At 56.3% G+C, this 50,441-nt stretch carries 45 protein-coding genes, 1 tRNA gene and 9 pseudogenes; 16 read left to right on the top strand and 39 right to left on the bottom strand.

Features of this window, described 5'->3' with window-relative positions; translation table 11 throughout:
- Window positions 1-136: 136 nt before the first annotated feature.
- From DA792_RS20995 to DA792_RS21010, 4 genes and pseudogenes are all read right to left on the bottom strand, one after another.
- Window positions 137-1,186 carry a hypothetical protein gene (locus DA792_RS20995; protein ID WP_107722506.1) on the bottom strand — a complete coding sequence of 350 codons (1,050 nt, stop codon included), beginning with the start codon at window positions 1,184-1,186 and terminating at the stop codon, window positions 137-139.
- Window positions 1,183-2,837 (bottom strand): annotated as a pseudogene (gene ettA / locus DA792_RS21000) (energy-dependent translational throttle protein EttA). Before ettA ends, DA792_RS20995 begins: the two are co-directional and overlap by 4 nt.
- Before the next feature lie 70 nt (window positions 2,838-2,907).
- On the bottom strand, window positions 2,908-4,212 hold the full coding sequence (locus DA792_RS21005) for an SIR2 family NAD-dependent protein deacylase (protein WP_107722507.1): 1,305 nt from the start codon (window positions 4,210-4,212) through the stop codon (window positions 2,908-2,910).
- Between the two features lie 67 nt (window positions 4,213-4,279).
- Window positions 4,280-5,155, bottom strand: coding sequence for a helix-turn-helix domain-containing GNAT family N-acetyltransferase (locus DA792_RS21010; RefSeq protein WP_107722508.1), 876 nt, complete (start codon window positions 5,153-5,155; stop codon window positions 4,280-4,282).
- A gap of 108 nt (window positions 5,156-5,263) precedes the next feature.
- Between DA792_RS21010 and DA792_RS21015 the strand changes: the two genes are divergently transcribed.
- The 3 genes from DA792_RS21015 to DA792_RS22940 all read left to right on the top strand — a co-directional run bounded on the left by DA792_RS21015 (window position 5,264) and on the right by DA792_RS22940 (window position 7,470).
- Window positions 5,264-5,869 (top strand): nicotinate-nucleotide adenylyltransferase, encoded by a 606-nt coding sequence (locus DA792_RS21015; protein ID WP_107722509.1) that lies wholly within the window; start codon window positions 5,264-5,266, stop codon window positions 5,867-5,869.
- A gap of 117 nt (window positions 5,870-5,986) precedes the next feature.
- Entirely contained in the window at window positions 5,987-6,913 is a 927-nt protein-coding gene (locus DA792_RS22935; RefSeq protein WP_254679338.1) for a D-alanyl-D-alanine carboxypeptidase, read from the top strand.
- Window positions 6,805-7,470, top strand: a complete 666-nt coding sequence (locus DA792_RS22940; RefSeq protein ID WP_254679339.1) for a D-alanyl-D-alanine carboxypeptidase — start codon at window positions 6,805-6,807, stop codon at window positions 7,468-7,470. Before DA792_RS22935 ends, DA792_RS22940 begins: the two co-directional genes overlap by 109 nt.
- A gap of 26 nt (window positions 7,471-7,496) precedes the next feature.
- Here DA792_RS22940 and DA792_RS21025 read toward each other — a convergent pair whose 3' ends face one another.
- Window positions 7,497-7,937 (bottom strand): tellurite resistance TerB family protein, encoded by a 441-nt coding sequence (locus DA792_RS21025; protein ID WP_107722510.1) that lies wholly within the window; start codon window positions 7,935-7,937, stop codon window positions 7,497-7,499.
- A gap of 232 nt (window positions 7,938-8,169) precedes the next feature.
- On the opposite strand from DA792_RS21025, the gene DA792_RS21030 reads away from it, so the two are divergent.
- The 3 genes from DA792_RS21030 (at window position 8,170) to DA792_RS21040 (ending at window position 12,780) form a co-directional block, all read left to right on the top strand.
- Window positions 8,170-9,813, top strand: coding sequence for a lysine--tRNA ligase (locus DA792_RS21030; protein WP_107722511.1), 1,644 nt, complete (start codon window positions 8,170-8,172; stop codon window positions 9,811-9,813).
- An 81-nt stretch (window positions 9,814-9,894) separates the two neighbouring features.
- A complete protein-coding gene (locus DA792_RS21035; RefSeq protein ID WP_107722512.1) occupies window positions 9,895-10,290 on the top strand; it encodes a DUF4864 domain-containing protein in 396 nt (131 codons plus the stop codon).
- Window positions 10,291-10,491: 201 nt separating this feature from the next.
- Window positions 10,492-12,780 carry a glycosyl hydrolase family 28-related protein gene (locus DA792_RS21040; protein WP_107722513.1) on the top strand — a complete coding sequence of 763 codons (2,289 nt, stop codon included), beginning with the start codon at window positions 10,492-10,494 and terminating at the stop codon, window positions 12,778-12,780.
- Between the two features lie 50 nt (window positions 12,781-12,830).
- Here DA792_RS21040 and DA792_RS21045 read toward each other — a convergent pair whose 3' ends face one another.
- Both DA792_RS21045 and DA792_RS21050 read right to left on the bottom strand, forming a co-directional pair.
- Window positions 12,831-13,334 (bottom strand): pyridoxamine 5'-phosphate oxidase family protein, encoded by a 504-nt coding sequence (locus tag DA792_RS21045; protein WP_107722514.1) that lies wholly within the window; start codon window positions 13,332-13,334, stop codon window positions 12,831-12,833.
- A 66-nt stretch (window positions 13,335-13,400) separates the two neighbouring features.
- Window positions 13,401-14,093 carry a response regulator transcription factor gene (locus tag DA792_RS21050; RefSeq protein WP_107722515.1) on the bottom strand — a complete coding sequence of 231 codons (693 nt, stop codon included), beginning with the start codon at window positions 14,091-14,093 and terminating at the stop codon, window positions 13,401-13,403.
- A 154-nt stretch (window positions 14,094-14,247) separates the two neighbouring features.
- Here DA792_RS21050 and DA792_RS21055 point away from each other — a divergent pair, with 154 nt between their 5' ends.
- Genes DA792_RS21055 through DA792_RS21065 form a run of 3 tightly spaced genes read left to right on the top strand, consistent with a single transcriptional unit; the run spans window position 14,248 to window position 15,402 of the window.
- Entirely contained in the window at window positions 14,248-14,454 is a 207-nt protein-coding gene (locus tag DA792_RS21055; protein WP_107722516.1) for a hypothetical protein, read from the top strand.
- A gap of 52 nt (window positions 14,455-14,506) precedes the next feature.
- Window positions 14,507-14,824, top strand: a complete 318-nt coding sequence (locus tag DA792_RS21060; RefSeq protein WP_107722517.1) for an antibiotic biosynthesis monooxygenase family protein — start codon at window positions 14,507-14,509, stop codon at window positions 14,822-14,824.
- Complete coding sequence (locus DA792_RS21065) at window positions 14,824-15,402, top strand: rhodanese-like domain-containing protein (RefSeq protein ID WP_107722518.1); 579 nt, start codon at window positions 14,824-14,826, stop codon at window positions 15,400-15,402. The genes DA792_RS21060 and DA792_RS21065 overlap by 1 nt, the downstream gene beginning before the upstream one ends.
- A gap of 128 nt (window positions 15,403-15,530) precedes the next feature.
- Here DA792_RS21065 and DA792_RS21070 read toward each other — a convergent pair whose 3' ends face one another.
- Both DA792_RS21070 and uvrB read right to left on the bottom strand, forming a co-directional pair.
- Window positions 15,531-16,142, bottom strand: a complete 612-nt coding sequence (locus DA792_RS21070; RefSeq protein ID WP_107722519.1) for a hypothetical protein — start codon at window positions 16,140-16,142, stop codon at window positions 15,531-15,533.
- The gene (gene uvrB, locus DA792_RS21075; protein ID WP_107722814.1) at window positions 16,139-18,325 is read right to left on the bottom strand and encodes an excinuclease ABC subunit UvrB; all 2,187 of its coding nucleotides are present in this window, start codon (window positions 18,323-18,325) and stop codon (window positions 16,139-16,141) included. Before uvrB ends, DA792_RS21070 begins: the two co-directional genes overlap by 4 nt.
- Before the next feature lie 492 nt (window positions 18,326-18,817).
- Here uvrB and DA792_RS21080 point away from each other — a divergent pair, with 492 nt between their 5' ends.
- A complete protein-coding gene (locus DA792_RS21080) occupies window positions 18,818-19,129 on the top strand; it encodes an ETC complex I subunit (RefSeq protein ID WP_107722520.1) in 312 nt (103 codons plus the stop codon).
- A gap of 84 nt (window positions 19,130-19,213) precedes the next feature.
- Window positions 19,214-19,290, top strand: a tRNA-Arg gene (locus DA792_RS21085).
- A 428-nt stretch (window positions 19,291-19,718) separates the two neighbouring features.
- Here the strand turns inward: DA792_RS21085 and DA792_RS21090 are convergent.
- The 9 genes from DA792_RS21090 to DA792_RS21130 form a co-directional block, all read right to left on the bottom strand.
- Entirely contained in the window at window positions 19,719-22,535 is a 2,817-nt protein-coding gene (locus tag DA792_RS21090; protein ID WP_107722521.1) for an Ig-like domain-containing protein, read from the bottom strand.
- A 494-nt stretch (window positions 22,536-23,029) separates the two neighbouring features.
- The gene (locus tag DA792_RS21095) at window positions 23,030-23,605 is read right to left on the bottom strand and encodes a hypothetical protein (RefSeq protein WP_107722522.1); all 576 of its coding nucleotides are present in this window, start codon (window positions 23,603-23,605) and stop codon (window positions 23,030-23,032) included.
- Window positions 23,606-23,612: 7 nt separating this feature from the next.
- Entirely contained in the window at window positions 23,613-24,092 is a 480-nt protein-coding gene (locus tag DA792_RS21100; RefSeq protein ID WP_107722523.1) for a hypothetical protein, read from the bottom strand.
- A gap of 185 nt (window positions 24,093-24,277) precedes the next feature.
- On the bottom strand, window positions 24,278-24,499 hold the full coding sequence (locus DA792_RS21105; protein WP_107718053.1) for a hypothetical protein: 222 nt from the start codon (window positions 24,497-24,499) through the stop codon (window positions 24,278-24,280).
- 111 nt (window positions 24,500-24,610) lie between these two features.
- A complete protein-coding gene (locus tag DA792_RS21110) occupies window positions 24,611-25,927 on the bottom strand; it encodes a TRAP transporter large permease (RefSeq protein WP_107722524.1) in 1,317 nt (438 codons plus the stop codon).
- Window positions 25,928-26,014: 87 nt separating this feature from the next.
- On the bottom strand, window positions 26,015-26,542 hold the full coding sequence (locus DA792_RS21115) for a TRAP transporter small permease (protein WP_254679340.1): 528 nt from the start codon (window positions 26,540-26,542) through the stop codon (window positions 26,015-26,017).
- A gap of 3 nt (window positions 26,543-26,545) precedes the next feature.
- A complete protein-coding gene (dctP, locus tag DA792_RS21120) occupies window positions 26,546-27,631 on the bottom strand; it encodes a C4-dicarboxylate TRAP transporter substrate-binding protein (protein ID WP_107718055.1) in 1,086 nt (361 codons plus the stop codon).
- 58 nt (window positions 27,632-27,689) lie between these two features.
- On the bottom strand, window positions 27,690-29,201 hold the full coding sequence (locus DA792_RS21125; protein WP_107722525.1) for a class I adenylate-forming enzyme family protein: 1,512 nt from the start codon (window positions 29,199-29,201) through the stop codon (window positions 27,690-27,692).
- A gap of 44 nt (window positions 29,202-29,245) precedes the next feature.
- Entirely contained in the window at window positions 29,246-30,421 is a 1,176-nt protein-coding gene (locus tag DA792_RS21130) for a thiolase domain-containing protein (protein WP_107722526.1), read from the bottom strand.
- A 116-nt stretch (window positions 30,422-30,537) separates the two neighbouring features.
- On the opposite strand from DA792_RS21130, the gene DA792_RS21135 reads away from it, so the two are divergent.
- Together DA792_RS21135 and DA792_RS21145 are read left to right on the top strand one after the other, a co-directional pair.
- Entirely contained in the window at window positions 30,538-31,104 is a 567-nt protein-coding gene (locus DA792_RS21135; RefSeq protein WP_107718057.1) for a LuxR C-terminal-related transcriptional regulator, read from the top strand.
- Between the two features lie 289 nt (window positions 31,105-31,393).
- The gene (locus tag DA792_RS21145) at window positions 31,394-31,942 is read left to right on the top strand and encodes a YaeQ family protein (RefSeq protein WP_107722816.1); all 549 of its coding nucleotides are present in this window, start codon (window positions 31,394-31,396) and stop codon (window positions 31,940-31,942) included.
- A 157-nt stretch (window positions 31,943-32,099) separates the two neighbouring features.
- Here the strand turns inward: DA792_RS21145 and DA792_RS21150 are convergent, their stop codons facing one another.
- From DA792_RS21150 to DA792_RS21195, 10 genes and pseudogenes are all read right to left on the bottom strand, one after another.
- Window positions 32,100-33,086: a peptidoglycan DD-metalloendopeptidase family protein gene (locus tag DA792_RS21150; protein ID WP_107722528.1), complete on the bottom strand. Its 987-nt coding sequence runs from the start codon at window positions 33,084-33,086 to the stop codon at window positions 32,100-32,102.
- 42 nt (window positions 33,087-33,128) lie between these two features.
- Window positions 33,129-34,643: an acetyl-CoA hydrolase/transferase family protein gene (locus tag DA792_RS21155; protein WP_199908106.1), complete on the bottom strand. Its 1,515-nt coding sequence runs from the start codon at window positions 34,641-34,643 to the stop codon at window positions 33,129-33,131.
- A gap of 281 nt (window positions 34,644-34,924) precedes the next feature.
- Window positions 34,925-35,137, bottom strand: a complete 213-nt coding sequence (locus DA792_RS21160) for a hypothetical protein (protein WP_107718063.1) — start codon at window positions 35,135-35,137, stop codon at window positions 34,925-34,927.
- 92 nt (window positions 35,138-35,229) lie between these two features.
- Window positions 35,230-36,441 (bottom strand): TCR/Tet family MFS transporter, encoded by a 1,212-nt coding sequence (locus DA792_RS21165; protein WP_107718065.1) that lies wholly within the window; start codon window positions 36,439-36,441, stop codon window positions 35,230-35,232.
- 52 nt (window positions 36,442-36,493) lie between these two features.
- Complete coding sequence (locus DA792_RS21170; protein WP_107718067.1) at window positions 36,494-37,240, bottom strand: alpha/beta fold hydrolase; 747 nt, start codon at window positions 37,238-37,240, stop codon at window positions 36,494-36,496.
- Window positions 37,233-38,018, bottom strand: coding sequence for a 3-oxoadipate enol-lactonase (gene pcaD / locus DA792_RS21175; RefSeq protein ID WP_107718069.1), 786 nt, complete (start codon window positions 38,016-38,018; stop codon window positions 37,233-37,235). The genes DA792_RS21170 and pcaD overlap by 8 nt, the downstream gene beginning before the upstream one ends.
- A gap of 156 nt (window positions 38,019-38,174) precedes the next feature.
- Window positions 38,175-38,909, bottom strand: a pseudogene (locus tag DA792_RS21180) (alpha/beta fold hydrolase); the annotation flags it as partial.
- Window positions 38,902-39,590: pseudogene (locus DA792_RS21185) on the bottom strand (haloacid dehalogenase type II). The pseudogenes DA792_RS21180 and DA792_RS21185, both read right to left, overlap by 8 nt.
- Window positions 39,591-39,869: 279 nt before the next feature.
- Window positions 39,870-40,313, bottom strand: a complete 444-nt coding sequence (locus tag DA792_RS21190) for a hypothetical protein (RefSeq protein WP_107722529.1) — start codon at window positions 40,311-40,313, stop codon at window positions 39,870-39,872.
- On the bottom strand, window positions 40,314-40,697 hold the full coding sequence (locus DA792_RS21195; RefSeq protein WP_107722530.1) for a hypothetical protein: 384 nt from the start codon (window positions 40,695-40,697) through the stop codon (window positions 40,314-40,316).
- A gap of 229 nt (window positions 40,698-40,926) precedes the next feature.
- On the opposite strand from DA792_RS21195, the gene DA792_RS21200 reads away from it, so the two are divergent.
- Window positions 40,927-41,304, top strand: a complete 378-nt coding sequence (locus tag DA792_RS21200) for a hypothetical protein (protein WP_159075347.1) — start codon at window positions 40,927-40,929, stop codon at window positions 41,302-41,304.
- A gap of 4 nt (window positions 41,305-41,308) precedes the next feature.
- Here DA792_RS21200 and DA792_RS21205 read toward each other — a convergent pair whose 3' ends face one another.
- From DA792_RS21205 to fabA, 6 genes and pseudogenes are all read right to left on the bottom strand, one after another.
- Complete coding sequence (locus tag DA792_RS21205; protein WP_199908107.1) at window positions 41,309-42,115, bottom strand: GMC family oxidoreductase; 807 nt, start codon at window positions 42,113-42,115, stop codon at window positions 41,309-41,311.
- A gap of 620 nt (window positions 42,116-42,735) precedes the next feature.
- Window positions 42,736-43,501, bottom strand: a pseudogene (locus tag DA792_RS21215) (enoyl-ACP reductase FabI).
- 148 nt (window positions 43,502-43,649) lie between these two features.
- Window positions 43,650-44,363, bottom strand: a complete 714-nt coding sequence (locus DA792_RS22360; RefSeq protein ID WP_159075348.1) for a hypothetical protein — start codon at window positions 44,361-44,363, stop codon at window positions 43,650-43,652.
- A 150-nt stretch (window positions 44,364-44,513) separates the two neighbouring features.
- Window positions 44,514-44,951, bottom strand: a complete 438-nt coding sequence (locus DA792_RS23465; protein WP_439099373.1) for a hypothetical protein — start codon at window positions 44,949-44,951, stop codon at window positions 44,514-44,516.
- A pseudogene (locus tag DA792_RS21220) lies at window positions 44,932-45,741 on the bottom strand (beta-ketoacyl synthase N-terminal-like domain-containing protein). The gene DA792_RS23465 and the pseudogene DA792_RS21220 overlap by 20 nt, the downstream one beginning before the upstream one ends.
- 43 nt (window positions 45,742-45,784) lie before the next feature.
- A pseudogene (gene fabA / locus DA792_RS21225) lies at window positions 45,785-46,289 on the bottom strand (bifunctional 3-hydroxydecanoyl-ACP dehydratase/trans-2-decenoyl-ACP isomerase).
- A 292-nt stretch (window positions 46,290-46,581) separates the two neighbouring features.
- Between fabA and irrA the strand changes: the two are divergent.
- Both irrA and DA792_RS21235 read left to right on the top strand, forming a co-directional pair.
- Window positions 46,582-47,021, top strand: a pseudogene (gene irrA / locus DA792_RS21230) (iron response transcriptional regulator IrrA).
- A gap of 517 nt (window positions 47,022-47,538) precedes the next feature.
- A pseudogene (locus DA792_RS21235) lies at window positions 47,539-48,150 on the top strand (DNA-3-methyladenine glycosylase I).
- Here DA792_RS21235 and DA792_RS21240 read toward each other — a convergent pair.
- The 5 genes and pseudogenes from DA792_RS21240 to DA792_RS23475 form a co-directional block, all read right to left on the bottom strand.
- Entirely contained in the window at window positions 48,128-48,358 is a 231-nt protein-coding gene (locus tag DA792_RS21240; RefSeq protein ID WP_107722533.1) for a hypothetical protein, read from the bottom strand. The pseudogene DA792_RS21235 and the gene DA792_RS21240 sit on opposite strands and share 23 nt — an antisense overlap.
- Window positions 48,355-48,630 (bottom strand): hypothetical protein, encoded by a 276-nt coding sequence (locus tag DA792_RS21245; RefSeq protein ID WP_107722534.1) that lies wholly within the window; start codon window positions 48,628-48,630, stop codon window positions 48,355-48,357. Before DA792_RS21245 ends, DA792_RS21240 begins: the two co-directional genes overlap by 4 nt.
- 97 nt (window positions 48,631-48,727) lie before the next feature.
- Window positions 48,728-49,166, bottom strand: a pseudogene (locus DA792_RS21250) (FKBP-type peptidyl-prolyl cis-trans isomerase).
- Between the two features lie 143 nt (window positions 49,167-49,309).
- Window positions 49,310-49,753, bottom strand: coding sequence for a hypothetical protein (locus tag DA792_RS23470; RefSeq protein WP_439099374.1), 444 nt, complete (start codon window positions 49,751-49,753; stop codon window positions 49,310-49,312).
- A gap of 67 nt (window positions 49,754-49,820) precedes the next feature.
- On the bottom strand, window positions 49,821-50,174 hold the full coding sequence (locus DA792_RS23475) for a hypothetical protein (RefSeq protein ID WP_439099375.1): 354 nt from the start codon (window positions 50,172-50,174) through the stop codon (window positions 49,821-49,823).
- Between the last annotated feature and the right edge of the window lie 267 nt (window positions 50,175-50,441).

Raw genomic sequence — 50,441 nt, forward strand, 5'->3', positions numbered from 1 at the left:
TAGCGAGGTCCTTATGACAGGATTCTTGGCGCTTGGCTAGGGGAATGTTTGAGGGGGGTGGGGTTTGGTTTACAGGTGGTTCTTAGATAGGGACCATTCACAGATGCAAAGCATCTGTGACGCGCCTGACCCTCCTCTAGGGTGGGTCTGGCGCGGGGGAGAAGATCTTAACGTCATTTGCTGCGACGCGAACTATGTCATATTGATTTGAAATTCTGGCTTTGTTCTGGTTTGGCTCTCCGGGCGTCCCGAGCCTAAACCGCTCCAGCAAGTCTTGCCTTATTTCTGGTAGAATGTCATCGACCCAAGAGATTTTAAAAAATGAATTCTCGGAGTATTCAACTGCAAATTGGAGGAGTAGCCCGCCAATTTTTTCCAGTGGCAAGATTGCCTGGGAAGAAAAGAAGCTTGCAATGTTATGGTGTTCAACAATGTCCAAGCTTTGAAAGCTGGCGACTGGCTTGTTTTTGACGCGCCCGACATAAACAGTGGCTGACCCCCAAGCCATAGTTGGAGGAGGTAGAATCAAGCCGCCACTGAAATCAAATTCGGGAGCAAACGCACTTGCGAATGTGAAGGGGAGATCCTCTTTTAGCTGAAAGATTGACGCATAAAATGGAGCAGTGTTTTTCCCTGCCATCAATACTTCATAGGCTTCTTTTTGTCTCTTTAGGTCAATTACCGCAAGCCTCGTACCGTGCAGAAATGCCATGACGCTTTCGGCCAATCCAAGCTCAATGCCTAATTCTTTGACCCGTTGTATTTCATAAATTCGGATGATGCGCTCTTTTTTAAAGAGTTCCATGCAAATGATGCGATAGCCGAGAAGAATTAGATCATCTAATTCAATTTTACCGTCTTGTTGCTCCGCGCTTCTGAAAAGATAATTGTCATGTCTTGCGCAAAAGCCTGGAAACACGGATGCCTTCTTCAGGCCTGTTTTCGTGAACTGACATTTTCGAGTAGGTATGCCCTCTTGATTATTGGCATGTTGGATTTGGTAGACGTGCCCATTTTCCGCAATGGCTGCTAAACCACCACCTTTCTGAATGGTATGAGACGAAATAGCGCTTTCGGTGCATTGCGATCCATCTTTATTGGTAGCAACGCACCGATTAGCGCTCTTCTTGTAGATTGCAGTGCGGATAAGGCTTTGAAGTTCTGCCTGCTTTTTATTTTTGTTCAACGCGAGAACTTCTTATACTTCATCCGTTTAGGCTCAAGTGCTTCTGCGCCCAACCGCCGCTTCTTGTCTTCCTCATAGTCCTCGAAGTTGCCTTCGAACCATTCGACATGGGCATCGCCCTCAAACGCCAAGATATGGGTGCAAATGCGGTCGAGGAAGAAACGGTCGTGGGAAATGACCACGGCGCAGCCCGCGAAGTCGGTGAGGGCGTCCTCTAAGGCGCGAAGGGTTTCGACGTCCAAATCGTTGGTCGGCTCATCGAGCAGCAAGACGTTGCCACCGGATTTCAACAGGCGGGCGAGGTGGACGCGGTTGCGTTCGCCCCCGAGAGGATGCCGACTTTTTTCTGTTGGTCGCCGCCTTTGAAGTTGAAGGTCGAACAATAGGCGCGGCCGTTCACTTCGGCGTCGCCGAGTTTGATGATGTCTTGGCCGTCCGCGATGGCTTCAAACACGTTGGCATTGGGGTCCAAATCGTCGCGGTTTTGATCGACGTAGGACAGTTTGACCGTGTCGCCATATTCGACCGTCCCATCGTCCGGCTGTTCCTGGCCGGTGAGCATTTTGAACAGCGTGGTTTTACCCGCGCCGTTGGGGCCGATGACGCCAACAATGCCGCCGGGCGGCAGGGAGAAGGACAGGTCTTCGACGAGGAGCTTGTCACCCATGTGTTTTTTGAGGCCGTTGACCTCGATCACCTTGGAGCCAAGGCGCGGGCCGTTGGGGATGACGATCTGGGCGCGGCCAACTTTTTCGCGCTCGGATTGACCGGCGAGTTCGTTATAGGCGTTGATCCGGGCCTTTTGTTTGGCCTGACGGGCTTTGGCCCCTTGGCGAATCCATTCGAGTTCGCGCTCAAGCGTCTTTTGCTTGGATTTGTCCTCGCGGGCCTCTTGCGACAGGCGTTTGGCCTTTTGTTCAAGCCACGCAGAATAGTTGCCCTCGTAGGGGATGCCCGCGCCGCGGTCGAGTTCGAGAATCCAGCCGGTGATGTCGTCCAGGAAATAGCGATCGTGGGTGACGATCAGGATTGTGCCTTTGTAATCAATGAGGTGCTGTTGCAGCCAGGCGATGGTTTCGGCGTCCAAGTGGTTGGTCGGCTCATCGAGGAGCAACATGTCGGGCGCTTCAAGAAGCAATTTGCACAGCGCGACACGGCGTTTTTCACCGCCCGAAAGCGTGGTGACATCGGCGTCATCTGGCGGGCAGCGCAGGGCCTCAAGCGAGATGTCGATCTGACTGTCGAGGTCCCAAAGGTTCTGTGCGTCGATCTCGTCTTGCAGCGTGGCCATCTCGTCGGCGGTCTCGTCCGAATAGTTCATCGCCAATTCGTTGTAGCGGTCCAAAATGGCCTTTTTCTCCGCCACGCCCAGCATCACGTTGCCGCGCACGTCAAGCGTCGGGTCAAGTTCCGGCTCCTGCGGCAGATAGCCGACTTTCGCGCCCTCAGCGGCCCAGGCTTCGCCTTGGAAGTCTTTGTCCTGACCCGCCATGATGCGCATGAGGGTCGATTTACCGGTGCCGTTGACGCCGACCACACCGATTTTCACACCGGGGAGGAAGTTCAGGCGGATGTTTTCAAACACCTTCTTGCCGCCGGGATAGGTCTTGGACACGCCGTCCATGAAATAGACGTATTGATAGGCTGCCATGATACGGGCTCCTTTGGGAGGGAATAGGTTTGGGGTGGTTTAGCGTGGGAGAGGGGGGGATGGGAAGGGGTTAGCCTCTGTCAACTACCGCTTGTGCTTCTGGATGAATTCCTACTTTGTCTACGTGTGACTTTATTAGAGCTCGATTGTCTGCACTAATCTTGCTCCATCCAATCTTCCAGGATTCAGATGCTTCCCAAGAAATGCCATTCTTTTGCTTGTCTCGCACTTGCCCGATCGAGAACTCTACCGCCTCAAGAAAAGTTTTTTCAACTGATTTACAGCGAACATCTACCAAGCTGCCTAAATATATCAACCATCGAGCTAGGTGAGCATATTGATCCCAAGCATAAATCTTGCGTGTCAGTGCCCTCTTTTGTGTAATTATTTTATCAAAACCCTCGACGACCCATTCGTCATCAAGGCTAGCACCAGATGCGCCTAATGACGCGACTATCTCATAAAACGCCTCTTCTTTTTTTAGGCGTTCATCTTTGAAGCTGCGCTTTTCAAGGAAAACTTGTTCGTAGTTTCTCAGGGAGCGTTTGTACCTAGTTTTTGCCTCTGGGAGTTGGTCATTCAATTCTGCAAAGAAGCTTTCAACCTCAGTTTCTTCAATAACTCTGATGCCATAGCAACTATAGTAATAATCAATGATTTCTTGCGGAACTTTCTTTCTCGAGACAAAGAAAATGCTATTGCTTACTTTGTGGTCTCGAACAAAGCCGAGATAGTCGTTTAGTATTGCTTTAAGGTTCGTGTCGCCAAGTGAATACCCAATTATCACCACTGTATTTTCATGCAATAATGTACTTAGTTTACGGGAGTAGTATGTATCTTTTTCCATAAAGCGGAAATAGTCATTTGAAGTCAGCACCATTCTCTCAGCAACATCCACCGAGCCGTGGACATGTAAGACTTTTACCCGGCTATCAGAGCGAGGAATTGGTCTGCCAGGGCAGACACTCTTTACGTCTTCTCCGGCGAGCTCTTCTGCTAGCTTATCGTAATTTGTTGTTACAATGCGGAAATTTTCTTCACTAAAGAACTTGGTAACGTTCGGAAACTTTCTATCTAAGCTCAGCTTTTTGATCAGTATTGCAACGGATGTGTGCAAGGATTGCCTTGTTTTGGCGAGTTCCAGCTGAATGACTTGCGCAATCTCGTCGAGTTGTAGTGATGGTGCGCTTTTGTCATTTGGAAAAATGGATGTTTTAAAGTTTTCATCATGAATGAATTCGTCGCAGACTTGCTTGAGCAGCTCCTCCCACCCGGGAGCTGTGTTGTTCGACAAAGACTTTGAAAACCCAGTCCCAGTAAAGAAGCACAGGCGCTTGGCCGTCGCTGCATAGGCAATTTCAAAATACTCGCTCAATCAAATAACTCCCATAAAATCATAAATTTGATTATCACGCTGAGATTATCGTGATCAAGGTTTGTCATCACACCCGCTTCTCAAAGAACAAATCCGGGTAGGGATCGTCGTTGAACCGCTCAATTTCGGTCCAGCCGGTGCGGTGGTAGAGGCCCGTGGCTTCTGGCAGGGCGGAGTTGGTGTCGAGGCGCAGTGTGGTGATGCCCAAGGCGCGGGCGTGGGTGTCTGCCTCTGACATCAAGCGTTTGGCCAATCCAAGCCCGCGCGCGGAAGGGGCGACCCAGAGGCGTTTGATTTCGGCATAGCCTTTGTCGGTGCCTTTCAATCCGAGGCAGCCGGAGGGCAGTCGATCGGACATCGCGACCAAGAATGTGCCGCGTGGTGGGCGCATATCGGTGGCGTCTAAAGGCGCGGCTTCAGAGGGATCAAAGCCCATCGAAAAACGCACCGCCAGTTCGTTGTAATAAGAGTGCAGGCAGTGGAATGCGGTGGGGTGTTCCGGGTCAATTTCAACGATTTCGATCCGGTCTCGGCCCAAGGCGGAGGCGACCAAATCCATCGCGGCCAAAAGCGCTTCTGGATTGGGGTGGCGGTCGATGAGGGCTTGGGCGCGATCATTGGAAAGGGTTTCATAGGCCTCGTATTCGGCGTGGCCCTTTGGGGTGAAAGTAGCGAAACGACGACGTTTGTCGTGCCTGTCCTCTGAGACATGGATCAGGCCCTCGTCTTCAAGCCCACGCAAAAGGCGACTTAAAAGGCCGGTATCAAGGCCCAAAAAATCGCGAATGTCTGAGATGGATCGCCCTGTCGGTCCAATGGCATTGAGCACACGCGCAGCGCCAAGTGGGCGCCCGCGCCCCAGAAAGCTATGGTCCAGTGCACCGGTTTCTGTGGTGACGGCGCGGTTGAGGCGGCGGATACGGTCGACGGGGGTGAGGGGCATTTTAGAAGCTGACCTTGGTCTGATATTTTAACTGACTTTAGTCAGGTAATTGTGGCTGTCAAGTCAGACTGATTGACAGCCGCCTGCCTTCCCGCCATTCAGGATCTCATGCGGTATGACCTGCCATATGCTCGTCCGGGTCAAGTGATTGGCCTGCTCGGGGGATCGTTTGATCCCGCGCATGAAGGCCATGTGCATATCACCAAAATGGCGCTCAAACGGTTCAACTTGGATCGGGTGTGGTGGTTGGTCAGCCCCGGCAACCCTTTGAAACCAAAAGGCCCGGCGGCGATGGAAAAGCGGCTGTCCCATGCCCGCGCCGTGATGGATCACCCGCGTGTTGAGATCACCGCCCTCGAGACCCATACCAAAACACGCTATACTGCCGCCACGCTGGATGCGGTGAAGGCGCTCTATCCCGGAGTGAGTTTCGTCTGGCTGATGGGGGCGGATAATCTTGCCCAATTTCATCTTTGGCAGGATTGGCAAGGTATCATGGCGACAACGCCTGTGGGGGTGATCGCCCGGCCCGGCACGCGCGGCGCGGCGCGGAATTCGGTGGCCGCGCAAACCTTTGAATATGCAAAACTTCCGGCACGGGCGTCGCGGCTTTTGGGGCGGCGTGATGCGCCGTGTTGGTGTTTCATCAACGTACCGATGTCCGATACCTCCTCAAGCGAAATTCGCGCTAAAGGGGATTGGGGCGAGGTTTGAGGCGGCAGTAAGGGCCATAAATGGGCGATTTTGCAACGCCTGACCTTGGTCATGTTTTCCCGTCTTGCCCGGATCGCTACCACAAGGTTAACTCCAGCCTATTACGGGAGATTGGGTATGAGTGTGAACAGACGTGCGATACTTGGGCTGCTTTTGGGCGGTGTGGCCGGGGCGGCGTTTGGGCAAGAGACAATGGTTTCACCGATTCCGAAACCACGTCCGCGTGATCTTCATAAACAGGATCTTCCATCTGGTGATACGCTTGTTGATCGGGCGGGCCTGTCGGGGGAGGTTGCCTTTGCCGTGGCGCATGTGGCGCAGGGAGAGATGTTAGAGGTCCGTGGCCCGCTTTTGCGTTTACCTCCGGCCTCTGTGGCGAAAACGGTGACGAGCCTTTATGCGCTGGAACATCTGGGGCCGGATTTTCGGTTTGTCACACGGGTTTTGGCGACAGGTCCGATCAGCAATGGCGCGGTGCAGGGCGATCTTATTTTGATCGGCAGTGGCGATCCGACTTTGGACACCGATGCGCTGGCTCGGCTGGCGAGCCAGCTTCGTGATGCGGGGGTTTCGGGCGTGTCTGGGCGGTTTCTGGTCCATGACAGCGCCTTGCCTCGGATTGAACAGATCGACGGGGCGCAGACCGAATATGCGGGTTACAACCCGGCCATTACCGGGCTGAATTTGAATTACAATCGGGTGCATTTCGAGTGGCGACGTCAGGGCGAGGAGTACAGCCTGAAAATGGACGCGCGGGCCGAAAAATTTGCCCCGGACGTGCGCATTGCCCATATGCGGATCACGCAGCGCGACCGGCCGGTGTTTGATCACGAGCCGGGGCAGGGGCGGGACGAATGGACGGTGGCGCGCTCGGCACTTGGGGCGGGGGGGCGCGGTGGTTGCCGGTGCGTTTGCCGACGCTTTATGCGGGCGAAGTGTTTCAAACGGTTGCCGCGCAGCTTGGCCTGCGATTGCCACAGGCGCAGCTGGCAAATACTGTCCCCGAAGCGGCTGAGATTGCCCGCCTTGAGAGTGCGCCTATGAGTTTGATTGTAAAGGATATGTTGAAATATTCGACCAATTTGACAGCGGAGGTTTTGGGGCTTTTGACCACACAGGCACGCGGGGTGAACCCCGTGTCATTGCACGCCTCGGCGCAGGCGATGACCGACTGGGCACGGGAACGATTTGGCTTGCGGCATATGTCTTTTGTCGATCACTCTGGTCTTGGCGGAGCCTCAAAAATATCCGTGTCTGATATGGTGCATATGCTAACGACGCCGGGGGTTGAGGCAACGCTTGCACCACTTTTGAAGCCGATCCCGATGAAGGATGCAAAGGGCGAGGTGATCAAAAATGCGCCGGCATCGGTGGTGGCCAAAACCGGGACGCTGGATTTTGTGTCGACATTGGCCGGATATCTTGAGGCGCCGGGGGGCACACGGATGGCCTTTGCCATTTTTGCCGCAGACGTGCCAAAGCGTGAGGCGGCGAAACTGTCGGGTGAGGAAGTGCCTCAGGGGGCGAGGAGCTTCAATGCGGGGGCAAAGAAACTACAACAGTCGCTGATTGCACGCTGGGCAACCGCGTATCAGAGTTAAGCTGTCAGAAGCTCAGAAGAGACGGTTTAGGGGTTTTCCGCCTCATGCACGACAGCATAACGCGCCCGAGCACCACGTTCGATGGCGGCGGCATGCAGACGGTCGATGGTGAGTTCGTAGCGGATTTCTTCCAAAAGGCGCAACTCAGCCTCATAGGTGTGCCCGTCCGCAGCAGCCACATCACAGGCCAAAGCATAAGCGGTTTCAAACAGATAGCCCGGAAGATTGTCGCGGATCAGGCCGAAGAGCGCGTCAAGGCCGTCTTCTTCGGAGAAGAGATCAAAGACGGTCGAGGAGACCACTTTGATCCGGTCTGGATCATAATCGGCAAAGATCGGCAGGTGGTTGACGATGTTCTCGATCGTGACCAATTCCGCCGTGCGGATGTTTTCGTCAGACATGGATTGCGCAATCATGACAGCGACGAGGCAGTCTTGTGGCGTGAGGGAATGGGGCATATCGGTCATCGGATCGGTCTTTTCATAGGAGCCTAAAGGCAGTTGACCGAAGGATAGGCGGGGCGTTGGGTGGGGGCAAGTCTTGTTCTGACCGGGCAGGATGTGGTGAGCGAAAATCCAGAGGATGAGGCTGCAAGAGAGCCAGTAATTCTTGACCCTTGGCGTGACTGGCAATAGACGACGAGTTTGCGGGTGGCCTCTGCGCCAAAGCCCCAAGCCAAATGATATAAGGATTGTCCCCATGACTGACCTGCGTGACGCTGGTATGAGTTCGAAAGCCTGGCCCTTTGAAGAGGCGCGCAAGGTACTCAAGCGCTATGAGCAGTCCAAGGACAAGAAGGGCTTTGTGTTGTTTGAGACCGGCTACGGCCCGTCTGGCCTACCGCATATCGGTACTTTTGGTGAGGTCTTGCGCACCACGATGATCCGCCGCGCCTTTGAGGTGATTTCTGACGTTCCGACCCGGTTGATTTGTTTTTCGGACGATATGGACGGGATGCGCAAAGTGCCGGGCAATGTGCCAAACCAAGAGATGCTGAAAGAGAACGCGCAGCGGCCGTTGACCTCGGTGCCGGACCCGTTTGGCGAGTTTGAGAGCTTTGGCCACCACAACAACGCGATGTTGCGGCGGTTTCTGGACACGTTTGGCTTTGAGTATGAGTTTTATTCGGCCACGGAGTTCTATGCCTCCGGTCAATTTGACGAGGTGCTCAAGCGCGCTGTCGACAAATATGATGAGGTGATGGCGGTGATGTTGAAATCGCTGCGGGATGAGCGTGCGGCGAGCTATTCGATTTTCTTGCCCATCCACCCGGAGACCGGGCGGGTGCTTTATGTGCCGATGAAATCGGTCAACCGCGATGAGTACACCATCACCTTTGACGACGAAGAGGGGCGCGAGTGGACCTTGCCGGTCACGGGCGGCACCGTGAAATTACAGTGGAAACCGGACTTTGGTGCGCGCTGGGCAGCGCTCGGCGTGGACTTTGAAATGTATGGCAAAGATCACAGCACCAACACGCCGATTTATGACCGGATTTGTGAGATTTTGGGCGGCAAAAAGCCGGAGCACTTTACGTATGAATTGTTCTTGGACTCGAGCGGTCAGAAAATTTCGAAATCGTCGGGCAATGGTCTGACGATTGATGAATGGCTGAGCTATGCGTCGACCGAAAGCCTGTCCTATTTCATGTATCAAAAACCCAAAACCGCGAAACGGATGCATTTTGATGTGATCCCTCGGGCGATGGATGAGTATCACCAACAGCTCCGCGCCTATGCCAAACAGGACGTCACCCAACGCGCCAACAACCCGGTGTTTCACATCCATGGGGCGGATGTGCCGGCCTCCGATATGGTCGTGCCGTTTACCATGTTGCTCAACCTCGCTTCTGTGGCGGGGGCTGAGGACAAGGATCAGCTGTGGGGCTATATCAAACGCTATGCACCAGAGGCGACGGCTGAAACCCACCCGCAATTGGATGCGGCGGCGGGGTATGCGGTGCGCTACTACAATGACTTTGTGAAGCCCGAAAAGACCTTCCGTGCACCAACTGAGCAAGAGCGGGCGGCGATGACAGATTTGATGGCGGCCTTTGGTTCGGCCGAGGCGGCATTGGCCGAGATCGCCAAGAAAAACGCGGCGGATGGCGTGGAGGATGCTCTGCCTGTGGCGGATTTCACCGACGGGGATTTCTTGCAATCGGTGGTGTTTGCGGTCGGTAAGAACCACGAGTTTGACAACCTGCGCAATTGGTTCAAGGCGCTTTATGAGGTGCTTTTGGGTCAATCCGAAGGCCCGCGCTTTGGCTCTTTTGCGGCTCTTTACGGCGTCAATGAAACCATTGACCTGATCGCAAAAGGCTTGGCGGGCGAGCTGGCCTAAAGCGTCACGACAATTGACGTAAATGTGATCCAACCCTTCGTCTGGCTGCGTAAGATTGGCAGACAGACGGAGGGTTTTTACATGTTTAAAGCACTGATCACCGCAACAGTTCTGAGCCTTGCCCCGCTTGTGGCTGTGGCCGATGAGATGACGGATGTGATTTCTGATCAGCTACAGGCGTTTCAAAAGCGTGATGTAGGGACGGCGTGGGGCTACGCCAGTCCAATGATCCAAGGCCAGTTTTTTGACCCGCGCAGTTTTGCTCATATCGTTGAACAGGGGTATGGCCCGATTTGGAACAATGCCACCGCGAGGTTTGGCATGAGCATGGCGCAAGACGGGCGAGTGCTTCAGACGGTGATTGTCACCGATCAGGCGGGTCAAACGCAGGTCTATGAATACGACATGATTGAAACGGACGCCGGTTGGAAGGTCAACGGCGTGCGTCCGATTGAAATGCCGGATGTTGCCGTGTGACAGAGAGCGCGCGTTGCGCAGGGCCGCATTGAGCCGCGCGCAGGGTTAACAGCGGGGTTAACTTCGCTGCTGTAGAGCTTTCACATCTCGGGTCATGCGCCCGGATTTTCCATGACGAGAAACCATGAAAGAGCGTGCCGCACCGTGAGGGTTCGGCAGGCACCGGTCGCGCATGTATTGAAAGATGTGAAAGGGGTTCGGATGAACAAGGCCATTACTGACGGGCTGGCGCTGATGCCGCCAGCTTTTGCGAACGGTTTAAGCGTTTGGTCCAGCGAGAACGGCACGCCGGGCTCGGCGACCTATGATGGGGCCGCAAACGCGGCGCTGGTCGCAGCGGACGCGGATTTCGGCGGCTGTCTGGAAATCGTCAAAAACACCACGACAACGAAGTTGCGCTACATGGGCGAAACCCCGCTTTTGCCGGGGATGTATCTTCAGATCACCGCAAAAGTGAAAGCGATTTCTGGAAATTTACCCTCGGTGCGGATTGCGGGCTGGGCGGGGAACAGCAGCTTTGCCCATGTGGCAGGGGTGACGGAAATTGGCACCGAGGTGCCGCTGACCGCCTATGGCGAAGTGGTCGAAGTGACCGCGATTGTTGGTTCGGGCGCACGCGGTGGCGTGGACATGCCTTGGGGGCTTGATGCGGTTTACGGTCACTTTGGTTTGGATCTGACGGGCGCCAATGGCGGCACGGTTCGGATTGAGGACATCGTGATCGAGGATGTCACCTCCTATTTCCTCGGCGACAGCTCTGGGCGCATCGACATTCGTGATTTTGGTGCAGTGGGGGACGGTGTAACCGATTGCAAAGCTGCTTTTGATGCGGCGGATGTGGCGGCAGACGGACGTCAGATTCTTGTGCCGGAGGGAGTGTATTACATCTCCGATACGGTTTCGATGATCAATGAAGTTGTGTTTGATGGCACGGTCACGATGCCAGATGCGGCGCGTCTCACCCTGCGTCATGGGTTTCACCTCAACACCTATATTGATGCGTTTGGCGATGAGGTTTTGGGATTTAAAAAGGCGATTCAGGCGCTGTTTTACTATTCCGATCATGACAGTCTTGATATGTGTGGTCGCCGCGTTGAATTGGATCAACCCATTGACGTCGCATATGTTTCTGGCGCGACGAAGTTGGAAGTACGACGTGTGATCCGCAATGGCCAGATCAATGTCCAAGCCTCAAGCAATTGGGATGTGGAGGTGATGACATCCTCCGGCAGCTACAATGCGGCCTCTCCGCGGCAAATGACGAATGTGACCAATATCGCCAATGTTCAGGTCGGCAGCCTTGTGACGGGGACGGGTGTGGGGCGCGAGGTCTATGTTGAAGCGGTCAATGTTGGAGCGCAAACGTTGAGCCTGAGCCAGCCACTCTACGCGCCGAATGCCACCCAAACCTACACGTTCACGCGGTTTAAATATGTGTTGGATTTTTCGGGCCTGTCGAAACTGTCCCAGTTTCAGCTTTCCGATGTGGAATTTCTGTGCAACGGTCGTGCATCGGCGGTGATGCTTGCTCCTTCTGGCAGCAATTTCCAACTGCGTGATTGTCATATCAAATCGCCGTTGAACCGAGGCGTGACCTCCATTGGCGGCGGCTGTCAGGATCTTCACATTGACCGTTGTTCTTTCGTGTCCAACGAGCAAAGCGTTCGGGCAGAGGACCGTCAGTCGATTGCGTTTAACGTCAATGCCAATGACTCCAAAATTCGTGAAAACCGCTTTCAACGCTTTGGTCACACGGGCATCGTGTATGGCAACGGTCATATGTTTATTGGCAACCACTGGTTTCAAGGCGATGATGACACAGACAGTCCGCGCATGGCTGGATTGGTTTTTACCTATCCGAATGTGAAATCCATCATCACCGGGAATTACCTTGATAATTCGTTCATCGAAATGACGAATGAACATGATCCACGCCCGGAGTTTAATTCCGAGTTCTCCTTTGGCGGGTTAACGATCACGGGCAATATTTTCACCGTCAATGACAGTGCAAGTTGGTTCGCATGGATTGTGGTTAAGCCCTATGGTCCGGGCCATTTCATCCAAGGCCTATCGGTTCAGAACAACACCTTTAAGGCGATGAATGGCTACATTGATCGGGTCGATAAGGTCGATACGACCTTTGCTGATCTGGAATATAACTCGATGCGCAATATCACCTTTGAGGGCAATACGTTCAATGGGGTGAGCCAGAACACCATCAACCCTGCGTCGCTTGAATTCACCCAAGCCACGGCGGCGACCAACTGGGTGTTGGACCCGTCAGCCTATTTGCCATTCAATGGCTGGGCGCGGGTGGTTGAAAGTCTTGTGTTCCGCAATGCAGTGACCGATGCGTCGGGGACGACAGTGTTCCATACCCCCTATGCGACGGTCAACTACGGCTCTTCGTCCAATCAGATCCGTTTGACTTTTCCGGAGGCGACGAAGGGCACAGTGAACATGATCGTGCGCATGGATCGCCCAATTTAGGCGAAAAGATCTAAGGTGAAGAGGACCGGGCGGCTGAGGCTGCCCGGTTTTTATGACTGCGTCGGGATGAGATCGGCGGCGGTCAATTTATAGGCTTTGCCAAAGCCGCCATTCAGATCGGCAGTGAGCGGAGTGAAAGTGACAAAGGAAAAATCGGCAAAATCGACGTAGAGTGCTGATTTCGGGTGATGGCTCAACCATGCGGTGCGCAGAGCGCCGTGGCGGGGATCATCGCGGGTCACAAAATCTGTGTCCACACGGGCGGAGAGGCGCGGAAAGGCCAAAGGGTCACCTTTGCCCGGCGCTTCACCCAGCAAAAGCCCGGCACGGGTATCGGTCCTGAGCGCTTGGGTGTGGGCCGACAGATCCGAGATCAACGTCATCCAAGTGCCATCCTGCGCCAAGCCAAAGGCGATGCGTGTGACATGCGGTGCCCCGGTGGTTGGGTCAAGCACAGCCAGGGCAGCAAGCCGCGACGCGGTAATCACGTCCTGCGCCAAGGCGCGCGCTGTGTCATCGGTGTTCCGAATGGGTGAGGTGGTTTCTTGTGTCATACCCCTGTTTAGCCTCTAACGGCCCCGTCGCCAATCTTGAAGGGCGCAGAGGCGGAGATTTCGTGCCTAGGCCGCCTGTTGAGCGGCAGGTTCAGAAACGATCCGGTATCCCAGCCCCCAAACCGTCTGCACCATCTCCGGGTTGCCGCCGCTCAGCTCGATCTGGTGGCGGATACGGCTGAGATAGACGTTGATGATCCGGGCGTCGGGTTCATCATCCCACGCATAGAGGTGGTTCATAAACGCCTCGCGCGTCACCAACCGTTCGCGATGCAGGGACAGCATTTCAAGGATCTCATATTCTTTGCGCGTCAGATGCAACGCTCGACCATTCAGAGTTGCGATGCCGTGATGGCTGTCGAGGGTCAGAGGCCCAATGATCAGGTCTTTGCTGGCATAGCCAGCCGTCCGGCGCACGGCGGCTTTGATTTGTGCGGCAAGGGCTGCGGCATTTACCGGACCGTAAATCACATCATCCGCACCCATCGCGTAGGCCTTTTTGCGCATCTCCCAACTCTCGGTTTCGGTCAAAACATAGATCGGGATCAAAGGATTGCGCTGGCGCACATGCTCAATCAATTTACACCCGTCCATATCCGGCATGTCAAGATCGAGCACGATGGCGCTTTGTTCGCCAAATTCGGCAAAATCCATCATGTCGCGCCCGTCATTGACCCGCGTCACCAAAAGCCCCGCATCCGCGAGCCCCGCGGCGGCTGTCATGGAATTCCAGTTTGTTTCAGAGAGAAGCACACGCATAATCGACCCTTTTGTTATGCGCCGCCCTTTGGTTTTCGGGGGCGCAGTTGGGTCCGTTCTGGACGGCTGAGGCGGCCGTTTTGGCGCGCTGGTGTGAGGTTGATCTAATTTTAGCTAATTTGGATGGGGTCTTGGCAAGGATTTGTTATGGTTAATGCCTGAAAAGAAAAGAAAATCCGAAAAAATATCGCGCGCAGAAAAGAATGCGGCGCAGGTGAGGCAAGAGGATGAAAGCTGTGAGGAAAATGGTCCAAAAACTGTGGTTAATCGGGCCAAGCGGGCGTTGCAAAATGCGATGCCCACAGTTTCAGACTACCCCCTGTGCATCATGATTCTCCACAGCTCTGTTGCTAAAACCTGATACATTCGTGTTAGGCTATATCAGATCGCAGCGACAGATCAGGGAGGATCCAATGCCAACGATTTCCAAAGACAATGCCTGCCAGACCGTCTTGACCACATTTGAAACCACGCCCGGTTCGGCACAGGACCTGATGGAGGCGCTTCAGTCCGCCTATGCGGAGGTGATTTCCAAACAGCCGGGATTCATTTCGGCGGCGCTTCATATCAATGACGCCCAAACCCGGATCGCCAATTATTCGCAATGGACCAAGCGCGAGGATTATCAGGCAATGTTGCGCACCGACGAGATGCGCAAACGCAACCGGGTGATCAATGGCATGTGCAAGACATTTGAACCCGTCATGTATGAAGTAGAAGGAATTTATTAATGCGTTTGGCAATACTCATGACTTTGATGGCCGGAGCGGCGTTCGCGGACCCGGTCGGGATCACCCCAGATACGATGGCGGTCACGGTCGAGACCCCCACCGGCCCAATGGAGATTTCGCGCATTCAGGACAATGCCAATGAACTCTCCGGCACATGGGCGCAGACCTCGCGGCCTTGCCCGAATTTCTGCATCCAACCGATGGCCCCCGCACCGGGCGTGACCACCATCGGCGAATTGGAACTTATGGCAATGTTGCAGGACCCGAATGCCATGGTGCTCGACAGCCGGGTCAAACCGGATTTCGACGGCGGCGCCATCCCGGGTGCTGTGCATATGCCCTACACGGAGGCGGCGGATCGGCTGGGTGAGCTGGGCTGTGAGCCGGATTTCGAAGGCTTCATTTGCGACGGCGACCAAGTCAAAACCGTCGCGCTCTATTGCAACGGCCCATGGTGCGGCCAATCCCCCACGGCTGCGCGCCGCATGATCGAAGCAGGCTTTCCGGCGGAGAAAATTTTCTACTACCGCGGCGGCATGCAGGTCTGGCGGATGCTGGGGCTGACGGTGACGGAGTAGGGAGAGCACTCCCAAATGGAATGAACCGTCGCGCCTGACACTAGGGGTGGGGGCGTGAAACGCGCCCTCCCCTGGGGGAGGGGCAGGCGCGTGCCCAAATCAAAGATTTGGGCAATTACGTCTCTGTTTTAGAGGTTCTTCAACCAATCGTAGAAAACTGTACCATACGTACTTTGAAGAGAGCCCCAAAGCAGAAGAAAAACTTCAAGCCTCCAGATCAATTTCGTCCATGGTTGAAGAGTCTTCTGGGCATTTATGTACTGATTTTCGAATTCAGAAAGCTGACCTAGAAGTTCCTTTGAACGCTCCTCAACTGTCGAATTGTTTCTTCTACGTTCAATATCTCTGCAAAATTCTTCAATTAATGCATCGTCGTTTTCGATAAACGGGTTTTCTTGACCTAGGTGCTTATTTATTTGAGCTATTTGACTGGCATGCATATCAAAAGTCAGGTTTAGGCTTTCTCTCTGAAGATTATCCCATTGAAAAAATAGTTTGTGAAATTTTGCTGAGCGCGCATTTTCCCATTGGTCGCGCGAAGCAATATATTTTTCTCGACTTCGAGAAAGATTGTAGATCGCGTAGACCATTATTAGGCCGCCGATGCGTGCAAACCCTTCAGCGGTTTTTGAGTGAAAAGCGTTAACGGATAAAATTCCGAAAAAAATCATCGGCAAACTGGCGAACAAAATTTGGCGAAGATGCTTGTCCCATATTTTACGGACATCAGGCGACTTCACCGCCTCTTCCCCCGTCCAGCTTTACCACCCCGCATTCCCGGTCTCCCTGCCGTACTCCGACCACTCGCCGCCTTCGCGCTGACGACGGCCTCGTCCACCGCCGATTGCCGCGCCATCGGGTCGTCGTGCAGCACCAGATCGACGGTTTCCAGCCGCTTGATCTCGTCGCGCAGACGCGCCGCTTCTTCGAATTCCAAATTCTCCGCCGCCTTGCGCATGTCGGTTTTCAGCCCGTCCAACACCGCCTGCAAATTCTGTCCGGCCTGCGCTTTGTCCACCGTCGCGGTGACGCGGTTCATGTCCACATCGCCTTTGTACAGCCCGGCCAAAATATCCTCGACGTTCTTTTTGACCGTCGCGGGGGTGATGCCGTGGGCCTTGTTATAAGCGATCTGTTTGTCGCGCCGCCGTTCGGTTTCCCCCATGGCGCGTTCCATCGAGCCGGTGATTTTATCAGCGTAGAGGATCACCCGCCCCTCAACGTTGCGCGCGGCGCGGCCGATGGTTTGGATGAGGGAGGTTTCCGAGCGCAAAAAGCCCTCTTTGTCGGCGTCCAAAATGGCCACAAGCCCACATTCCGGGATGTCCAAGCCCTCGCGCAACAGGTTGATCCCGATCAGCACGTCAAATGCCCCAAGCCGCAGATCGCGCAGAATTTCGATCCGTTCAATCGTATCAATTTCCGAGTGCATATAGCGCACGCGAACGCCCTGGTCGTGCAGATACTCGGTCAGGTCCTCGGCCATGCGTTTGGTCAGCGTTGTGACCAAAACCCGGTTGCCCTTGGCCGCTTGGCGTTTGGCCTCATGCATCAAATCGTCGACCTGCGTGTCCACCGGACGGATCTCGATCACCGGGTCCAAAAGCCCGGTGGGGCGAATGATTTGTTCGACAAATACGCCGCCCGATTGCTCCAATTCCCAATCTTTCGGGGTCGCGGACACAAACACAGATTGCGGTCGCATCGCGTCCCATTCCTCGAATTTCAGCGGCCGGTTGTCCATACAGGACGGCAGGCGAAAGCCATGTTCGGCCAACGTCATTTTGCGCCGAAAGTCACCGCGATACATACCGCCGATTTGCGGCACGGAGACGTGGGACTCATCAGCAAACACGATGGCGTTGTCGGGGATAAATTCGAACAGGGTGGGGGGCGGCTCGCCCGGCGCGCGGCCCGTCAAATAGCGCGAATAGTTCTCGATCCCGTTGCAAAACCCCGAGGCTTCCAACATCTCAAGGTCGAAATTGGTGCGCTGCTCCAACCGCTGCGCCTCCAAGAGTTTGCCCTCATTGTTGAACTGGTCGAGCCGGACCCGCAGCTCTTTTTTGATGCCTTGGATCGCCTGTTTGATCGTCGGTTTCGGCGTCACATAATGCGAATTGGCGTAGACGCGGATCTGCTCAAAGCTATCGGTTTTCTTGCCAGTGAGCGGATCAAACTCGGTGATCGCCTCCAATTCTTCGCCAAAAAACGACAGTTTCCACGCCCGATCGTCCAAGTGGGCGGGCCAAATCTCAAGACTGTCACCGCGCACACGAAACGAGCCGCGCTCAAACGCCTGATCGTTGCGGCGGTATTGTTGTTCGACCAAATCGCCCATGATCTGACGCTGATCATATTCTTTGCCGACCTCCAAATCCATCGTCATTGCCATGTAAAGCTCTGGCGACCCGAGACCGTAAATGCAGGACACGGAGGCCACGATGATCACATCGTCGCGCTCCAAAAGCGCGCGCGTTGCGGCGTGGCGCATGCGGTCGATCTGTTCGTTGATCTGGCTTTCTTTCTCGATGAACGTGTCGGAGCGCGCGACATAGGCTTCGGGTTGGTAATAGTCGTAGTAGGAGACGAAATATTCGACGGCGTTTTCGGGGAAAAAGCCTTTGAATTCGCCGTAAAGCTGGGCGGCGAGGGTTTTATTTGGAGCCAAGATGATCGCCGGGCGTTGCGTCGCCTCGATCACTTTCGCCATGGTAAAGGTCTTGCCCGTGCCCGTCGCGCCCAAAAGCACCTGATCGCGGTCGCCCGCCTCCAGTCCGCTTGAGAGCTCTTTGATCGCTGTCGGTTGGTCCCCCGAGGGTTCGAACTCGCTGTGCAACACAAACCGTTTGCCGCCTTCCAATTTTGGGCGCAGTTTTAAGTCCGGGTGCGGGCTGTGCAGGATTGGCGTGTCCATCGGCATTGGGCAGAACTCCTTGGCGTCCATTCCGGTTTCGAGAGCGTTGCGAAGCGCTTTATGGGCATAGATGATCCCTTTTTGTTCACCTTTCAAGTCTCGCAGGGCAGAACGGTGGGTTTTGCCTGGCTCTATGGGAAGGTTAATAAAGGGTTACCACTTTAGCGCGATTTTTATGATTATAAAAACAACTTTAAGAATATTAATCCTTGCGCAGGGCCGGTGCGGATTCTAGTCTGATCTTGCAAGCAGCAGAACAGACTGTCCCGGCCTTGGGTGCACCACCCACCCCACCCCTCGCTCTCCACCCTTGGCCGGGCAGTCACCCCTCCAAGCCCGTCCTCTTTGTCTCTAAGTGGGCGGGTTTTGCTTGAACCCGGCACAACTTCTCCGGTTGGATGTTCCCGCATGCCGATCTCGGTGGTGACAAATGCGCGAAGGGCTTGAAACGGCGCACGGAAACGGGGATAAGGCATCAAGGCAAAAAGGAGTCTCTCGATGCGCGCTCGTATCTATCAGCCCGCCCGAAATGCGATGCAATCCGGGCAAGGTAAGACCAAACATTGGCTTCTCGATTACGCGCCCGCAGCCGCGCGCGACATCGACCCGTTGATGGGTTGGACCTCGTCAAGTGATACTCAGACCCAAGTGCGCATGAGCTTTGACAGCAAAGAGGCCGCCATCGCCTACGCAGATCAGCACGGTCTCGATTATGTCGTGCAAGAGCCCAAAACCCGCGCGCCTGTCGTGCGTCCCGGCGGTTACGGCGAAAACTTCGCAACCAACCGCCGCGAGCCTTGGTCGCACTGATCCGCGATATTGATGCGACTTTCAAAGCGCGGACACTCACGCCGCGCTTTTGTGACCTCATTTCTTTGGCCCATGGCCACATGCGGTCCCTTAGCTCAACTGGATAGAGCAGCTGACTTCTAATCAGCAGGTTTGGGGTTCGAGTCCTCAAGGGATCGCCAATTTTATTATTTTAAAACAATGGCATAGTGGATTTTTCGCAGTGTGAAGCTTGGGCGAAAATTTTACCGGAAGCAATCCGGAAGCACTGTACCAAAGAAAACTGTACCAAAGAAAATGGTGTGATTTCGGGTAACAGGTGAACGGGGTTATCGGCCCTTTGCCAAGATGGTCATTGCTGCGGCGTAGCTTTGCCAAAGCGGTATTTCGTCCCCCTGCGCAGCATCATCAAGCAGGCCAAACTCGGCTATGCGTATTCTCCGGGCTTCGCCGCGCCAAACAAACAGTGCTCATTTAACGGCAGAATATCCGGACATCATTGTTCGGCCCCTATAGGGCAGAAATCTTGGTTCAATGGCTGCGCTGCATTGACCGGAAAGTTGCTCGGATACACGGAACAACCTTCCACATATTTAAACATTGCAAGTAATCAGAACTGCATTTTGTAACCCAAGCTCACCCCGAAACTTTCAAATCCACCGGCACCGATGCCGTCGTAGAAGGTCGCGGCGTTGAACGTTCGGGTGGCGGACAACATGCGGTTCACCCCCAACTCGACCCGCATGCGACCGCCTTCGTAATCTGGCGAAACCGTGGAGGCAAATCCGCTGCCGCCGGTCTGCGACCAGATGCCAGACACCCCGCCCAACAGCGTAAGCTCACCCGAGATCACCGGAATGTCCCGTTTGAAATCCAGACCGATTTCGATCTGCCCAAGGTTGATGTCCTGTCCGGGAATGGTGTTGCCCAGACTGTCGACATAGCTGTGCTGGTCGTCCGCCACATAAGATGCATCGAAGAACGGATACAGGGTTGTGGTTGACCCATATGCATACTCGCCTGTCACTTTGAACTGCGCCAGCACGCGAGTGGTGTCGAAGTCGTCTTCGTAGGTTCCGAATGGAGAGATCGTATTGCTGGTCTCGCCGTACAAAAGCCGTCCTTCGAAATAGAGCGGTTGCCCGGCGCTTTTGGCGACGAAATAGGGGCCGACCATCCAACCTGTGCCGTCGACTGAGGCGTTGCCGGTGTCTTCTGACAGATGGTCAAACTGCAGCATTGCACCGATCAACAGGTTTTCGTTCACTTTCCGGTGGCTGCCCAAGGCACCAAACATATAACGGCTCTTGCTGGTTGTGTTTGACGACCAGGATCCCTGGGCCCGCATCCAGATCGGATCGTCCGGGTTGCTGGCAAAGTTGAACTGGCCCTGACCACGGGTGACATTCACATCGAACTCTCCCTGTGCCTGCCCCGACAGGAACCCAGTCAGACCGGGTTGGCTGCGGATCAGTTGGTTCGCCCGGGTCTGTATGAACGACGCAATCAATTCTTGCGTTTGCTCTACAGTGACATCAGCAATATTGACGGAATTAGATGCGAGGTTCCCGTTGTTACCGGCATCGACAGCGGCATCCGCTGGAACAACAAGGGTGATGGCACCGCTGCCAGCAGCTCTCAGATGCGCCTGATAGACCGCACCACTGCCTGCGAGGCTGCTGACGGTCGCATTCGATGTCGTGATATCTGTACTTTCAAAGCCTGTTACGTCTTCTGAAAAGGTGATTGTTACCGTGAATGATGTCGTTGCGTTTACCGTAGTCGGCGCGCCGGTGATGTTGACAGTCGGCGCGGTGCCGTCAAACGTCGCCGTCACCTCGTTCGAGGCCGTGTTGTCATTGCCTGCCGCGTCGGTGAAGCTGCCCGCTCCGACCGACAGTGCGACCGTGCCATCGGCGAGAGGCGTCAGTGTCGCGGTGTAGCTGGTGCCCGATCCCGTGAGCGTCGCCGTCGCGTTCGTCAGGGTCAGATCGCCAACCTCAAAGTCGGTGCTGGCTTCGGACAGGGTGATGGCAGCAGTGTAGACGCCTGCCGTCGGACCCGTCAAAGCGCCGATGGTGACCGTGGGTGCCGTGCCGTCAAAGGTCGCGCCTTGTGTCGTCGACGCCGTGTTGCCATTGCCCGCCGCATCCTCGGCCACATCCGCAGGCACCGTCACGCTCAGCGCGCCATCCGCCTGCGGCGTCAGGTTCACAACATAGGTCGAACCGCTGCCCGACAGCGTCGCCGTGGCATTCACCACCGTCAGCTCTGCCGCAGCAAGCCCCGTGACCGCCTCCGAGAACGTCAGATTGGCAGTGTAAACACCCGCCACCGGTCCGCTCAACGCACCCAGAGTCGCAGTCGGCGCGGTGCCGTCAAACGTCGCCGTCACCTCGTTCGAGGCCGTGTTGTCATTGCCTGCCGCGTCGGTGAAGCTGCCCGCTCCGACCGACAGTGCGACCGTGCCATCGGCGAGAGGCGTCAGTGTCGCGGTGTAGCTGGTGCCCGATCCCGTGAGCGTCGCCGTCGCGTTCGTCAGGGTCAGATCGCCAACCTCAAAGTCGGTGCTGGCTTCGGACAGGGTGATCACTGCCGTTTGATTTCCGTTCGCGGCACCAGTGAAGGCCGCGATACTGACCGTTGGCGCGGTGAAATCTACTGAAAACGTCACATCATTTGAGGCGACCCAATTCCCAAGTCCTAAGCTGTCCGTAAAAGCGCCCTTTTGGACTGACACATCGACCACCCCATCCGCGATCGGAGACAGAACTATGCTGTAGCTGCTACCGCTGCCGGACACTGTCGCTGTGGCGTTCGTCAACGTCAGGCTAGAGGATGTAAAATCAGAGCTGTTTTCTGACAGCGTTGCGATGACAGTATAGTCTCCGCTGCCGTCTGGCCCGCTTAGGCTGCCCAATGTGACTGTTGGCGCCGCATTGACAAGAGTTTGGCTGATCGTAACCGTCGTCCCTGTTGCTCCGCGAATTTCGGCGAGATAGGCGTAGCGATCACCATTGCCGGTCTCGGTCGCTTCAAACGAAAATCCGATGAAATCGCTGGCCGCGTAAGACCCTGACGCCCCTTGCTGAGTAAGAAGAGCAACATCTGCAAGACCACAGTTTGCTTCCAGATTGGCCGTAGATAAAGGTGGAAAAGTGCCGGAAACGCTGCCTTCGAAAAAGCTTGCTCCGCCGGCCGCTTGGGTTGCTGTTGATCCACCGCTGGCGGGGCTGACGCGTGCCGATGCCAGTCCCCCATTCAGGTTATGGACGAAAGCCGTCAAGCGGCAAAAGGCATTCAAGCTTAAACTCTGGTCGCCACGCGACGGTGCATCAAAGGCCACAGCGGGCGATGCAAGGGCAAGCAGTGTGGTCAAGATAAGGGCGAGATACCCGATATAGACACTGTGGTGGTTTATACGCATTTTCCGGGGTCCTTCCAGCATTCGAAATGCAGCGCCCAACGAAGGATGCCACTTGTTTCGACCGTGTTGCCCGGACCCAAAAACACCACAAATGGTGTATTGGGCATATTAGTAACGTCGGTCTGATCGCCACAGGTCTTCAAGCACGGTTAAGAAAACCGACGCGCGACGTCAGGTCAATCGTCCTTTGTTCCGTCATAGCTCGAATGCGGCTGCTGTGACCTATTTGCACGCTTGAAGGCTGGTCGCCGCAAACGCTTTAGTTTGAACCATTTTGCCTCGCGTGGAGGCCGCTCTGAGATATAACGTTCCCTTTGGATGAGTGCCTCGCGGCATTCCGCATGTTCGATAGAATTTCGGCAAAGTGAGCTCAGCCTCAACCTTTTCTGAGGTTGCGTCCGGGAGGGGAAGCATGAACCAATCTGAACGGTTGCTTCCTCCCATCTAGACGAGCGAGTTTGCACGAGCAGCGAACGTCTGGTTTCTGCCCTTCTTTACCCCACAAACCGATACCGCTCCTTCGCCTTGCTGAGCTTATTCGCGGCGCGTGCAGGGTCGGCCTGTCTCTCCGCCCGCAAGCGCTGACCCATGCGCTCCATGTCGTCTTGTCGGTCGTCGCTCTCGATGCCCTCAAGGGCGGCGAGCGTAGTGCAGTTGCCCACGGCGCGGGTCATCCTCAGTTTGATGTGGTCGGCCTTGTGGACTGCTTTCACCTTGTCCACGTCCAAATGGCTGCGCATTTCGCTCAGGTCCGTGTCGGCGTCTACCTTTGCCATGTCCCAAATCTCATGATTGGGCCAGCGGGCGCGGTTTGTGTCCATCGGGTCGGGGTCGCAATAGTGGATTTTCTCGAACGCTTCCGCGATTACATCGCTGAATTTGGCGTCGAAATCCTCCCATGTGGTGATGCCCCAGCGGTCTTTCATGATCCGCTTGCCTGCCCGCGCTTCAACGCGCCAGATTTGGCTCTCTGAGCGGTCTTTCGGGTCCAGAGGGGGCAAGCCTTCGGCTTTGAGGCTTGCATTCCATATGTCCCACCAGATCGGCTTGCGCTTGTCAGTGATGTCCAACCGCTTGTCATAGAGGGTGATCGGCGCGGTTCGTGTGGCTGTGGATCACAAAATTTTCGGGCGTCGGCTCAAACTCTGGGGCCAGAATATCGACGCAAAAATCGGTGCGCCCGATGCTGACCTGATGCGGGCCATAGCGCACGCCCAGCCGTTCCAAGGTCTTGGCGGTATAGGCGCGGACCATGCCAAGCCCTTGGGTCGCCAAAAACAGCGAGCCGACAACAATGCGAATGCCCCAAGGATCGCGTGCATTCGGTTTCTTAAAGAACCATGTGACCGGCAGAGGCCCGCTTTGCAGGATAAAGCGATAGCCCTGCACGCCATGGGGCAACAGGTCAAAATCCGCGCCGCCATAGCTCACAGCGCGGGTTTCTCGGGCGTCCTCGGCCTCTTCGCGGATCGGGTCGAGATATTCGAACAGCTCGGGCGGAATATTGGCCTCAATCGACAGTTCCAGACGATCAAAGCCACGGTGAACGATGCGCATAGTTTTTCCTGTTTGTTGGGCAGTATTTCCAGAGGGGGGTGCTATAATGATCCCCCCTCATTCGGCGGATGCCGCGCGCACCTTTCCAAGGTGGTTTTGAAGAGGTCGGGCGCAAGCGCCCTTGAATGGTGCCTCCGGCGGGGCAGCGATTGTTTTGGGGCCGGGCGTGACGCCCGGCGCTCCAATCAGGTGTTGGCCGCAAGCTGCTTTGCGATCCAGCTTTCTGTCCGTTCCGCGCATTTGGAGAGGTTCAGGAGGTCGTTGTGACCGAAGCTCGCGGTGTTGCGCCAATCGCCGTCCTGCGTCTTGTCGGCGCGGGTGAGATCGGCGGAATAGAAGCCGTCATTGTTCCAGATGGTAGCGGTGATCAGGCCGATTTTGAACCTGTATGCGGGTTGATTGGACATGGTGATTTCCTTTCTGTGCCAAGTCATTTCGGGTCGGCAGAGGACATAGAAAGGGCGCGAGGTGACGGTGTCGCCCCACGCCCCTAGAGCCATCCGGCCCCAAAATCCCGTTCACCGGGCCATCATCGTATCTGGCAGCCATGTCACAATTTGTGGGAACGCGAAAAGCACCACCACGGTGACCATTTCGATGGCCACAAACCAAAGCGCCCCCCGAAACACGTCCGGCAAGGGGGTGTCGCGATCAATCCCCGCAATCACGAAACAATTGAGACCCACGGGAGGCGTGATCAGTCCAATCTCACACATTTTTACGCAGAGAATGCCGAACCAGATCGGATCAAATCCAAGGCCTGAGACGGTCGGGAACACGATGGGGAGTGTGATCACCATCATTGAGAATGCGTCCAAAAACATCCCAAGCGGAATGTAGAGCAACAGCAGAACAGCGACGATAACATGGGGCGGAACGCCGCTTTGAGTGATTGCGCCGGCAATCATTTGCGGGACCTGAACGAGGGTCAGAAAATAGCTAAAGATACCTGCGCCGATCATGGTGAAAAGGATCATCACCGTGGTCGTGGCGGTCGAACGAAAACTTTCAGACAGATTTCGTCTGAGGCTCCCCCGCGCGGATTTTGCAAAAAGCAGCATCACGAAAGCCGCAAGTGCCCCGATCGCCCCAGCCTCTGTGGGCGTGACCAGCCCAAGGTAAATCCCCCCGAGAACAATTGTGAAAAGCACCAAAACCTGCCACGCCTGTGTCGTGGTCGATATCCGGTCGCCCCATGTTGCCCGTGGTGCGCGGGTGGAGTGGTCCTGAACCCGGCGGCCAATCAACGCCACGCCTAGCATAAAGGCAATCGTTGTGATGATGCCGGGCACAAAACCCGCGATCAACATTTTGCCAGCAGAGACTTCGGTCAGCGCCGCATAGAAAATCAACAGGACGGAAGGGGGGATCAACACCCCCAAAACGCCGCCCGCCGCAACCGCTCCGGCCGCGAGACGGCGATCATAGCCCTTTGCCTTCATTTCAGGGAGGGCCACTGCGCCCACAGTCGCCGCAGTGGCAACCGAAGAACCGGAGGTGGCCGCAAACCCAGCCGAGGTCAGGATGCTAGCCATGGCAAGCCCGCCGGGCAAATGGCCGACCCATTTGTTGGCCACATGGAACAGCCGTTTCCCGACCTGTGCGTGATGCGCAAACGCCCCCATCAAGATGAACAGCGGGATCACGGTGAGCGCATAATTGGCGGTATGGGCGAAGGAAAAGGATTTCAGTCTGGCCAGCAAAAAGGCCAGATTTTCAACCATGATGATGCCGAAAGCCCCGGACAGAGCCAGTGCGGCAAAGACCGGTGTGCCAAGCGCCATCAGCAGAAAGATCAACCCGACGGCGAGTGCGGTGATGAGTGTCACATCCATTGTCTATGTCCCGTTGTTGTGGGGCGCGCAGCCGTCGCAAAAGCAACGGCATCAACGCCGTGCGAGGCAGGCAAACCTCGTCGTTAATCAGTGAATGTCGGATTGAACGCGGTCGAGTGTCGGCAAGGCCACGTGTTTCAACGCGATGCGCAGCGCATGGACCGCGGCTTGGAGTGCGGCAAACCAGAGCCCTGCAGCCACCGCAATTTTGGCCCACCAGATTGGCACTTGGAAATAGCCCCAGCGGAATTCACGGATCGAAAACGAATAGATCGCTTCCTGAGTTGCAGGCCATGCCAGCATGGCAAACGTGAGCCCGGCGAACAGCCACGCCAAAGACGTGCAGACGCGGGACCAGGGGCCGGGCAGCGCATCGGTCATCATCGTGACACGGATATGCCCGTCATCAAGCAACGTCGCCCCAAGCCCCATGAAGACCACCATCACCATCGACATTTCCGTCATTTCGAAAAGCCCCGGCACAGCGCGTCCAAAGAGGGCGCGGGCCACCACATCCAATGTGATGGCCACCATCATGAAGGCAAGAAAGCTCAATGCCACCCATGATGTGATCCGGGCAATCCCGTCGAGCAGGCGGTTCAAACGCGCCAGCATCGCTTACAAGCCTGCCGCAATTTCGACCGGACGCTTCATTGTGCCGGTCCCTGCGTGGCGTGCGATGGCGTCTTCCACCACGTTCTGCATCGCATCCCCGTCAATGCCGTTCGGCTTGGCGACTGTCTCGATCCATTTATTGACTTGAGCAGGCTGAACCGTGGCTTTGGCCTTGGCTTTTTCCGCGTCAGGCAGAGAGGACAGGGTCACGCCTTCTGAGATCGCCTTTTGCACATACTCGGCCAACACCTTGTTGTAGATTTCGGCAAATTTCCCTGCGTAAAGCTCATTGGCGAGATCGGTACAGACCTGTTGATGCTCAGCAGGCAGGCCATCCCAAACGCGGCGGTTCATCACCGTCACCGCAGGGGCATGAGGACCATCGCCGATGTCATGGAAATTCGGCGCAATCTCGTGCAGCTTATAGGCCACGGCGGTGACGAAATCGAAACCGTAGACCCCGTCAAGCACGCCGCGTTCAAGTGCTTGATACACTTCGCCCGCCGCCATTGGCACAGCGATGCCGCCAAAGCCTTCGATCACATCCGTGGCCACACCATAGGCGCGGATTTTCTTGCCTTTGAGATCGGCAAGCGAGGTGATCGGCTCGCGCATGATGAGGGGGGCGTAGTTCCAGTTGGTCCAGTACAGCACCTTAGAGCGATGCCGGTCTTCCCACTCCTGACGCAGCGGTGCGAAGGCTTCGTAAACATCGCGGCACACCAATTGCAGTTCATCGGCACGCGCCATACGGAAATACCACTCAAGCCCACGTGTGACCGGGAGTTCGGCCTGATAATAGCCCGGAGCAATCAGAGTTGCCTCGCTCGTCCCATCACGCACAGCGCCCAGATGCTCCCCCACTTTGTTGAGGCTCCCGGCCCAGTAATATTTCATACTGATGTCCCCGTTTGTGCGTTTTTCCAGTTCCTCAAAGAACCAGCGATCAACCCAAGACGGTCCGGCCGTTTCACTCACGTAGCTGTCGAATTTCAGCGAAGTGGCAGCCTGCGCAAAACCGGGCAGGCTTGAGAACATCCCGGCCCCTGCCAAAGCCCCTGTGGTTTTCAAAAAGTCACGTCTTTTCATTGTAGTGTCTCCTCCAATATGCCCGAGCTCCTCCTGCCCGGTTGTCTTATTTTCCGGTTTACACCGGCGCTGCCTCAGAGGCAGCTTGGGTTCTAAGGTCGGTTTTCAAAACCTTCCCATAGCTGTTCTTCGGCAGATCCTTGACGAATTCGTAGCGTTTCGGGCGTTTGAACGCCGCGATATGTTGGCGGCACCAACTGTCGAGCTCCGGCACACTGGCGCTTTGTCCGTGTTCGAACACGACATAGGCGAGAACCTGTTCGCCCCAGTCCGGTTCGGGCACTCCGATCACGGCAACCTCAAAGACGGCCGGATGGCACAACAGCGCTTCTTCGACCTCACGGGGGTAGATATTTGTGCCTCCGGAGATGATCACATCCTTCGAGCGGTCGGTGAGATAGAGAAACCCGTCTTCGTCCAGATGCCCAAGGTCACCAGTATGAAGCCACCCGCCATTTAGGGCGTGTTCACTGGCCTGCGCGTTTTTCCAATAGCCCTGCATGACCGTTGGCCCTTGAACGCAAATCTCCCCCGTCACCCCCGGTGGCACAGCGGTGCCATCGGCGCCAAGCACCGCGAGCGTGACAGCGCCCTGTGCAATGCCGACAGAGGCACGGCGGGCTTGCCAGCGTGGGTTCGACTGATCCGCGACCAAATCCCGCCCTAGGACGGAAATTGTCATCGGCGTTTCGCCCTGACCGTAAATCTGGACAAAACGCGGGCCATAACAGGCAAGGGCGTCATTGATGTCATTCGCATACATCGGCCCGCCGCCGTAAATGATCGTGCGAATGCCCTCACCAGTATATCCCTGCGCTTTTGAAACGGCGATCAGCCGTTTGACCATGGTGGGAGCCGCAAAGAAAACGAGATTTCCCCGTGTCTTGGCCAGACCGATGATCTCTTCGCTGTCAAACCCGTGCGAGGCGGGAATGAGGTGGGCACCACCGGCGCGGATTTGCGCGAACATATAAAGGCCCGCCCCATGCGACATCGGTGCGGCATAGAGCATGTGATCATTGGGGTGCGCGGCATCGACGTCCAAGGCGTAACAAAGCGTCATCTGACGCACATTCCCATGGCTTAGCATCACCCCTTTGGGGGTTCCTGTCGTGCCTGAAGTGTAGAACAGCCAAGCGAGATCTTGATCTGAAACCGGCGCAGGGGGCGTGAGTTTTTCATTTTGTCTGACGGGCATACAAAGCGCTGCTTCGTGAATATCTGCCTGTTCTGCAAACAGTGTCCCGCTTTGCGTGATCACCAGTGCGGCTTCTGAATCTCGAATGATCCATTCGGCTTCGCGCGGGTGAAGTTTGCAATTGATCGGCACAACCACGGCACCAATCCACCAACAGGCGTGAAGCGCTTCGATATATTCAGGCGCATTCTTGGCAAAAACTGCCACCCGATCCCCCGCCTGAACGCCATGTTCAGTGCGCAGCCACGCGGCGCGGTTACAGGTCGCTTGCAAGAGATCAGCATAAGTCTGGCGCAACACATCGCCCTCATACAGGGCAGGGCGGTTTGGCCAAGACAAGGCCGTTTGATACAGCCAATTCGCGATAGTCATCGTCTTTTCAGTCCTTGGATCATCTGGGGCAGGGGGCATCTGATTTAGGCGCGGTCGGCCTTTAAAACTGTCGCATAGTTGGCGACAGCCGCCCCGCCCATGTTGAAGGCAAGCCCCCATTGTGCACCTTCGCGTTGGATGTCCCCCGCGCGTCCGGTCAGTTGCCGAAACCCGAGTGCATGCATGGAGACGCCTGTGGCCCCGACCGGATGGCCTTTGGCCTTGAGGCCGCCCGACAGGTTCACCGGCGTGCGACCGTCCGCATAGACTGTCCCCTCACTCAAAGCACGGGCACCTTGCCCTTTGGGAGCAAGCCCCATTGCCTCATAGATCAGCAATTCGGCAGGCGTGAAGCAATCATGGACCTCGGCAAAATCGAGATCGGACACGGTGATTCCCGCCGCCTTATAGGCCATTTGAATGGCGCGTTCCGGGCCCTCGAAGGCCACAAAATCACGACGGCTCATCGGTAGGAAATCCGATACATGTTCGGCAGCGGCCACCAAAACCCGTGCCGTCGCATCGCTGGCATGTGCCGTGCTTGCGCTCAACACAATGGCTGCTGCGCCATCCGTGACCAACGAACAATCGCTCAATCGAAGCGGAGGCGCGATCAACGGGTTTCTCTCGCTCACCTCGCGGCAAAAGTCATAGGGCAGCGCCTTATGCATATGTGCGAGGGGGTTTTTCATCGCGTTGTCATGGTTTTTTGCGGCGATGCGCGCAAATGTGTCCATGGGGTCACCGTACCGCTCGGCATATTGCGCTGCCGCAACGGCAAAGACTTGGGGAAAACTCAAAGCCGCTTCGGCCGCATCATTTTGATACCCAGCCCCCGCCAATGCGGTGGTGACATCGGGTGTCGAGCGATGGGTCATCTTTTCAGCGCCAACAACCAAAACGTTCCGGGCACGACCGGCCCGAATGGCGTTCAGTCCGGCATGGATCGCCGCCGCACCAGATGCACAGGCATTTTCACACCGCGTTGCGGGTTTGAACCGCAAATCAGGGTGGGCCTGCAAAATGAGGGAGGAGGCAAAACCATCCGGCACCAGCCCGGAATTGAAATGCCCGAGAAACACAGCATCAATGTCCGCAGGAGGAATTTGAGCGTCCTCGATTGCCTCGCGGGCGGCGTCGACGATCAAATCCTCAAGGCTTTGTTCCAGGCGCCCAAAGCGCGTGTGGCCGGAACCGGTGATAAAGATGTCTGTGGTCATGAAATATCCTCCTGCCCTAAAGGTCATGCAAAAAACACATGGCAGCAATTCGTAGAATTACGTATAAATCTACGTATGAACTACGTAGATGCATGTGCAGCGAAAGGGGTGGCCAGATGAATTACGATCAAATTTCCGAGGCAGATCTCGATTTGACCGGGTTCATGGATGCCCCGATTGGCCTCATGGTTCTTTCAAACCGTGTCATTCAACGCGCCAATACGGAGATGGAGCGTATCTTTGGCTGGACCCGTGACGAGCTTGAGGGACAGTCGATCCGCATCCTCTACCCGTCGAGTGTGGATTACGAAAAGACAGGCGCACGGTGGCAGAGGTGGCTCAAGGGCCGACCGCGCTATGCTGACGAACGGTTCATGCAATGTCGCAGCGGTGAGATCATCTGGACCCGAGCTGCGGCGCGCACCCTGACGCCAACCGATCCCTTTCGGCTTATGGTCTGGACCTTTGAGCATCTGGAAAATAGCCCCGCAACATCTGCGACACTGACGCCGCGCGAACGCGAAGTCGCGCGGTATATTGTGAATGGCTACACCAGCAAAGAAACAGGGCAGGCCATGGGGATTTCGCCGCGCACGGTTGAGGTCCATCGCAGTTCTGTCATGAAAAAACTCGGCGTACAGAATGCAGCCGAACTGGTCGCAAAGATGATTGTGCGGAGTTAAACAGCCCGGAACACCCGGCCGACAAGGGGGCAGGCAAGGCCATGAGTTGGGCCGCCAAGCCCCCCCGCCAACACGTTTCTCACGCATATGGTTGAACACGCCCTTGCCGACGTTTCGGTGATGACAAGCACGATGACATCGAAATGCGGGTGCGGCTGTTTCGGAATGCCGTCAGGGCGACCAAAATGAGGCGGCCCCTCTTTGGCCTCTTTGATCTGGGTCCTTTTATCTGCTTTCACAAAGGCACCAGACGCATTAGGCATCCCTATCTTTCATGTCAGGGAAAATCATGGCGCAAAAATCCACCATTTATAAAGTTGAACTGACCGTATCTGATATGGATCGTCACTATTATGAGACCCATAAACTGACCGTTGCCAAGCACCCGTCAGAGACAGATGAACGGTTGATGGTGCGCCTTTTGGCGTTTGCTTTGAATGCCCATGAGCAACTGGAAATGACAAAGGGCCTGTCAACGGATGATGAACCAGATATTTGGCAGAAAAGCCTGAGTGGCGAGCTTGAGTTGTGGGTGGCGTTGGGGCTTCCGAGCGAAAAGATTGTGCGGCAATCCTGTGCCAAATCCGACAAGGTCATTGTCTATTCTTACGGTGGCAGGACGGCTGAGATGTGGTGGGACAAGATCAAAAACAGCACCACGCGTTTTGAGAACCTTCAGGTCATAAATCTCTCAGAACAGGACACCCGTGCTCTGGAAGGACTGGCAAATCGCTCGATGAAACTACAGGTGAATATTCAAGACGGCGAAGTGATGGTCAGTGTCGACGAGAGCGCGGTTTACGTCAGCCCGGTCAAATGGAAAAACGCGGATCATTGAGCACGGGGCATAGGGACGGGTATGGGGACGGGCATGAGCCGTGCGATGCTGCCTAGGTGTTGGCGCAAGATCGTCTGCGAAATGGAATGTTGGAGCGCCTCTTGCCCGATTGGACCTTGCCATAACATCCGATGCCGCCTCTCTCTCACGGTGACCGTTATAGGCCTTTAAGGCCGAAAGCCGCGTTCGGCAGGCGCAGGATCAGGTTGGGGTCCGGGCTGATGGTTGACCAAACGGGCCAGAGGCTATCGTGGCCGACGCCAAAGAAATTCCCGCCGGTTTGGGTCAACAGGCTGGTGATGATCTGAAAATGCAAATGCGGCGCCCAGCCGCCGTTCTCATGCCAATCCCCCAACGGCGCAATGTCTTGGCCGATGGCAATGTCTGCCCCTTCAGCGAGAGCAGGGAGGGGGACGCCAAGATGACCATAAAGGGTCCAAAACGGCAGGCCCTCCGCCGTCCGATGTTCCAAAATCACCGTATGGCCGTAATCCAAAGGATCGGCATTATAGGCCACGCGATGCACCCGTCCGGCCAAAGGCGCGCAAACCATCGTGCCAGCGGGGGCGAAAATGTCGATGCCCAAATGACGGCTGCGCGGTTCTGGCCCCGAGGCATCGCGATATTGATCGGCCATATAAACGCTGCGCTGTTCGCCATAGAGGCCATAGCCGTAAAGCGGCTGATCGGCAGGCAGATCGGGCGCGCGTTGCCCGGTGAACCATGCATCAAAGGCGCGATCGGAAAAGGCGGGCATCCCGACGCGATCCGAAGGCAGCGGTAGGAACGCCGTGCCATTGGGATCGGGACGCATCACCGGGGCCACCGCCACGCGCGCAAGATCGGTGTGAATGGCCGTGGCATGGGGGATTGGCGCATGGCCCAACCCATAGCGGATCACAGCGGTTAAAAACGCCGGGTCCAGCGCCTCAAGCCTCTGGATCAGGGCGGCATCCTCAACCGGATCAAGAGCGGCGCGAACCTGATCATAAAGCCCGTCCGCCTGATCCTCTGGCACAGAAGACACTGCTGACACGGTCACTCCGTCGAGACAGGCGACAATCGCCCGGTGCACATCCGGCGCATCGCGCAGCGCCACGGCCAGCTTTTGCGCCAATTTGGCGGGTATTTCGATCTGGCGCATCAGCGGCCTCCTCAACACAGCAACAGGCGAAACGGCAGAGGATTACAGCATCGAGCCAGTGTCAATGAACCTTTGATGCCAACTCAGCGCCTCGCGCAGATCATGCGGCGTGTGACCGCCAAACGAACTCTTTTTAGCCCGCTCGAAATACTCCCGCAGCGCATCACGATACATCGGATGGGCACAGTTTTCGATGATCAAAGCGGCCTTCTTTTTCGGGTCCAAACCGCGCAAATCGGCCAAGCCTTGTTCGGTGACAATCACCTGAACGTCTTGGTTGATGTGATCGACATGGCTCGCCATCGGCACAATCGCGGAAATGGCCCCGTTTTTGGCGATCGAGGGCGTCATGAAAATCGACAGATAGGCGTTGCGGGCAAAATCGCCCGAGCCGCCAATGCCGTTTTGAATGCGCGATCCCATCACATGGGTCGAGTTCACATTGCCGTAAATATCCGCCTCAATCAGCCCGTTCATCGCAATACAGCCAAGGCGGCGCACCAGTTCGGGGTGGTTCGAAATCTCCTGCGGCCGCAGGATCAATTTGTCGCGAAACAGCCGGGCATGGGTGTTGAAATACTCGGCCTTTTCAGGGGAAAGCGAAAAGGCCGTGGCGGAGGCGACGCGCAAAGTGCCGGCTTCGATCATGTCGAGCATGCCGTCTTGGATCACCTCGGTGAAGGCGGTCATTTGCTCAAAGGGCGCTTTGATCAACCCGGCCATCACCGCGTTGGGCACGTTGCCAACGCCCGATTGCAACGGCAACAGGCTGGGCGGTAGGCCCGCGCGTTTGGCCTCCCACATCAGGAACTCAAGGATGTGGTCGGCAATCGCTTCGGCGGTGTCGCCGGGGGCGGAAAACGGGGCGTTGCGGTCGGGGGCGTCGGTTTCGACAATGGCGACGATTTTGGACGGATCGACCTTGAAATGCGGCTGACCGATGCGATCATCGGGCTTGTTCAACGGGATCGGCACGCGGTTCGGCGGCAAAGCCGTGCCGTAGTAGATGTCATGCATCCCGTCGAGCATTTCGCTTTGCCAACTGTTAACCTCAAGGATGATTTTATCGGCGCGCTCCAGCCATGTTTTGTTGTTGCCGATGGAAGAAGAGGGGATCAAATCGCCTTCGGGCGTGATGCCGGAGACCTCGATGATCGCGGTGTCCAGCGGACCCAAAAAGCCCTGCCATGCCATCGGCGCGACCTGCGACAGATGCATGTCGAAATAGTTCATCTCGCCCGCATTGATCTTTTGCCGCGCGATGGGATCGGAGTTGTAGGGCAGGCGGAAGTCAATGCCGTCGGCTTTGGCCAAGGCACCGTCAAGCTCGGGGCCGGTTGAGGCACCGGACCAGATTTTGATTCGAAACGGCTGACCCGCAGAATGTTCGGCCTCAATGCGCGCGGCCAGAGCGAGCGGCACGGCTTTGGGATAGCCCGAGCCAGTAAAGCCGCTCATACCCACCGCCGCCCCATTTTGAACAAGGCTTGCGGCGTCTTCGGCACTCATGATTTTGGATTGAAGCGATTGCGGCGCGATGCGCGAGGGCTGGGTCAAGACCGGTCTCCATTTCACACGGATTCCGGGCGTGATGTGGGAGTGTCACGGCAAATGGGGTCCCCTCCCTCCATCAGCGCCCGATGTTTCTCGCATCTATGCCTTCGATGGAAGGAGGGTCCAGCACATTCTTGTGGTGTAACCCCGCTATGCGAATTCGCACAGATATGTGATAATTTATTTGCAAAACCGATCAATTGAACCGATTTTGCAAATGCTTTTTGTCGAACATTCCGGCGTGGTTTAGGTCGCGCACAAACGTCGCTTTAAAGCGTGGCGCTTTAGGCCCGGTGCCCGCGCGCCACGCGTAGGAATTGAACCACACGCGACGCATTTTGCGGGGCTTGCGCGTCTGGCCGTTCGGTGCGGCTGAGTTGATCCCAAATCGGGTGTCTGCGCGCCGTGCGGTCCAGTTTTGCAAACTGCACAAGACGGTGATTTTTGAACGGATCGTGGTGGCGATGATGGGCGTCAAAAACAGTGCGGTGGGTCATCAAAATTTCTCCTCTTGGACCCAAAGCCTAGCAGAAAATCGGCATTTTGTCAGGTCTTGCAACCAGAGAACATGCACCAAGCGGGCTTTGGCTCACGCCGCATCTTGGCGCACGCGCCAGTGCCACAACACGACCCCGGCCACGATGACAATTCCCATCGACAATAAAAATGGCGCGCCGGGCAGGTAATGCGCCGTGCCGGGGCGCGAAAAGATCGCGAAGGTTTCGGTCATGATCAAGGGGCTGAGAATGGTCGCGATGGCCGCGATGGAACCGATCACGCCCTGCAATTCGCCCTGTTGTGTGTCGGGGGTGGCGCGGCTCATCGTGCCTTGCAGCGCGGGGATGGTGACCGAGGAAATCCCTGACAGCACGGTGACGATCCACACCAACGGCACGCTACTGGTCACGCCCAAGGTGGCGAAGACAACGATATCGGCCAAAATGCCGCCCATGGTGACGCGATACGCCCCAAAGCGGCTCACAAGCGGCCCGATCAACACCGATTGCGCCAAACCCATTGAGAGGCCAAAGGCAAACAGCGTCAGGCCAATCATCCGCGCGTCAAATCCGAATTTTTCGACACCATAAAATGACCAGATCGCCGGATAGACGAAATAGGCCATTTCATAGAGGCCAAAGACCATCAAAAGCGGCTTGACCCCGGACAGCGACCCGATGGCGCGAAAGGCGGCAAAGGGATTGGCACGTCGCCAATGAAACGGGCGGCGTTTGTCGCGGGGCAGGCTTTCGGGCATGACCAAAAGGCCAAAGATCATGTTCAATCCGGCGATGCCCGCCGCCACATAAAACGGCGCACGGGTGTCAATTCCGGCCAAAAGCCCGCCAATCATCGGCCCCACCGCAAAGCCAACCCCCATGGCTGCATGGACAAGACCAAAGCGCTTTTCGCGATCCTCAGGCGCGGAAATATCCGCCATATAGGCAGCCGCCGTGGCATGCGTCGCGGCCGACAATCCGGCGATCAACCGGCCGATCAGCAACAGCCAAATCGTATGCGCCACCGCCATCACCAGATAGTCGAGCATCATCACAAACAACGCTGAGATCAGGACGGGTTTGCGGCCAAAGCGATCCGACAGATTGCCGACCGCCGGTCCAAACAGAAACTGCATCATCGCATAGCCGGTGGCCAACACCCCGCCCCAAAGGGCGGCATCGGCCAAGGCGCGCCCGGTCACGTCGCGGATCAGATCGGGCATGACCGGAAAGATCAGGCCAATGCCGATGCCGTCGATCAAGACGGTGAACACGATGAACAAGATCGGAAGATGGCGCAACATGACGAACCTCTGACACAGACTGCGCCTTTCTGACCGTCAAAACCACCGCTGTCTATCCGTCTTTGCGCACAGCCTTGATGAGCAAATCCGCCAAGCTGTCCGGGTGTGAGAAATAGGGCGAATGGCCTGCGGTGAGGCGATGCACCTGATCCTCAGGCCAATCTTTGACCATTTTTTCCTGCTCTTCCGGCGGGATGGTGCGGTCATCCGTGCAAAGCACATAATCGCGCGGCAGGGTGGCAGAGCGGGCTGTGATCGTCAGAGGCGTTTCTTGTGGGCGGATCGCCTGTGGCCCCAGATGCGGTAGGGCATAGGCCACGGCCTGCGCCGGACAATCGTGAAACAACGTCGCCACGACGGTATCAGCGCGAAAGGTAAAGGCCTTGTCGTCTGGGGTTTTCGCAATCGCGGCCAAAACCGGATGGGCGCGGGCGCTGCGACGCATGTCGCCAAGGCTTTTGCCATCCTCGGGCACATAGGCACAAACATAGATCATCTGCGCGACACATTCAGGCGCGGCCTCAGCGGCGGCGGTGATGGCGTAGCCGCCCGCGGAATGGCCGACCAGGATCACCGGCGTGCCGATTTCGGCGATCTTATGGAGGATCGCATCGCGGTAGAGATCCAGCGTCACCTCGAAATAGGGCGTGGTGTCCGCGCCATGAGAGGGCAGGTCCATCGCATGAACGATGCCCCCGCGTGCCACAAGTGCCGGGATCAGATCGCGCCAACACCATGCGCCATGGGCGGAGCCGTGGATCAAAAGAAAGACCGGATCAGTTGCTTCCAATTCAGACATGGCCAATCTCCTGTAAGAATGTTGTCAAAAGTGCGGCAAAGGCTTCGGGCGCATCTACGGGTGGCAAATGCCCGGAACGCCGCAGCAATTCAAACCGCGCGCCGGGGATGATGTCCAAAGTTTCGCGCATCAAATCGGCAGGGGTGGAGCCATCATAACCGCCGCCAATGCCCAAGCATGCCAGACGCAAGCCCGAGGTGGGCGTGTAAAAATCCGTGCCTGCAATGGCGGCGCAACAGCCCACATAGCCCTCAACGGAGGTGTTTAAAATCGACTGACCCCAGCGTTTGGCCGTCTCAGATTTGCGAAATCCGGGGGCAAACCAACGCTCCAACGTGGGCGCAACGATGCTTTCCAGCCCATGGGCCTCAATCTCGTCGATGCGTTTGTCCCAGACCGAGCGGGTGCCGATTTTGGCCGCCGTATTGGACAGGACCAGCGCGCGGATGTGATCCAGCCGCTTGACCGCCAGGCCCTGCGCGATCAACCCGCCAATGGAAATGCCGACAAACACCGCATCTCGCACCGCCAAATGATCCAGCAACCGCTCGGCGTCACGCACCAATGCGCCCATCGAATAGGGGCCTTTCGGCACGTCAGAGCCACCATGACCACGTAGGTCATAGCGGATGACCCGAAGCCCCTTTGGCAGGAGCGGCAGGACGTCATCCCACAGATGCAAATTGGTGCCCAAGGCATGACAAAACACAATCGTCGGGCCAGTGCGCGGCCCGTCGTCTTCAACGTTGAGAGAAATGTCACCAAGATCGACCCGCATCTGATCGCTCCTTTTAGAATGCGCGCAGATCATAGAGGGGAGGCGGTGGGTCTCAATGGGGGAGGCGGGCCAAAAACGCGCGATCACATCAAGGCTTTCAGGCTCATCCAAAAACGGCACATGACCGCGATCTTTCACCTCGGCACAGATCATATCCGGGCGGCGCGCGCACATCTCGTCCATACAGGCGCGGGGCAAAAGGGTGGAGTTTTCGCCCCGCAACAGCGCCAAAGGCAGCCCCGCAAGCGCCTCGAACAAAGGCCAGAGATCGGGCACGGCCCCGGTCACGCTTTGCGCTTCAATCGCGTCCCTAAGCTTAGGATCATAGCGCAATTCAAGCCGTTTTTCGCCCTCTGTCCAAATCCGGCGTGCATAGCTTAGCCAGTGATCCCGGCTGACATTGGGGAACTGATCGCCCAAAGCACGGGGCAATTTGTCGGCGGCATCTTCAAACGAGCGATAGGCCGAGGGGCGACCGAGATAGTCCATGATGTGGCTCAGCCCACGCGGGTCCATCTCTGGCCCGATGTCATTGAGCAACACGCCAGACAGGCGATGTTTGGCGGTGAGCGCCAAGACCATGGCAATCAACCCGCCCCGCGAGGTGCCTAAAATGGCGGCGCGGTCCAGCCCCAAATGATCCAAAAGGGCCAGCGCATCCGCGCCCTCTTGTGGCAATGTGTAGTTGAGGAAATTCGGGTCAAAATCAGACGCCCCGCGCCCGCGACTATCAAGGCGAATGACCGTGGCTTGATCTGCGAAATGCGCCACCACAGGTTCGAAATCATCCATGTTGCGGGTCAGTCCCGCGAGGCACAACAGAGCGGGACCTTTGCCCTGAACGTCATAGGCCAGCGAGAGGCCATCGGCGGTGGTGAACGTGTCAGGCATGGGCGGCGATCTCCGGAATTTGGGTCAGATCAGAGAGAATATAAGCGGGTTGGCCGGGCATCCGGTCGACGGGCAGGGACGCGCGGTTCACCCAAGCGGTGACAAAGCCAAATCGTGCCGCCCCGGCGATGTCCAGCCATTAGAGGAGACAAACAACACCTCGTTGCGGGCGCAGTCGAACCGATCCGGGACCATGTGATACACCCGATCTGAGGGCTTGAAAATGCCGACGGTATCGACCGAGAGCACATCGTCCAACAGGCCGTCTAAACCCGCCGATGACACCGCAGCCTGAAGCATGTCTTGTGAGCCATTTGAGAGGATGGCGGTGGAAAACCCTTTGTCTTTCAGGGCTTGCAACATGATGGGCACCTCTGGATAGGCGCTCAATTCCTGATAAAGCTGCAACAAACGCGCGCGCAACGGCGGATCATCCTCAAGTCCCGCACGCGCCAGCGCCCAATCGAGCGCATCCATGGTGACAGTCCAAAACGGCGCATGATCCCCCATGATGGCGCGCAGCCAACTGTATTCCAACTGTTTGGCGCGCCAATCCTGCGCCAGTTGGGACCACAGCGGGATCAGGCGGGCAAAAGCGGGTTCATCCGCCGCGCGCTGGGCGGCAGAGGTGACATCGAACAGGGTGCCATAGGCATCAAAAATACAGGTGGTGATGGTCACATGCGCCTCCCTTGCAGCGAGGACAGACTGTCATGGAGTGCGCCCTGAGGAAAGAGGAGATGGCGCGGGTTTTAGAGCAACCCGGTCAAAAGCCAGAACCCGCCAGTGAAATGCACGGTCAGGGTAAAGGCATAGCTTGCCATCACCAAAAGCGCCTGATTTGGCGTCAGGCGGGTTTGGTCGGGCGGCGGATGTGAAACAGGCTTTGCACGCCCGCGGCGGCGAGGATCATCATCGCCACCGAGTGATCGCGCAGAGCCGCCGAGGCAAAGGCGGCGGTCATGAACAGCGTGACGACACGCCCAAGACGTGGCCAAAACGCATCAGAAACCGCACGCACAACCTGCCGCCACCAAAGGCAGGAAGGGCAAAAGCATGATGAAATTGAACGTGCCCAACATAATCGCCGTGCTGCGCATGACATTGCAAAGACCGGCCGCTCACGACGAAGTGTGAAACAGGCCAAAGCCGAGGATCATCGGAACAATCGCCAAGCGGGGCATAGAAGCGCGGCAAAGCTTCTTCCAGCGAGCTGATCAAAGGGCGATCCGAGCGCGCGCGGCGAATAGGCGAGGGGATCAGCCGCACCCGCGCCACCTCATGGCCGATGATGCGACAGGCCAGTGCGGACCCCAACTCATGCAACAAAGCCGCAAAAACAAAGCCAATGCCAAGCAAAGGCGAGGTCAGCGCCGCGACCGCGACCCGTGAGCACAAATCCAATCACAACGCCCGTGCCATCAAACCCGCGCTGTGATCATCCTGCCCTGATGGGTCGACACCCCTTTGAGCAGAGGCAGGGAGAAGACCCCCAAAAGGATGGCGAGAAAGAGGAATGTCATAGCGATGTGCGGCGGCCTTTTGGCTTTGATCTTTGGGCTTTTGATGGGTCGAAAATGCGGCGACAATGTGGCAGGTGGCGGATTTGGCTGGGGATAACTCATCGTTCAACACAGTGTTTCTGAAATGAAAACGTTTAAAAATGCTTTTAAATGCGTCGAAAAATTTACAGGAATGCAAAATTTCAAGACAGGGGATGATTTGTCCGTCCCGCCTGCTAAATCTATATCTCGGACGCCCCTGTTTGGAGACAATGATGAACAGCACGGTTGAGAAACTCCGCGACTCCTTGCGGCAAATTCAGGGATCAATTGGAACGGGATGCCGCAGAGGCGCGTGAAAAGTTTCAATATCGTCTCAGCAATGGCGGTGGTGTTCGAGGAAGAAGCGCGCAAACGCGGGCGTCTTTTACGTGTGCGTTTGTCGGTGTTTATCCGCCGCGCCCGTCCTTGGGAGGTGATCACCGCCGCTCATTTACAGTCTGATCGTGCCCTTCGTGATCCTCGATCTTTTTGTCACCGTCTATCAGGCGATCTGTTTCCCAATCTACGGTCTGCCAAAAGTCGAACGCAAAAAATACATCGCTGTGGATCGGCACAAGCTGACCTATCTGAACTTTATGCAAAAACTCAACTGCGTTTATTGCGGCTATGGCAATGGGCTTTTGGCCTATGTCCGCGAGGTTGCCGGACGCACCGAATATTACTGGTGCCCGATCAAACACGCCAGTCATCTGTCCGATCGTCACGAGCAATATCAGAACTTTTTGGAATTCGGAGACGGCGAGGCGTGGGACGAAAAATTCATTGAAATGAAAGGCAAAGCCCGTGCCTGCGAGGACTGTAGCGGCTGCGGCACGGGGGGCTGTCACTAAAGCGTCAAGGCCGAAGCATCATATCCGCCACGTTTTCCGCGATCATCATCGTGGGCGCATTGGTGTTGCCCGCGATGATCTGCGGCATGATTGAGGCGTCCACAACGCGCAGCCCCGAGACGCCGCGCACCCGCGCCTGCGGGTCCACCACTGAACTTTCGTCCATCCCCATGCGACAGGTGCCGACCGGGTGATAGATTGTCTCTGAGCGGGCACGAATATCCGCAATGAGCGCTGCGTCGCTTTGCAGGGCCGCACCAGGCAGAACCTCGGATGCGACGTGCTTTGCAAGCGCCGATGCAGCCATCACCGAACGGGCGATTTTGAGGCCAGATAAAAGCGTTGCCACATCCTCTGGGTGGCTCAGATAGCCGGCGTCAATCACCGGCGCAGCCCTTGGATCGGGTGAGGCCAATGTGATCCGCCCCCGCGATTTTGGCAAAAGATCACAAACATGCAGCGTCATGCCGTAGCCAAATGAGGTCTTGCGTCCATGATCACGCAGATAGGCCGGAATGAAATGGAATTGCAGGTTGGGACGTGGCTGATCGGGATCTGAGCGCACAAACCCACCAGCTTCGGCGACATTTGAGGTCAGTTCCCCGCCACGTTTGCGGCCAAAGGCGACGGCGGCACGCAGCGCACGGGGCACATATGTCGGCGCAATGCCAATGGGCAGGCGATCGCGCGCTTTCGACATCACTGTGATGTCGAGATGATCGGCTAAGTTCTGGCCCACCTCAGGCGCGTCATGCCGCACCTCGATCCCCTGCGCGCGCACCATGTCCCCCGGCCCAATGCCCGAGAGCATCAACAGATGCGGTGACTTGATTGCCCGGCGCTAAGGCCACCCGCCACCGGGATTGAGCAAAATCGCGATCCGCAACGCCAATTGGTGCCCTTGAACAGCACTCGCGAGACCTGTTCTCCGGTCAAGAGCGTCACATGGCCCCCCACGCACCGGGTCCAAAAATGCCCGCGCGGCTGAAAACCGTTTGCCGTTTTTCTGAGTGACTTGGAGCAGGCCCACGCCCTCCTGATCCGCGCCATTAAAGTCACGCATCCCGCCTCAACACCGGCGCGCACAAAAGGGCTCGCAGATCGGAGACGCAAAGTGGCCCGTCGGTGCATTGAAATCTGCGTATTGCGCTTGTGCGTCCCACTTCTGAGGGTGGCCAGGTTTGATCTTTCGTTTAGCGATCAGGTGCGGTGTGATCAAATTATAGGCGCGCCAAAACCCCCCAAAAAAAGGCGAGCATCCGGCTTCGATCAAACAAACCCGTTTGCTTGGATCGTCCGACAGGCGATGGCCAACACGCATTATATAATCAAACATGTCAAACTACCAGTGTCACTTCGCCAACTGATACCTACTCAAAGAAAAGCCCCGCACGGGGCGGGGCTTGGAGCTGTGGCAATCTGGACCGGATTTCAATCCGGGGCATTGATGTGATAGCCGCCATCGACGCGGATGATTTCACCCGTGGCGCGCCCATCGGAGGCGAGGTACACGGCGGTGCGCCCACGGCCTCAAGCGTTGCCATTCGACAACAACGGCGCGTTCTGTTCGGCGTGTTTATAGGTGCGGCGCGCGCCACCGATGGCGGAGCCAGCCAGCGTTTTCATCGGACCCGGCGAAATGCCGTTGACGCGGATGCCTTCGGGGCCAAGGTCATTGGCAAGATAGCGGATCGAGCTTTCCAGCGCCGCTTTGGCCACGCCCATCACGTTGTAATTGGGCACAACTTTGTTGGAGCCTTCAAAGGTCAGCGTCATCAACGTGCCGCCATTGGGCATCATTTCAGAGGCGCGTTTGGCCACGTCGATGAAAGCTATAGCACGAGATATGCAGCGAGTTTTTGAAGTTCTCGACAGAGGTGTCGCGGAACCGGCCGGTGAGTTCGTCTTTGTTGGAATAGGCGATGGCGTGCACGACAAAATCAAGGCTGCCCCATTTGGCTTTGAGTGCCGCAAAGGCTTCGTCCATTTGCTCCGGGTTGGTGACATCGACGTCCACCATCGTGTCCGAACCGACGCTTTCGGCCAGCGGTTGCAAGCGTTTGCCAAAGGCCTCGCCTTAGGTAAACGCAAGCTCCGCGCCCTCGGCGGCACAGGCTTTGGCGATGCCCCATGCGATGGAACGCTCGTTGGCGACGCCCATGATAAGCCCGCGTTTGCCCTTAAGAAGATCTGCCATGGATGAAATGCCCTTTTTGCTTTGCGGGTATTTGACCGTTTTGTGCCGCTAGGTCAAGTTTTTGAGGGCTGTGTTAGGTGAGCGGAGGCGGTTCGCTGCAATGAGACTGGAGGTCTGGTATGCGGGACAATGCGGGCTTTCGATGGCATTATGAGCAACTGAATTCGAGTAATCGATTCAAAACGCCCTCAACATATGTATGAACTTCCTCGAAATGCTCGAAGAGATGGTTTGTGGACGTGTCATTGTAAGAATGTATTCTTATTGTAAATTCAGGATCAAACCATGTTTCGCTCATGTGCTTGTCAAAAAAACGAGAACACGTCGTGATGTGGTACCGCGTCAGACAATTCAAACCTTCCCGATCACCCGCCTTCGAGGTTCGATAGCAATCGAAGTATTTCACCGGGCTCCAATCTAACGCACCGGCGACAAAGGGGCGTTCACTTTCCGACATGTCTCGTGCCCATATGAAACTTGTCCCAACATCACGGTTTCCGTGGTCATCAAATATTTCCACGCTCCATATGTTTTTGGTAAAAGGTCGAATTTCAAAGGACGCACGCCCGTCAATTTGCATGGTTCGGTAACCCGGAGTTCTAACACCGAACAACTGTGCTAAACTGTGGCTCTTTTCAGGCGAATTCGAAAGCTGAACCACTATGTCCCATGGAAAATTTGCTTCAGGGCAAAGACTAAACCCGGTGATGACTTTTGCCTCTGATGCAAGTTTTTCGAAACTTCCTTCGAGATCATCCGTACACTGATCGAAACCCAGTGAGGTTTGGGCTTGAGCCGTCGAAGAAAAAGCGGCGGACAGCATTGCAAAGAGCAACAAGCGGAAGCGTGCAGAATTAAGCAAAGTATGTTACTCCATACGTCGTGTTTTTTATACTAGCCAGGTTTTTGATTGGCTACTCTGGGTTCAAACCCGACCTTGGCAACTCTCAGTCAAGCCCAGTCTAACACGAAAACGGCCACGCTCGTATAACGTGGCCGTTCAAATCATACCCTAAAACCAGATCAGTCGAGATATTTCGACAACAACATTGACCGTTGGTGCCGCCAAACCCAACGAATTGGTCATGACGGTATCAAGCCCTGCGTTTTCCACCAGAGTTGTGGCGATTTCAGTCGCGTGGATCGCGGGGTCGAGGGTTTCGACATTGATCGACGGGATGATGAAATCGTGTTGCAGCGCCAAGAGGCAATAGACGGCTTCCTGTGCGCCGGTGGCGCCTTGGGAGTGACCGGTCATGGATTTGGTCGAGGAAATCACTGGCGTGTTGCCTTCGCCAAAGACCCGGCGCACGGCTTCGACTTCGCCCACGTCACCGACCGGGGTCGATGTGCCATGCGCGTTGATGTAGCCGACCTTGCGGCCTTCCGGCAGGGTGGAGAGGGCAAGCCGCATCGCGCGTTCGCCGCCCTCACCAGAGGGGGCCACCATATCCCGCGCCATCCGAGGTCGCGGCAAAGCCGGTCACTTCGGCGTATATTTTCGCACCGCGCGCTTTGGCGTGTTCCAACTCTTCGAGCACCAAAATCGCACCGCCGCCGGAGATCACAAACCCATCGCGGTTCGCATCAAACGCGCGCGAGGCTTTGGTGGGTGTGTCGTTGAACTTTGAGGACATCGCCCCCATCGCATCAAACAGGCAGGACAGGGTCCAATCCAATTCCTCGCCACCACCGGCAAACATCACATCTTGTTTGCCCATCATGATCTGCTCGCTTGCCGCACCAATACAATGCAGCGAAGTCGAACAGGCCGAGGTGATCGAATAGTTGATGCCCTTGATCTGATAGGCGGTCGCCAAGTTGGCGGAAATCGTCGATCCCATGCATTTCGGCACCGCAAACGGCCCCACGCGTTTGGTGGCTTTTGTGGCCAAAACCGACTGATGCGCGGTGAACATGGCGGAGGTGGACGGCCACCCGAACCGGCAATCAAGCCGTGCGCACGTTGATCACGTCTTTTCCTCAAGGCCGGAGTCGGTGATCGCTTGGTCCATGGCGATGGAGGCATAGGCCGCCCCCGGACCCATGAACCGCAGGGCACGTTTTTCGACGTGGTCTTTGATTTCGAGTTTTTCTTTTTGGCTGCGGAACCCATACTCTTTCATGTCTTCATTGGCAGTGATGCCGGAGGTGCCCGCCTTGAGAGAGGCCAGCACTTCCTCAGAATTGTTGCCGATCGAGGAGACAACCCCGAGACCTGTGACGACGACGCGACGCATGGCGTGTTCTTCCCTGTGGTATTCGTTTCGATCCGCTTTGGGATCAGCTCTCGGAGAGCGCAACTTTCATGTCTTTGACGATATAAATCACTTCGCCATCGGCCGACGATTCCGTCTGCAACACCCATGGTCAGGCGGCGGGTCTGGATCGCTTTGGTGAAATCAATCTTGTAGGTCAACATCTTACGGTCCGGGCGCACCATGCCGGTGAGTTCACTTCACCGACACCAAGCGCATAACCGCGCCCCTGCCAGCCGCGCCAGCCAAGGTTAAAGCCGGTGAGCTGCCACAGACCATCAAGGCCCAAACAGCCGGGCATGATCGGGTTGCCGGGGAAATGGCAATCAAAGAACCAAAGGTCCGGCGTGATGTCGAATTCCGCCACAACATGACCCTTGCCATGCGCGCCCCCGTCACCGGAAATCGGTGATCCGGTCCATCATCAACATGGGCGGGGCGGGAAGCTGCGCGTTGCCGGGGCCAAATAAGTCGCCCGCTGCACATTTAAGCAGATCTTCCTTGGTGAAACTCGTGGGATACTCGGCCATATAGAACCCTTGCCTTCCTGCAATCTTTCAAAGTCGTATCCCCTCTATCACCCCGCCCCCCAACCACGCAAGGCGCAAGAGCGGGCAAAGTCCGATGAGCGGGAGCGGGTGAAAATCGTCCGAACCGAGCCAAAACGTTGTCTGATTGCGGCGGGTCGTCTTGTTGCGATCTATTTTCATTTGAATTTAACCCCGCCTTGGCCTTATATTGGCACTTATACCAAAGAAACGGACCCCGATGACCCAGTCCCCAGCCCCCGAGCCGACGTGCCAGGCACTGCAAGACAAGAGCCTGCAAGACAAGACAAAGCGCGATCCGCGTCGTGGTGAGACGTGGCTGTGTGATGCGGGAGTGCGACCGACCCGTCAACGGGTGGCTTTGGCGACCTTGTTGATCGGTGACGGTCATGATCGCCATGTCACGGCTGAAAGTCTGTTTGCCGCGGCGCGCGATGCGGGCGAAAAAGTGTCCTTGGCGACGGTCTACAACACGCTGCGGGCCTTTTGTCAGGCGGGTTTGATGCAGGAGGTGACCGTTGATGGCTCGCGCTCCTATTTCGACACAAATATGAATGAACATCCGCATTTCTTTTGGAAGAGCATGGCGCATTGACCGACGCGCCCGCCAAAGATCTGCAAATCGCACGTCTGCCGGACGCGCCCGAAGGCATGGAAATCGCCTCTGTCGATGTGGTGATCCGTCTGCGCCCCAAAACCCAAGTCCCGCACTGACCTCTGTGCCGGGCGCTCGGGCGATCCTGTTGAATAGGCTCGGCTTTCTGCATCCCTTGCGCTCGACGCAGGTATTTTGGCGCTCGCGCTGTCAGTCACGCCGCTGGCGTTGTGGGCGCAGGGTGCTTTGCCGATCCAGTTTGAAACCCTCACAACCCCCCCGGCGAATTTACGATCTATTTCACCGATCTCCAATATTCCGCCGATCAGGTCTGGTTCGTCTCCGGCAGTTGCGAAAGTGCCTCTGAGGCGGCGGTGATTTCGGTGCAAGACTATGCCTATTCCGCCGATCTGACCGTGTTTTTGGCGCGCTATGCTTTGAGGCGGATCAGGTGGTCTGTGTGGCCAATCCGGGTCAAGCGCCACAGGCGTTTTGGGATGCCTACCCGCAAAAATAAACGGTTCAACGGGAAAATTGAGGCTTGAGTTGACACCAAAAGGCGGACAAGTTTGGTCATGCACTGCGTTTCATATTCGTCTTCCGTGAGGGGCTTTTGAGGCGTGTTAGGAGGTCGATGTGGCACAGCTTTTCACCGGGTCAGATGGCCAATCGCGCTGCGCATGGTGCGCCAGTGACCCCGAATATATCCGCTATCACGACGAAGAATGGGGTTATCCGGTCGCCGACGACATCCGTTTGTTTGAGAAAATCTGCCTCGAAGCTTTCAATCGGGCCTGTCATGGTGGACGATTTTGCGCAAACGCGAAGGTTTCGCGCCGCTTTCGCCGGGTTTGATTTTCACAACGTCGCACAGTTCGATGAGGCGGATGTGACCCGGCTTTTGGCCGATGCGGGCATCGTGCGCCACCGTAAAAAATCAACGCCACGATCAACAACGCCGCCCGTGCGGTCGAGATGGTGGCGAACGAAGGCTCGCTTGCTGCCTATTTTTGGTCCTTTGAACCCAAACCCGACGAACATGGCGCGCCGCAAACGGCGTCGATCTCGGAGACCTCAAAACGGCTTTCGAAAGACCTCAAAAAACGCGGCTGGAAATTTGTCGGCCCGACCACCTGTTTTGCCTTCATGCAGGCGATGGGGATGATCAATGATCACGCGACGGGCTGTGTGCATCGTGAGATCGCGGATCAAAAACGGGCGGTGTTTACGTCTCCGTCACAGGGCTGATCAGCTCCGCCAATCCGCGCAGCCACGCCCGGATGGCGCGCGGGTCCACCTCTTCGAGCCGGTCCAGATCGCCCGCTGCATCCGCAAGCTGGTCCAAAATGTCGTGTCGCCTATCATCTACCGCGTCCGAGAGGGGCAGGGTGGCCGCCGCGACCAAAAGCTGACGCAACTCCTGCACCTCGCGCATCTTGCGAAACGCTTCGATCATCGGTCGGTCTGTGTCGGATCGCTGCGCCAGTCGCGCTCAAACAAGGACGTGACCCTTTGCCCGGCACCGAGGCAATCAAAGGCGATACAGCCGGAATAGCCGCGGTTCGCCAAATCGCCGTGAATGCCACAGGTAAACCCCGCAAGGTTGTGACAGCCCACACCTGCCGCTTTGTCATGGTCAAAATGATCGCCGCGATCAAAGGCCAAGGCCATACAGCACAGCGCGGCGCAGCGGCTACAGTCCGCAGAAAAGAGATCCGGTTTTTCCATGCCGCCATTTGACGCTAAACCCGGGTCAGTTCAACGAAAAAGGCGGCACCTGCGTGCCGCCTCGTCCACTCTTTGATCTTCATTGCTGCGAAAATACTCAGCTTCGCTTAGACGATTTCAACAATTCAATGTCAAAGGTCAGATCTTCGCCAGCCAACGGTGGTTGGTTGGCGTCCAGGATGACCTCTTCGTCGGTGACAGAGACCACGGTGACCGGGATCACTTGGCCTTGCGGGCTTTGCATCTGAAGTTGCAGGCCGACTTCGAGCGGGATTTCCGCCGGGATTTGGGCGCGCGGCACGGGTTGTTGCGCGTCGTCATGGCGTGGGCCATAGGCCTCGTCAGCCACGGCCACGATGGTTTTTTTCTCGCCAACGGTCATGCCTGGAAGGTGCTTGTCCATGCCGGGGATGATTTGGCCGGACCCAACTTCGAACTCAAGCGGATCACGCCCCGCCGAGCTGTCGAACACGGTGCCGTCTTGAGGGTGCCAGTGTAGTGAATGCGAATTTGTCGCCGGATTTGACTTCGGACATCAGAAAAACTCTTTCGATTTCGGGTGGATTTTGAGGCCGCTTTGGTCCTGTTGGGCGCGGGTGCTCGTCGATTGCGGCCCAAGATAAGGGCTTAGAACCAGATGTAAAGGGCGGGGCTCAGTGCAAAAGCGGTTAAAAACCACTTAAAACCCCACTAAAACCACTGTCCCGGCTCCATCAGCCAGATCGAGCAACTGGCTGTGCCATTCGAATTCGGTCGAATTGTGCCAGCGAAAACTGTCGATGTCATAGGTTGACCCAGAGTTCGACTTGAGCGCTTTGGCGGTGCGAAAGGACACGATGGCGGCCGTCAGTTTGTGATGCCACGGGCAGGCATAGGTGTTGTATTCCTCATCGTTGAACAGGTGGTTTTCCGACAGGGTGAGGCCCTTTTCGCTTTGAAAATCGCAATCCGGTCGATGTGGCGGCGGTTGGCCGGGATATGCTCTTCGAACCGCCAGCGCAGCCCGCCGAAAAGTCGAGTTGGCGTTCTTTTTGATGGCCTGCGGCGTCCATCCCCCCAACGCATAATAGCCGATTTGTCGAGGCAGGCGTCCAAGCGACACGGCATTGGGCGCGTCATGCACACATCGCCGGCATAGAGATCAACCACATAGGTCAACATCCCGCCGCGCCGTTCTTCGGTGTGAAAGGTCAGCATGTCGGTGATGCTGCGGGTCTCGCAGAACGGGAAAAACAGTATTCGGCATTGTAACAATAATACATCCAAATCCCCGGCGCCGCAGCGATAATGCGATTGACCGCTTGGGTCAGCATATTGGGCACGCGGGTGGCATAGCGGATGCGATGGATTTGAAGTTCTAACCCCTCTGGCAGCGTCAGCTCATCGGGCGCAAACAACAGCACGGCTTTGAACCCAAGCGTGATATGATGGCGCAGGGTCGTGTCCACCTCGATCAAATCTTCGGCAAAGACCATCGCGATTGGCCCTTTGAGCAAGGCGTCTTTGCCGTCTGAAAGAAAAGTGTTGAGGCTATCGTAACGCATAAACTGTCCCTATTCGGGTGGCGGTCCGTGTGACTGTCCCCGTTTGTAGTAAAAAAGCCATGAAGAAGAGGGGATTGCAAGGATTGAGGACGCGGTTTGAGCGTTGTCGTGACAGGGCGGCGGATCGGTCGCACCTCATCGATGAGCACGCATCCGCAGCACACAAACCCATTTGCTCCGCACCCCTCTTGGGCTAGAGAGACGACTTAATTTCCCCAATCATCGTGGACCCAAGGTCATGTCTGACACAAAAGCCAACACCAAAAA

This window comes from Celeribacter baekdonensis (assembly GCF_003047105.1).
Taxonomy (GTDB): domain Bacteria; phylum Pseudomonadota; class Alphaproteobacteria; order Rhodobacterales; family Rhodobacteraceae; genus Celeribacter; species Celeribacter baekdonensis_B.

What these genes read in the sequence shown, in the direction of transcription:
- DA792_RS21125 (WP_107722525.1), bottom strand. Translation starts at nt 29,201, where the DNA reads ATGACTATCGCGAATTGGCTGTATCAAACGGCCTTGTCTTGGCCAAAC.
- DA792_RS21025 (WP_107722510.1), bottom strand. Translation starts at nt 7,937, where the DNA reads ATGACCGATATGCCCCATTCCCTCACGCCACAAGACTGCCTCGTCGCT.
- DA792_RS21160 (WP_107718063.1), bottom strand. Translation starts at nt 35,137, where the DNA reads ATGACCCACCGCACTGTTTTTGACGCCCATCATCGCCACCACGATCCG.
- DA792_RS21240 (WP_107722533.1), bottom strand. Translation starts at nt 48,358, where the DNA reads ATGATCGAAGCGTTTCGCAAGATGCGCGAGGTGCAGGAGTTGCGTCAG.
- DA792_RS21115 (WP_254679340.1), bottom strand. Translation starts at nt 26,542, where the DNA reads ATGCTGGCGCGTTTGAACCGCCTGCTCGACGGGATTGCCCGGATCACA.
- DA792_RS21050 (WP_107722515.1), bottom strand. Translation starts at nt 14,093, where the DNA reads ATGCGTGTGCTTCTCTCTGAAACAAACTGGAATTCCATGACAGCCGCC.
- DA792_RS21030 (WP_107722511.1), top strand. Translation starts at nt 8,170, where the DNA reads ATGACTGACCTGCGTGACGCTGGTATGAGTTCGAAAGCCTGGCCCTTT.
- DA792_RS21090 (WP_107722521.1), bottom strand. Translation starts at nt 22,535, where the DNA reads ATGCGTATAAACCACCACAGTGTCTATATCGGGTATCTCGCCCTTATC.
- DA792_RS21150 (WP_107722528.1), bottom strand. Translation starts at nt 33,086, where the DNA reads ATGCGCCAGATCGAAATACCCGCCAAATTGGCGCAAAAGCTGGCCGTG.
- DA792_RS21110 (WP_107722524.1), bottom strand. Translation starts at nt 25,927, where the DNA reads ATGGATGTGACACTCATCACCGCACTCGCCGTCGGGTTGATCTTTCTG.
- DA792_RS21135 (WP_107718057.1), top strand. Translation starts at nt 30,538, where the DNA reads ATGAATTACGATCAAATTTCCGAGGCAGATCTCGATTTGACCGGGTTC.
- pcaD (WP_107718069.1), bottom strand. Translation starts at nt 38,018, where the DNA reads ATGCGGGTCGATCTTGGTGACATTTCTCTCAACGTTGAAGACGACGGG.
- DA792_RS23465 (WP_439099373.1), bottom strand. Translation starts at nt 44,951, where the DNA reads ATGGTGGCCCCCTCTGGTGAGGGCGGCGAACGCGCGATGCGGCTTGCC.
- uvrB (WP_107722814.1), bottom strand. Translation starts at nt 18,325, where the DNA reads ATGCCGATGGACACGCCAATCCTGCACAGCCCGCACCCGGACTTAAAA.
- DA792_RS22935 (WP_254679338.1), top strand. Translation starts at nt 5,987, where the DNA reads ATGAGTGTGAACAGACGTGCGATACTTGGGCTGCTTTTGGGCGGTGTG.
- DA792_RS23475 (WP_439099375.1), bottom strand. Translation starts at nt 50,174, where the DNA reads ATGCGTTACGATAGCCTCAACACTTTTCTTTCAGACGGCAAAGACGCC.
- DA792_RS21145 (WP_107722816.1), top strand. Translation starts at nt 31,394, where the DNA reads ATGGCGCAAAAATCCACCATTTATAAAGTTGAACTGACCGTATCTGAT.
- DA792_RS21105 (WP_107718053.1), bottom strand. Translation starts at nt 24,499, where the DNA reads ATGTCCAATCAACCCGCATACAGGTTCAAAATCGGCCTGATCACCGCT.
- DA792_RS21010 (WP_107722508.1), bottom strand. Translation starts at nt 5,155, where the DNA reads ATGCCCCTCACCCCCGTCGACCGTATCCGCCGCCTCAACCGCGCCGTC.
- DA792_RS21045 (WP_107722514.1), bottom strand. Translation starts at nt 13,334, where the DNA reads ATGACACAAGAAACCACCTCACCCATTCGGAACACCGATGACACAGCG.
- DA792_RS21015 (WP_107722509.1), top strand. Translation starts at nt 5,264, where the DNA reads ATGCGGTATGACCTGCCATATGCTCGTCCGGGTCAAGTGATTGGCCTG.
- DA792_RS21040 (WP_107722513.1), top strand. Translation starts at nt 10,492, where the DNA reads ATGAACAAGGCCATTACTGACGGGCTGGCGCTGATGCCGCCAGCTTTT.
- DA792_RS21100 (WP_107722523.1), bottom strand. Translation starts at nt 24,092, where the DNA reads ATGCGCATCGTTCACCGTGGCTTTGATCGTCTGGAACTGTCGATTGAG.
- DA792_RS21035 (WP_107722512.1), top strand. Translation starts at nt 9,895, where the DNA reads ATGTTTAAAGCACTGATCACCGCAACAGTTCTGAGCCTTGCCCCGCTT.
- DA792_RS21130 (WP_107722526.1), bottom strand. Translation starts at nt 30,421, where the DNA reads ATGACCACAGACATCTTTATCACCGGTTCCGGCCACACGCGCTTTGGG.
- DA792_RS21245 (WP_107722534.1), bottom strand. Translation starts at nt 48,630, where the DNA reads ATGGAAAAACCGGATCTCTTTTCTGCGGACTGTAGCCGCTGCGCCGCG.
- DA792_RS21165 (WP_107718065.1), bottom strand. Translation starts at nt 36,441, where the DNA reads ATGTTGCGCCATCTTCCGATCTTGTTCATCGTGTTCACCGTCTTGATC.
- DA792_RS21055 (WP_107722516.1), top strand. Translation starts at nt 14,248, where the DNA reads ATGCCTGAAAAGAAAAGAAAATCCGAAAAAATATCGCGCGCAGAAAAG.
- DA792_RS21065 (WP_107722518.1), top strand. Translation starts at nt 14,824, where the DNA reads ATGCGTTTGGCAATACTCATGACTTTGATGGCCGGAGCGGCGTTCGCG.
- dctP (WP_107718055.1), bottom strand. Translation starts at nt 27,631, where the DNA reads ATGAAAAGACGTGACTTTTTGAAAACCACAGGGGCTTTGGCAGGGGCC.
- DA792_RS21080 (WP_107722520.1), top strand. Translation starts at nt 18,818, where the DNA reads ATGCGCGCTCGTATCTATCAGCCCGCCCGAAATGCGATGCAATCCGGG.
- DA792_RS21170 (WP_107718067.1), bottom strand. Translation starts at nt 37,240, where the DNA reads ATGTCTGAATTGGAAGCAACTGATCCGGTCTTTCTTTTGATCCACGGC.
- DA792_RS21060 (WP_107722517.1), top strand. Translation starts at nt 14,507, where the DNA reads ATGCCAACGATTTCCAAAGACAATGCCTGCCAGACCGTCTTGACCACA.
- DA792_RS21205 (WP_199908107.1), bottom strand. Translation starts at nt 42,115, where the DNA reads ATGCTCTCGGGCATTGGGCCGGGGGACATGGTGCGCGCGCAGGGGATC.